Annotated in this window: 50 protein-coding genes and 4 tRNA genes; 19 read left to right on the forward strand and 35 right to left on the reverse strand. The window is 62.6% G+C overall.

Annotated features, from left to right (window positions below):
- Window positions 1-537: 537 nt before the first annotated feature.
- On the reverse strand, window positions 538-2403 hold the full coding sequence (locus ABB27_RS13595) for a glycoside hydrolase family 9 protein (protein ID WP_083491310.1): 1866 nt from the start codon (window positions 2401-2403) through the stop codon (window positions 538-540).
- A gap of 141 nt (window positions 2404-2544) precedes the next feature.
- On the opposite strand from ABB27_RS13595, the gene ABB27_RS13600 reads away from it, so the two are divergent.
- From ABB27_RS13600 to ABB27_RS13615, 4 genes are all read left to right on the forward strand, one after another.
- Window positions 2545-3795, forward strand: a complete 1251-nt coding sequence (locus ABB27_RS13600) for an ROK family transcriptional regulator (protein WP_057629328.1) — start codon at window positions 2545-2547, stop codon at window positions 3793-3795.
- A gap of 60 nt (window positions 3796-3855) precedes the next feature.
- Window positions 3856-4803, forward strand: a complete 948-nt coding sequence (locus tag ABB27_RS13605) for a carbohydrate kinase family protein (RefSeq protein WP_057629329.1) — start codon at window positions 3856-3858, stop codon at window positions 4801-4803.
- Window positions 4804-4819: 16 nt separating this feature from the next.
- Entirely contained in the window at window positions 4820-6037 is a 1218-nt protein-coding gene (locus tag ABB27_RS13610) for an MFS transporter (protein WP_057629330.1), read from the forward strand.
- Window positions 6038-6104: 67 nt separating this feature from the next.
- Window positions 6105-8774, forward strand: a complete 2670-nt coding sequence (locus ABB27_RS13615) for a TonB-dependent receptor (protein ID WP_057629331.1) — start codon at window positions 6105-6107, stop codon at window positions 8772-8774.
- Between the two features lie 397 nt (window positions 8775-9171).
- On the opposite strand, the gene ABB27_RS13620 is transcribed toward ABB27_RS13615, so the two are convergent.
- Entirely contained in the window at window positions 9172-10767 is a 1596-nt protein-coding gene (locus tag ABB27_RS13620) for a family 20 glycosylhydrolase (protein WP_083491311.1), read from the reverse strand.
- Window positions 10768-11379: 612 nt separating this feature from the next.
- On the opposite strand from ABB27_RS13620, the gene ABB27_RS13625 reads away from it, so the two are divergent.
- The 4 genes from ABB27_RS13625 to dxs all read left to right on the forward strand — a co-directional run bounded on the left by ABB27_RS13625 (window position 11380) and on the right by dxs (window position 16816).
- A complete protein-coding gene (locus tag ABB27_RS13625) occupies window positions 11380-11856 on the forward strand; it encodes an LEA/WHy family protein (RefSeq protein WP_057629333.1) in 477 nt (158 codons plus the stop codon).
- 37 nt (window positions 11857-11893) lie between these two features.
- Window positions 11894-13684 (forward strand): acyl-CoA dehydrogenase C-terminal domain-containing protein, encoded by a 1791-nt coding sequence (locus ABB27_RS13630; RefSeq protein WP_057629334.1) that lies wholly within the window; start codon window positions 11894-11896, stop codon window positions 13682-13684.
- Between the two features lie 389 nt (window positions 13685-14073).
- A complete protein-coding gene (locus tag ABB27_RS13635; protein WP_057629335.1) occupies window positions 14074-14739 on the forward strand; it encodes an HNH endonuclease in 666 nt (221 codons plus the stop codon).
- A gap of 166 nt (window positions 14740-14905) precedes the next feature.
- The gene (gene dxs / locus ABB27_RS13640; protein ID WP_057629336.1) at window positions 14906-16816 is read left to right on the forward strand and encodes a 1-deoxy-D-xylulose-5-phosphate synthase; all 1911 of its coding nucleotides are present in this window, start codon (window positions 14906-14908) and stop codon (window positions 16814-16816) included.
- 206 nt (window positions 16817-17022) lie between these two features.
- Here the strand turns inward: dxs and ABB27_RS13645 are convergent, their stop codons facing one another.
- Window positions 17023-18045 carry a TraB/GumN family protein gene (locus ABB27_RS13645; RefSeq protein WP_083491312.1) on the reverse strand — a complete coding sequence of 341 codons (1023 nt, stop codon included), beginning with the start codon at window positions 18043-18045 and terminating at the stop codon, window positions 17023-17025.
- Window positions 18046-18396: 351 nt separating this feature from the next.
- Between ABB27_RS13645 and ABB27_RS13650 the strand changes: the two genes are divergently transcribed.
- Window positions 18397-18927 (forward strand): lipocalin family protein, encoded by a 531-nt coding sequence (locus ABB27_RS13650; protein ID WP_057629337.1) that lies wholly within the window; start codon window positions 18397-18399, stop codon window positions 18925-18927.
- A 214-nt stretch (window positions 18928-19141) separates the two neighbouring features.
- Here ABB27_RS13650 and ABB27_RS13655 read toward each other — a convergent pair whose 3' ends face one another.
- Complete coding sequence (locus ABB27_RS13655) at window positions 19142-19411, reverse strand: putative hemolysin (RefSeq protein WP_057629338.1); 270 nt, start codon at window positions 19409-19411, stop codon at window positions 19142-19144.
- Between the two features lie 255 nt (window positions 19412-19666).
- On the opposite strand from ABB27_RS13655, the gene ABB27_RS13660 reads away from it, so the two are divergent.
- Both ABB27_RS13660 and ABB27_RS13665 read left to right on the forward strand, forming a co-directional pair.
- On the forward strand, window positions 19667-20029 hold the full coding sequence (locus ABB27_RS13660; protein ID WP_152984583.1) for a hypothetical protein: 363 nt from the start codon (window positions 19667-19669) through the stop codon (window positions 20027-20029).
- 828 nt (window positions 20030-20857) lie between these two features.
- Complete coding sequence (locus ABB27_RS13665) at window positions 20858-21079, forward strand: hypothetical protein (RefSeq protein WP_152984584.1); 222 nt, start codon at window positions 20858-20860, stop codon at window positions 21077-21079.
- A gap of 215 nt (window positions 21080-21294) precedes the next feature.
- Here ABB27_RS13665 and ABB27_RS13670 read toward each other — a convergent pair.
- From ABB27_RS13670 to uvrB, 12 genes are all read right to left on the reverse strand, one after another.
- Window positions 21295-21371, reverse strand: a tRNA-Pro gene (locus ABB27_RS13670).
- A 61-nt stretch (window positions 21372-21432) separates the two neighbouring features.
- Entirely contained in the window at window positions 21433-21789 is a 357-nt protein-coding gene (locus ABB27_RS13675) for a MerR family transcriptional regulator (RefSeq protein ID WP_057629341.1), read from the reverse strand.
- Entirely contained in the window at window positions 21770-22069 is a 300-nt protein-coding gene (locus ABB27_RS13680) for an integration host factor subunit alpha (protein WP_054657702.1), read from the reverse strand. The genes ABB27_RS13675 and ABB27_RS13680 overlap by 20 nt, the downstream gene beginning before the upstream one ends.
- 21 nt (window positions 22070-22090) lie before the next feature.
- Window positions 22091-24472 (reverse strand): phenylalanine--tRNA ligase subunit beta, encoded by a 2382-nt coding sequence (pheT, locus tag ABB27_RS13685; protein ID WP_057629342.1) that lies wholly within the window; start codon window positions 24470-24472, stop codon window positions 22091-22093.
- Window positions 24473-24593: 121 nt separating this feature from the next.
- A complete protein-coding gene (gene pheS / locus ABB27_RS13690) occupies window positions 24594-25589 on the reverse strand; it encodes a phenylalanine--tRNA ligase subunit alpha (RefSeq protein ID WP_057629343.1) in 996 nt (331 codons plus the stop codon).
- Window positions 25590-25789: 200 nt separating this feature from the next.
- A complete protein-coding gene (gene rplT, locus ABB27_RS13695) occupies window positions 25790-26149 on the reverse strand; it encodes a 50S ribosomal protein L20 (RefSeq protein WP_054657697.1) in 360 nt (119 codons plus the stop codon).
- 10 nt (window positions 26150-26159) lie between these two features.
- Entirely contained in the window at window positions 26160-26357 is a 198-nt protein-coding gene (rpmI, locus tag ABB27_RS13700; RefSeq protein WP_002811096.1) for a 50S ribosomal protein L35, read from the reverse strand.
- Between the two features lie 301 nt (window positions 26358-26658).
- Entirely contained in the window at window positions 26659-27183 is a 525-nt protein-coding gene (infC, locus tag ABB27_RS13705) for a translation initiation factor IF-3 (protein ID WP_057629344.1), read from the reverse strand.
- Window positions 27184-27251: 68 nt separating this feature from the next.
- Entirely contained in the window at window positions 27252-29156 is a 1905-nt protein-coding gene (gene thrS / locus ABB27_RS13710; RefSeq protein ID WP_057629345.1) for a threonine--tRNA ligase, read from the reverse strand.
- Between the two features lie 333 nt (window positions 29157-29489).
- Window positions 29490-29564, reverse strand: a tRNA-Val gene (locus tag ABB27_RS13715).
- 117 nt (window positions 29565-29681) lie between these two features.
- A tRNA-Val gene (locus ABB27_RS13720) sits at window positions 29682-29756 on the reverse strand.
- Window positions 29757-29852: 96 nt separating this feature from the next.
- The gene (uvrB, locus tag ABB27_RS13725; RefSeq protein ID WP_057629346.1) at window positions 29853-31868 is read right to left on the reverse strand and encodes an excinuclease ABC subunit UvrB; all 2016 of its coding nucleotides are present in this window, start codon (window positions 31866-31868) and stop codon (window positions 29853-29855) included.
- A gap of 157 nt (window positions 31869-32025) precedes the next feature.
- Here uvrB and ABB27_RS13730 point away from each other — a divergent pair, with 157 nt between their 5' ends.
- Both ABB27_RS13730 and ABB27_RS13735 read left to right on the forward strand, forming a co-directional pair.
- Window positions 32026-32571: a GspH/FimT family pseudopilin gene (locus ABB27_RS13730; RefSeq protein ID WP_161809656.1), complete on the forward strand. Its 546-nt coding sequence runs from the start codon at window positions 32026-32028 to the stop codon at window positions 32569-32571.
- Between the two features lie 61 nt (window positions 32572-32632).
- Window positions 32633-32709: transfer RNA gene (locus ABB27_RS13735), tRNA-Asn, on the forward strand.
- A gap of 81 nt (window positions 32710-32790) precedes the next feature.
- Here ABB27_RS13735 and ABB27_RS13740 read toward each other — a convergent pair.
- The 6 genes from ABB27_RS13740 to ABB27_RS13765 are packed head-to-tail and all read right to left on the reverse strand — an operon-like array spanning window position 32791 to window position 39193.
- Window positions 32791-33207, reverse strand: a complete 417-nt coding sequence (locus ABB27_RS13740; protein ID WP_057629348.1) for a type IV pilin protein — start codon at window positions 33205-33207, stop codon at window positions 32791-32793.
- 11 nt (window positions 33208-33218) lie between these two features.
- On the reverse strand, window positions 33219-36611 hold the full coding sequence (locus ABB27_RS20215; protein WP_211263714.1) for a pilus assembly protein: 3393 nt from the start codon (window positions 36609-36611) through the stop codon (window positions 33219-33221).
- A gap of 8 nt (window positions 36612-36619) precedes the next feature.
- On the reverse strand, window positions 36620-37126 hold the full coding sequence (locus ABB27_RS13750) for a pilus assembly PilX family protein (RefSeq protein WP_057629349.1): 507 nt from the start codon (window positions 37124-37126) through the stop codon (window positions 36620-36622).
- Window positions 37127-37149: 23 nt separating this feature from the next.
- Window positions 37150-38130 (reverse strand): PilW family protein, encoded by a 981-nt coding sequence (locus ABB27_RS13755; RefSeq protein ID WP_057629350.1) that lies wholly within the window; start codon window positions 38128-38130, stop codon window positions 37150-37152.
- 14 nt (window positions 38131-38144) lie between these two features.
- The gene (gene pilV, locus ABB27_RS13760) at window positions 38145-38648 is read right to left on the reverse strand and encodes a type IV pilus modification protein PilV (protein ID WP_152984586.1); all 504 of its coding nucleotides are present in this window, start codon (window positions 38646-38648) and stop codon (window positions 38145-38147) included.
- Window positions 38645-39193, reverse strand: a complete 549-nt coding sequence (locus ABB27_RS13765; RefSeq protein WP_057629351.1) for a GspH/FimT family pseudopilin — start codon at window positions 39191-39193, stop codon at window positions 38645-38647. Before ABB27_RS13765 ends, pilV begins: the two co-directional genes overlap by 4 nt.
- A 72-nt stretch (window positions 39194-39265) precedes the next feature.
- Here ABB27_RS13765 and ABB27_RS13770 point away from each other — a divergent pair, with 72 nt between their 5' ends.
- Complete coding sequence (locus ABB27_RS13770) at window positions 39266-40333, forward strand: sensor histidine kinase (RefSeq protein ID WP_057629352.1); 1068 nt, start codon at window positions 39266-39268, stop codon at window positions 40331-40333.
- On the opposite strand, the gene ppnN is transcribed toward ABB27_RS13770, so the two are convergent.
- From ppnN to grxD, 5 genes are all read right to left on the reverse strand, one after another.
- A complete protein-coding gene (gene ppnN / locus ABB27_RS13775; RefSeq protein WP_057629353.1) occupies window positions 40334-41722 on the reverse strand; it encodes a nucleotide 5'-monophosphate nucleosidase PpnN in 1389 nt (462 codons plus the stop codon).
- Window positions 41723-41834: 112 nt separating this feature from the next.
- Window positions 41835-45104 carry a TonB-dependent receptor gene (locus ABB27_RS13780; RefSeq protein WP_057629354.1) on the reverse strand — a complete coding sequence of 1090 codons (3270 nt, stop codon included), beginning with the start codon at window positions 45102-45104 and terminating at the stop codon, window positions 41835-41837.
- 218 nt (window positions 45105-45322) lie between these two features.
- Window positions 45323-45916, reverse strand: coding sequence for a YhgN family NAAT transporter (locus tag ABB27_RS13785; RefSeq protein ID WP_057629355.1), 594 nt, complete (start codon window positions 45914-45916; stop codon window positions 45323-45325).
- Window positions 45913-46656, reverse strand: coding sequence for an SDR family NAD(P)-dependent oxidoreductase (locus ABB27_RS13790; protein WP_057629356.1), 744 nt, complete (start codon window positions 46654-46656; stop codon window positions 45913-45915). The genes ABB27_RS13785 and ABB27_RS13790 overlap by 4 nt, the downstream gene beginning before the upstream one ends.
- Window positions 46653-46973 (reverse strand): Grx4 family monothiol glutaredoxin, encoded by a 321-nt coding sequence (gene grxD / locus ABB27_RS13795; RefSeq protein ID WP_057629357.1) that lies wholly within the window; start codon window positions 46971-46973, stop codon window positions 46653-46655. Before grxD ends, ABB27_RS13790 begins: the two co-directional genes overlap by 4 nt.
- 117 nt (window positions 46974-47090) lie before the next feature.
- Between grxD and ABB27_RS13800 the strand changes: the two genes are divergently transcribed.
- Entirely contained in the window at window positions 47091-47669 is a 579-nt protein-coding gene (locus tag ABB27_RS13800) for a superoxide dismutase (protein WP_057629358.1), read from the forward strand.
- Window positions 47670-47849: 180 nt separating this feature from the next.
- On the opposite strand, the gene ABB27_RS13805 is transcribed toward ABB27_RS13800, so the two are convergent.
- The 3 genes from ABB27_RS13805 to purE are packed head-to-tail and all read right to left on the reverse strand — an operon-like array spanning window position 47850 to window position 49888.
- Window positions 47850-48185, reverse strand: a complete 336-nt coding sequence (locus tag ABB27_RS13805) for a carboxymuconolactone decarboxylase family protein (protein WP_057629359.1) — start codon at window positions 48183-48185, stop codon at window positions 47850-47852.
- Between the two features lie 45 nt (window positions 48186-48230).
- Window positions 48231-49388, reverse strand: a complete 1158-nt coding sequence (locus ABB27_RS13810; RefSeq protein ID WP_057629360.1) for a 5-(carboxyamino)imidazole ribonucleotide synthase — start codon at window positions 49386-49388, stop codon at window positions 48231-48233.
- A complete protein-coding gene (gene purE / locus ABB27_RS13815; RefSeq protein WP_057629361.1) occupies window positions 49385-49888 on the reverse strand; it encodes a 5-(carboxyamino)imidazole ribonucleotide mutase in 504 nt (167 codons plus the stop codon). The genes ABB27_RS13810 and purE overlap by 4 nt, the downstream gene beginning before the upstream one ends.
- A gap of 59 nt (window positions 49889-49947) precedes the next feature.
- On the opposite strand from purE, the gene ABB27_RS13820 reads away from it, so the two are divergent.
- The 4 genes from ABB27_RS13820 (at window position 49948) to ABB27_RS13835 (ending at window position 52674) form a co-directional block, all read left to right on the forward strand.
- A complete protein-coding gene (locus ABB27_RS13820; RefSeq protein ID WP_057629362.1) occupies window positions 49948-50217 on the forward strand; it encodes a Trm112 family protein in 270 nt (89 codons plus the stop codon).
- Entirely contained in the window at window positions 50217-51074 is an 858-nt protein-coding gene (nadC, locus tag ABB27_RS13825) for a carboxylating nicotinate-nucleotide diphosphorylase (protein WP_057629363.1), read from the forward strand. Before ABB27_RS13820 ends, nadC begins: the two co-directional genes overlap by 1 nt.
- An 88-nt stretch (window positions 51075-51162) precedes the next feature.
- A complete protein-coding gene (locus ABB27_RS13830) occupies window positions 51163-52110 on the forward strand; it encodes a DUF2272 domain-containing protein (RefSeq protein ID WP_057629364.1) in 948 nt (315 codons plus the stop codon).
- A gap of 213 nt (window positions 52111-52323) precedes the next feature.
- The gene (locus ABB27_RS13835; protein ID WP_057629365.1) at window positions 52324-52674 is read left to right on the forward strand and encodes a DUF3301 domain-containing protein; all 351 of its coding nucleotides are present in this window, start codon (window positions 52324-52326) and stop codon (window positions 52672-52674) included.
- A gap of 452 nt (window positions 52675-53126) precedes the next feature.
- Here the strand turns inward: ABB27_RS13835 and ABB27_RS13840 are convergent, their stop codons facing one another.
- The 5 genes from ABB27_RS13840 to petA all read right to left on the reverse strand — a co-directional run bounded on the left by ABB27_RS13840 (window position 53127) and on the right by petA (window position 57042).
- Complete coding sequence (locus ABB27_RS13840; RefSeq protein WP_057629366.1) at window positions 53127-53561, reverse strand: ClpXP protease specificity-enhancing factor; 435 nt, start codon at window positions 53559-53561, stop codon at window positions 53127-53129.
- An 81-nt stretch (window positions 53562-53642) separates the two neighbouring features.
- Window positions 53643-54278, reverse strand: a complete 636-nt coding sequence (locus tag ABB27_RS13845; protein ID WP_057629367.1) for a glutathione S-transferase N-terminal domain-containing protein — start codon at window positions 54276-54278, stop codon at window positions 53643-53645.
- 142 nt (window positions 54279-54420) lie between these two features.
- A complete protein-coding gene (locus ABB27_RS13850) occupies window positions 54421-55164 on the reverse strand; it encodes a cytochrome c1 (protein WP_057629368.1) in 744 nt (247 codons plus the stop codon).
- Entirely contained in the window at window positions 55157-56419 is a 1263-nt protein-coding gene (locus tag ABB27_RS13855) for a cytochrome b (RefSeq protein ID WP_057629369.1), read from the reverse strand. Before ABB27_RS13855 ends, ABB27_RS13850 begins: the two co-directional genes overlap by 8 nt.
- Window positions 56420-56421: 2 nt before the next feature.
- Complete coding sequence (gene petA / locus ABB27_RS13860) at window positions 56422-57042, reverse strand: ubiquinol-cytochrome c reductase iron-sulfur subunit (protein WP_057629370.1); 621 nt, start codon at window positions 57040-57042, stop codon at window positions 56422-56424.
- Window positions 57043-57217 lie beyond the last annotated feature (175 nt).

Consider the following 57217-nt stretch of genomic DNA (forward strand, 5'->3'; position numbering starts at 1 on the left):
CCCTTCCTCAGGCGCATTGACTCCTCATTGTAGAAGCCACCGCAAGTGCCGGCCGGCCGCTCGGTTGCCCTACCCAACCATCTTACGCAAGACGCCCGCGGATGAGCGGGCGTTTGTTTACGTCTTGATCGATGAGGCGATTCCGGTGCTTACCGGCCAGCTTGCGAATACACCGCTATCCCGCCTGAGCTACCGCCCTACGTGGTGAACCGAGCATAGCGCTACTCCGTACACAAAACCCCTGCTGCCAGCTACACCGGCGAGAGCCTGGCAAGCCACCCCAGAAGAGCGGCCTGCCAACAGGCAAACAATGCCACTCAGAAACGTGTGAACCCTACCCTGTCCACACGACATCTCCGCACCCTTCGTTGACCAACGCGCGCAAGCCAGCACCTTGAACAACGACACGGTCCCCACCTGACCTGACCCGCACTCACATCCGCGGCACTTCCATCTGCGCGGCCGTGCATGAGCTGCGTCGTCTCACCAAACGCGGCGCGTCCTTTTAGAGATATCCAAACACCTGCAGCAACACCCTCAACCCTCACTCATCGCCATAGCGGCAAACAACATCCAGGTGGTGTGCGGAATCCACTGCTCCACCCAACGCCACTGCTCCGAGTCGGGTCCGGGGGCGAAGCTGATGCCAGCGCCTATGTCGCTACCCGGTGCGCCGGTGATGCCGTTGGAAATACCACCGACGAACATTTCGCCCGCGCTCTCCAACACGGTCGGCGGATTCTTCTGGCCAAAACCGTACAGCATGGAGATACCGTAGGGGTTGCGCCCCAGCGTCCAGTCGATCTGGTCCTGTGCATAGCCTGCACGCGCCGCTGACAGGCCGTAGCCCGCCTTGCCTTCAGCCGCCAGCTTGCGGCCACCTATCACCATCGCCGCGCCCAGCGATGCCAGGCGGGCGCTCTCACCCTGCCACCAATAGCCGGTTTCATTGCGGTGCGGTATGAAGAAGCCTTCCAGCACCTCGCCTGCGGCCTTGCCATCCTGGGCCAACTGGAAGCGCTGCCGGGCGTAGCCATACGGATTGGCTACCGAACCGGTGATCGCCAGTTCGTGCGCAAGTGCCGAACCGATTGCCGCCAGCGCCCGCTCGCGATCCGCCGACTGGGTTTCGATATCCACATAGGCGGACAGGCTGATCACCGGCAGGCCGGCTTCCGCTGCATGGTAGTAGGGCCGGCTGCCACCATCACTGATGAAGCCACCATCGGCTTGCTGGCGCGCCATCAAGCTGGCGGCGCGTTTGCGCGCATCCTGCAGGTAGCGCGAATGGCCCGTGGCATTGTGCAGTTCCACCAGCGCCATCAACGCGGTGTAGTCATCGATGATGTTCTCCTTGCCGTCGGCGCAGTACTGCGGATTGAACTGCTGCAGGTGTGCATAGGCGCGCTCGGCATCGGCCAGATATTGCGCGCCACTGAACTCCCCCTGCCGCCCGGATGCCTTGGCCAGCATCGATGCCCGCGCCAAGGCGGCGATGGCCATGCCGCCGCCGGCGCGGAATGCGGAGCGATAGAGCGTGGTGTAGGTTCCGGCCGCACCTTCATAGCCGGTCACCATGCGTTCGACACCTGGCGTGCCCCACTGGTCGAACACCGTCGTATAGAAATAACCGTCCGCATCGAGGATGCGGTGCAGGTAATCCGCGCCCCAGAACGCCTCGTCCTGCACCTGCTTCTGCAGCCCGTTTGCGGCAAACAGGCCCGCTCGTGCATGTGCCCCGTAGGCCAGCACCCATGCCGCCATCGATGCCTGCTGCGGATTGAAGTAATTGGCGTAACCCAGATGGGACAGGTATTTGCCCTTGTCGCCACCGGCGTCCTGCCAGCCACCCCAGACATCCACCTTGCGCGAGGTCTGGAAGACGCGCAGGTCGCGGTCGGCGGCATCGGTATGGCGGCTGCGCTGGAAGTAGCCCAGCAGCTGTGCGCCCGTGGTAGCAAACACCGCGTTGTCAGCGACCGTCATCGGCGCCGAGCGCACGTGCTGCTGCCCCACCTGCACGTCCAGCTGGTACTGGCCGGCCTGCTCTGCATCGGTGAAATCGATGCGGAAGTACTGCTTGCCAGCGCCCCATTCGGAGAAACCCGGCAGCGGCTGCAGATCACCGCTACGCAGCGGCTGGCCATCGCGCAGCACCGTATAGGTGCCCGCGCTTGCCGCACCCACAGACTCAACCACCGCCAGCTTGGGCCCGCGCCGCTCCAATGCCACCTGGTTGATCTGCACCAGCAAGGGCTCGGTAGGCAGGCTCACCGATACGGTGGTCTTGGCCGGCTCCTCGGCCGGGGCGGCGGCTGCCACCGGCAGCAAACTGGACAGGGCCAGGGCCAGTGCGGCGTAGAGCTGGACGCTGGTCTTGCGGGAATGCGACAAAGGAGGCATCTGCACGGTTCCGGATAGACTAGGAAACGAAACTTAGCCATCCGGTCATCCCGCGTCAATAAATACTTCACGTGGATGTATGAATAATACGGACACCTGTTCCACCTCCCCTACCCCCACGTTCACTCGGTTTCAATGCCTATGAATATCGGCCGTGGCGCCACCCAGCAGTCCAGCGCCCCCTATAACCGTCGCCTTGTCCTGGATTTCATCCGCCAGCACGGCGCAGCGTCACGCAAGGACATCCAGGAAAAGGTCTCGCTCAGCCCGCAGACGGTGGCCAACATCACCAATGAGCTGGAGTCCATCGGCCTGATCGTCTCGCGCAGGCAGAAGGACCTGAAAACCCGCGGCCAGCCGCCCATCGCTTTCGAGATCAACCCGGACGCCGGTCAATCCATCGGCATCAGCCTGGAGCCTGGCCGCGCCTCCGGCGCGCTGGTCAACCTGGTGGGGCAGATCGATGCCCGTTGCGAAGTGCGCCTGCAGGGCTGCGATCGCGCGCAGTTGCTGGCCGGCCTGCTGGAGCTGGTCGCCAGCCTGCGCCGCCAGGCCAGCGCCCGGCTCTGGGGCATAGGCGTGGCCCTGCCCGGCCCGCTCGGCGATACCGAGCTGAGCTTTGTAGGCCCTACCGCACTGGAAGGCTGGAAGGATTTGTCCATCCTCGACCAACTGCAGGAAGCCACCGGCCTGCCGCTGTTCCATAGCGTGGACAGCGTCGCCGGCGCGCTCGGTGAAACCCTGTACGGGGTGGCCCGGCACCTGGACAACTTCTTCTATCTGCACCTGAGCATGGGTCTGGGCGGCTCGCTGATTGTCGGCCGCAACACCTACCGCGGCGCCGACGGCAACGCCACCGAGATCGGCCATGTGCCGGTCGTCCCCGGCGGCACGCCCTGCTACTGCGGCAACCAGGGCTGCCTGGAACGTTACCTCTCGCTGCACTCGCTGGCCGAGGCGCTGGGCCTGGATGACGGGCAGATACGCACCTCAGACCTGCTCAGCCGCCTGGACGACCCCAACGACCACGCACTGCAGCAATGGTGCCAGCAGGCAGCCCAACGCCTGCGCGACGCCATCTGCATGATCGAGAACCTGCTCGATCCACAGACCATCGTCATCGGCGGCTCGGCCCCGCAGAAGCTGGTGCAGCGCCTGGTCGAACTTGCCCAGCCCCTGCATCGCTCGGTCCGTGGCCGTCCGCAGCCCGAACTGCCGCGCATCAAGATCTCGCTGCGCGAAGAAGATTGCTCGCTGTTGGGCGCGGCAGTCCTGCCCATCCACGAATTGCTGTCACCGCGGCTGGAAGGGGTCCAGCGCGACGATCAGGGCGAGGCCCAGGCCGCCGAGCTGCTCGGCCACCGCGCGGCGGCAGGCGGGCGCCGGATTTAATTAAACTTCCACTGGATATTTTTATTGACAGGCTCAAATTGGGGTGACTATAGTCGCCCCATGAGCAACGATCAGCCCCAGTTCAGCATTATTGGCGACGTCAGCGTGGACCTGGTTCTGGGTACGCTGAGCCGTTGGCCCGAGATCGGTACCGAGCAGCTGCTGCCCCGCAGTGAGCTGCGCGCCGGCGGTTCAGCGGCAAACTCGGCACTGGCCGCCCGCCATCTCGGGCTGAGCCCACGCCTGATTGGTGCAATCGGCGACGACGACCTCGCCCAGTGGCTGCTGCTGCAACTGGCCGGCATCGATGTCGAACTGCAGCGCTGCGCCAGCGACACCACCATGTCGGTGGGGCTGTTGCACGCCGATGGCGAGCGCACCTTTTTCACCAGTTGCGGGCATCTGCAGCACCTGACCCCGGCCTTTGTGCTGGCACACCTGCCGCAGGCAGCGGCTGGCAGCATCGCCCTGTTCACCGCGCCCTTCCTGCTGCCCAACCTGCGCGCGCAGTTCTGCGAACTGCTGGTCGAGGCCTCGGCCCGCGGCTATCAGGTTGCGCTGGATACCGGCTGGCCGCCCGAGGGCTGGACCTCGCAGGTACTTGAGGAAGTCGAAGGCTGGCTGGCGCATTGCGACCATCTGCTGCTCAACGAACTTGAAACAATGAGCATCGCCGGCAACCAGCAACTGCAGCCGGCCGTGCAACAGGTGGCCCGCCTGCTCAAGCCCGGCGCCCACCTGATCGTCAAGCTGGGTGCTGCCGGCGCACTGGGCCAGGTCAACGGCCACAGCACCCGCTACACCGGCATAGCGGCCGCCGACATCTTCGACACCGTCGGCGCCGGCGACAGCTTCAACACCGGCTACCTGGCGGCATCCTTGAACCACGCCAACCTGCACGATGCACTGGCTGCGGGTTGCCGCACCGCTGCAGCAATCCTGCCGCGCTTCCCCCGCAAGAGCATCGCGGCGGGCGAGCTCTCCCATTGCCTGCAGTCGTATCCCTGACCCCGGAGCCACGACCATGACGCACCGGCCGTTGATCATCAGCTACATCCTCCTGATCTGGTTCGCCATCTCCTTCATCACCAATCTGATCGGGCCGCTGATGCCGATCGCCATCCAGGATTTCAAGCTGAGCCTGACCATGGCCGGCTTCATGCCGTTCTCGTTCTTCCTCGCCTACGGTTTGATCTCGATACCCGGCGGCATGCTGATCGAGGTCCGCGGCACCCGCTTCACTCTCTTTACCGCCTTCGCACTGAATTTCATCGGTGCCATGGCCATCGCGGTGATGCCCGGCTACGTCTCGGTCGTCGCCGGCCTGTTCGTCATCGGCCTGGGCATGGCACTGCTGCAGGTGGTGATCAATCCCTTGATGCGCACCGCTGCCGGCGAACAGCATTTCGCGTTCTATTCGGTGATGGCGCAGCTGGTGTTCGGCCTGGCCTCCTTCCTCAGCCCTCTGGCATTCCGGCTGTACATGCAGCGCCCGGACGTACAGGGGCAGCCATTGGCCTGGCTGGCTTTCTATTGGTATTTCGCTGCGGCCTTCGTGCTGCTGGCCCTGCTCAACTACAAACTGCCCTTGCCAACCGTGCAGCTGAAAGACGATGAACGCGCCGGCAGCCGCGCGGTATACGGCAGCCTGCTGCGGCGCCGCGATGTGCGCCTGTTTTTCCTGGCCATCGTCGCCTATGTCGGCACCGAGCAATCCATCGCCAACTGGATGTCGCAGTTCCTGCACAGCTATCACGGCCTGTCGGCCACCGAACAGGGCGCCATCGCCGTCAGCCGCTTCTGGGGCCTGATGTCGCTGGGCTGCCTGGCCGGGTTGGGGCTGCTGAAACTGCTGGATTCCAAACTGGTATTGGCAATTTTCTCAACGCTGGCCATTGCCTGCCTTGCACTCGCCCTTTTCGGCCCGGCAGCCATCTCTCTGTTGGCCTTTCCTGCTGCGGGCTTTTTCTTGTCGGTGATGTTCTCGGTGATCTTTTCGCTGGGCCTGAACTCGGTCACCCAACACCACGGGGCGTTCTCGGGAATCCTGTGCAGCGGCATCCTCGGTGGCGCCATCGTGCCGCTATTGATCGGCGTGGTCGGTGACCACCTTGGCCTGCGCGCAGGCATGTCGCTGATCTTCATTCCCTTGCTCTACATCCTCAGCGTCAGCGCCTGGGCCAGGCCGCTGGTGCGCAACCAGACTGTTTATTCCGGGAAGAACACCCCCGCCTCGCCCTGATCGGGCAACCGCTGCAACCACCGCGCGGGCCTGCCGGCCCAAGTCGCCGCACAACCAGGAGCCAACAATGAGAAAGCATCCCAGCGCTGTTCGACCGACCGGCATCGCCGCCGCGGTGGCAGCGGTATTGATCAGCTGTGCGGCCGCGCCGGCGCTGGCGCAGTCCACCGGCACAGACGAGGAGCAGAAGCCCAGCACCGGCAACGCCCAAACCACGCTGGAAACGGTGCGTGTGTCCGCCACCCGCGTTGAATCCGACCTGCTGAAAACGCCGGTCACCGTTACCGCCGTCACCCAGGAAGCACTGACCCGCGAAGGCATCCGCGACGTGCGCGGCCTGTCTGGCAGCATGCCCAACCTGCAGATTGCCAACGGCCCGGATTCCGGCGTGCAGGTCAGCATCCGCGGCATCGGCGCCAACAACTTCACCGAGATCGGCGACCCTGCCGTTGGCCTGCATGTGGCCGGCCTGTACTCGCCGCGGCCGCAGGGCGCGCTGGCGCTTATGTTCGACGTGGACCAGGTGGAAGTACTGCGCGGTCCACAGGGCACCTTGTTCGGGCGCAACTCCACCGGCGGCAGCATCAACATCATTCCGGCCAAGCCGCGCTTCGATTCCACCTTCGGCAGCACCGAGCTTGAGCTCGGCAGCTACAACCTGCGCCAGCTCAATCTGATCCAGAACTTCGCGGTCAGCGAGCGCTTCGCGCTGCGCGTGGCGGCAACCAAGGTCGAGCGTGATGGCTGGATCGACCAGCAGCAGGATTTCACCGATGTGAACATCCCCGAGCGCGGTTTCATCGCCGATGGCATCCCCGACGTGGACCAGCGCCGCAACCGCAAGGTCTCGCGCAAGGACTACTACTACAACCGCGATGAGTGGGCAGCGCGCATCGCCGCACGCTTCGCCATTACCGACGATGTCGAGTGGCTGCTGTCCTACGAGAAGTTCCAGAACTCCGGTGCCGGCCAGGTTGGGGTGAAGGACTGCGACCAGGCTGCCGGCACCCGCTTCGCCTGCGAAGGCGGCAAGTGGGACGTGAAGATCAACGTGCCCGGCCGCACCGACATGTCGATCGACACCGTGCGCTCCAACCTCAACTGGTTCCTCAGCGACAGCAACAGCATCGAGTACAGCGTGGCCTTCGCCAACCAGAAGCGCTTCCAGATGTCCGACGATGATGGCGGCTACCACGAGATCCCCTCGCAGGTAACCGCCACCCTGCCGGTGCCTGCAGAGGGCGACTGGGGGGTCTGGCCGGTGCGCGACAACACCTCGATAACTCTGGACTCGCAATACAAATCATTCGTCCACGAGCTGCAGTTCAAGCATCAGGGCGAGCGTTTGAACCTGGTCTCCGGTTTGTTCTGGATGCGCGAGAAGAACGCGATCAACTACGCGCAGGAAATGCTGGTCAACGCACCCTACGGGTTTCCAATCAGCCAGTTTTATCACCAGCCTGATCGCCAGATCGACGCCAAGGCGATCTTCTCGCAGGCCGATTGGCACTTCGCACCAACCTGGACCGCCACGCTGGGCGCACGCTACAGCCGTGACTCCAAGACCGATCGCGGCGGCCAGGTGTATGGCGGCTGGGATGCCACCTCGGCGGCCTATTACAACGACTTGTACAACCCGGGTACGCCGGGCGAGCCTGGCTTCCGCCCGCACAATGGCCGCGACCTGACCGAGCAGATGGGCCCGTTCGGTGGCATCGATGCCTACAAGCTGTGGGGCCCGCCGGCGGAAAACGCCCACTCCGAATCATGGAGCAAGGTCACCTGGCGTCTGGGCCTGACCAAGGACCTGTCCGAGGACGAAATTCTGTTCACCTCCTTGTCCACCGGCTACAAGGCCGGCGGCTTCGGCGACAAGGACGATATCTGCGGCGGCAAGGACTGCCTGGATGGCCCGGCAGGCCCGCAGTATTCCTTCTTCCCCTACAAGCCGGAAACCATCACCAACCTGGAGATCGGCTACAAGGGACTGCTGCTGGACAAGCGCCTGAGCCTGGCGGTCACCGCGTTCTACAGCCGCTACAAGGACATGCAGGTCACCGGCGATTTCTATGCGGCCAAGGTGCACGTCAACGAACCCTGCCCGGATTGGGACCCGACCTGCGATGTGATCAAGAAGTGGCAGACGGTGAACGTCGGCACGGTGAACATCCCCGGCCTGGAAGTGGAAGTGGACTACCTGCCCACCCCCAACACGCGTATCGGCGGCTTCTTCTCGTACATCAACAGCAAGATCAAGGACTACCCGACCTTCAGCGATGAGTGGAACTGCGGCGTGCGCGAAGAATTCGGCGCCGTGCCCTGCCCCGATCCGTATACCGGTCCGGACCCCACCCTGGCCGGCCGCCAGATCTACGACATCACCGGCAACCACCTGCCGATGACGCCCAAGTTCACCGCCGGCGTCAACGTCTCCCACACGTTCAAGTTCGGCAATGGTTACGAGCTGGTGCCGTGGTTCAACGTGAAGTGGCAGGACAAGATGTACTTCACCCTGCGCAACATCGACAACCCGCACATCTCCGATGGCCAGAAGGCCTATGCCACCGTTGATGCCAGCCTCAGCCTGCAGTCACCCTCGTTCTGGCGCGCCGAGCTGTACGTGCTCAACGCCACCGACAAGATGACCAAGAACTGGGCCGACGACGCCGGCGGCTTCATCCGCGCCTATTGGAACGACCCGCGCACCGTAGGCCTGCGCGTGCGCTTCGATTACTGAGGTCTGCATCTGGTGTTGAAGCAACCCTCTCCGCAGATGGAGAGGGTTGCGAACACAGCGGCGCGCAGAAGTCGCAATTCGCACGCGCACCGGTTCGATCCCGCAAACCACCCGCAAGGGTGGTTTTGCCATGTGCGCGATTCAAAACGGGGCAACAAACGTCACCGTAGTCCACGTAGCCCGGGTAAGCGAAGCGCACCCGGGAGCTGTTCGCGAAAAACCCCGGGTGCGCTTCGCTTACCCGGGCTACGTGGCCCTCGGCTCAACCCGTAGTGCCGAGCCATGCTCGGCAGAGGCCTTACAAGCGCACCTCTCCCCAACCCCTCTCCCGTAAAGGGAGAGGGGCTTCAAGCGGAGAAGCACCGAAGCCCGATCCTAGAACCGCAACTCGACCGCCTTACTCGGGCTTCGCCCATCCCAGATCCGGCTCGGGGTGGTACTGCACACCCAGCGCATCCAACTGCGGACGCAAGGCCCCCATGCGTTGCACGAAGCCGGCATAGCTGCGCTGCCCTGCCGGGTTCCAGCCAAGCTCCGCTACGGCAGCCAGGCGCGGCCACAGATGCTCATCCGCCGACGCATCGGCATGCACGAATTCGGTCCATAGCGCCGCCTCGATACCAACCGCCGTCTTGAATGGCGCCGGGTCGAAGCTGTAAAGACGCTTCAGCGGCACGCCTTCCGCGCGGCACCAATCAGCACCCGGCTGGCCGGCGTAGTTGCCATGGTCGATGTACAGATAGGAGCAAGGCGACAGAATCAGTGGATGCCCCTTGGCGACCGCAGCATCGATGGCATAGCCGTCATTCCACAGCTGCAGTATCGCGCTGGGCTTCATGTCAGCCACGGAGCCCTCTTCCCATACGATGGGAGTACGCCCCATCTCATCCATCATCGCTGCAGTGCGCGCGACAAAATCGGCGTACAGCGGATCCTTGATCTCATCGCCGCCGATATGGATTTCCTGGGACGGGAAAATCGCCACCACTTCTTCCAATACATTGCGGACGAAGGGATAAACAACCTCGGGCTTCTCCAGGCAGAACACACTGAAGCCGACCTCCACACCGGAGTATGGGGACAGGTTCTTTACATCAGCACAGGCCAGCTCGTTATACGAAGCCAATGCGGCCTGCACATGCCCCGGCATATCGATCTCCGGCACGATGGTGACGCCGCGCGCCTGCGCATAGGCCACCAGATGCTTGAGTTGTTCCTGCGTGTAGTAGCCGGCACGTCCGCCTTCCACCGCGCTGCGGCCACCGATTTCCACCAGCTTCGGGTAGCGCTTGATCTCGATGCGCCAACCCTGGTCGTCGGTCAGGTGAAGGTGCAGGCGGTTCAACTTGAACACCGCCATGCGGTCGATATGCTTTTCCAGATATTCAACCGGCAAGAAGCTGCGCGCCACATCCAGCGATATGCCGCGCCAACGGTAGGCAGGCGCATCACGGATGGCCAGCTGCGCCAGCCGGTGCTCGGCCTGCTTTTGTGCCGGCAGCAACTGGCGCAGGCTCTGTACACCATGCAGCAGCCCTGCATCGGTCCGCGCACTGAGCCGGATGGCATCGTCGATCACCAGCCGATACCCCTCCTCGCCCAACTCCGGCGCATCGACCAGCTCCAGGTGAAGGGTTACCGATGTTGCGCCTGATCCGTTCAGGCCAAGTCTCGCCAGCAGCTCCGTCAGCGCCTGCGTGGCATGGGGAGTGCCTGCCGCTGCTTCGACCTTGACTGAAGAAAAGCGCAGCTCACCCGCTGCCGGCTGCATCGACTGAGGAATCGGCACAATCGACGTCAATGGTGGTGCGAGCTCGGTAACGGCAGTGCGCTGCGTGCAACCGCTTGCCGCGGCGGCTACAAGACAAACGATCAGGGCGTGAAGCTTGAAGGGCAATCTCATGGTGCCGGCGCGTCCGCAAGGAGTAGCTCGGCATGATGCCCAGTTAACGCTGACGACGCCACGGCTCGCGAGGTGCTGCACTGCGTGCATCGCAGTAATCGAGCGGCGACCCGATGGAGGGGATCGGGCCGCCGCCCCTGAAACGATGGGCTACCCAGCAACATCGCTCCGCAACTACATTGCCCGTAATGCGGTGAAGCCGGCGTCGAACCGAGATTGCAATCACGCGACAGTGCGTCTCAGTCCTTCGGCTTGCGGCGATAGTGCTGCGACATCGCGTTCGGCTGCGGTAGCTGGCGACAAAGGCCGTCGGCACCCGCGCTATCCTGGCCTGGGCACAGCGCCGATGCTCTCCCACCGACGACTGCGTCGTCAGCAGTAGACCCGCGCGATTGCTCCGCAGATGCTGCCAGTTTGAAGATTGAGCTGCGGCCAGTGCCAGAACCCCTGCGCACAGCGCCACAGCTGCCAGACCGCCGCGGATGGCGCCTGCAAGCGGCAACCAGGTGAATGAACGCATGGATAAATCCCCAAAGTGGCATGTATGACGGCCCTCCCTGCCCCTGCCTGGATCGACGTATCTGCGCGCCGGTTCCGCCATCCCATGGCCATGGCCGCCGATCTGGCATACCTGTACCGAGCAAGCGGCCATACGCCGTAGTATTCTCCGTGGATAAGCTCAGGAACCGAGGACCAGACCCCATGCGTTTTCGCCCCCAGTACGCCTTGATGGCCGTGCTAGCCCTTGTACTCACGGCCTGCGGCAATGGCCCGGTCAAGCGCGTTTCCGAACCGGCCGCCAGCATCCAGCAGTTGAGCGTTGGCAATGACGGCAACTGGGAGGTGGAACTGCGCCTGCGCAACTACAGCTCCATGCCGATGCGCTTTGACAGCGTGTCGCTGGCGGTGAAGGTTGGCGACGAAGCCGCGGGCACGCTCAGTGCCAGCCCGGCGCTGTCGATCGGCCCGGAATCGGCCGACGTCATCAAGGTGCGCCTGCAGCCGTCCTCCTCGGCCCGCATCGTCGTAGCCGATGCACTGGCAGGTGGCCGCTCGCTGTTCTACGAGCTGGAAGGCAGCGTCAGCGCCACCCCTGAAGAAAAGAAGCAACGCAGTTTCGACATCAAATCGCGCAACAGCCTCAACCAGGCCCCCGGCCTGCCCGGCGTGCTGCGCTGATCCCCCACCCGTTTCCGCATCGTTCGAGAACCGTCTGATGAGCAACTACAAAGCCCCCGTTACCGATCTCCGCTTCGCCCTGCACGATGTACTCAAGGCCGAGTCCCTGTTTGCCGCCATGGGCTTTGAAGAAGCCAGCGCCGATCTGATCGACGCCGTACTGGAAGAAGCCGGCCGTTTCAGCGGCAGCGTGCTGGCCCCGCTCAACGCGGTGGGCGACCAGACCGGCTGCAAGCTGGACAAGGCCACCAATGAAGTGACCACCGCGCCGGGTTTCAAGGAAGCCTATGCGCAGTTCGTGGAAGGCGGCTGGACCGGCCTGACCGCATCACCGGATTTCGGCGGCCAGGGCATGCCGGAAACCATGGGCATGGCCTTGAGTGAAATGGTGTCCTCGGCCAACCTGGCCTGGAGCCTGTTCCCGATGCTGTCGCACGGCGCGGTTGAAGCGCTCAAGCATTACGGTGAGGACTGGCAGAAGGAAGCCTTCCTCAAGCCGCTGGTGGCCGGCAACTGGACCGGCACCATGTGCCTGACCGAGCCGCATGCCGGCACCGATCTGGGCCTGCTCAAGACCCGCGCCGAGCCCCATGCCGACGGCAGCTATTCGATCACTGGCACCAAGATCTTCATCACCGCCGGCGAGCACGACCTGGCCGACAACATCGTGCACCTGGTGCTGGCCAAGCTGCCGGACGCACCGGCCGGCCCGAAGGGCATCTCGCTGTTCGTCACCCCCAAGTACAAGGTCGACCGCGACGGCAAGCAGGGCGAACGCAACGAACTGCATTGCGGCGCGCTGGAGCACAAGATGGGCATCCACGGTTCGTCCACCTGCGTGATGAACTTCGACGGTGCCCAGGGCTACCTCGTCGGCCAGCCGCACAAGGGCCTGCAGGCGATGTTCGTGATGATGAACTCCGCCCGCCTCGGCGTTGGCGTGCAGGGCCTGGCCCAGTCCGAGCGTGCCTACCAGGGCGCGCTGGCATATGCCCGTGAGCGCCTGCAGTCGCGCGCGCCCAAGGGCGCCGTGCAGCCGGACAAGCCGGCCGACCCCATCATCGCCCAGCCCGACGTGCGCCGCATGCTGCTCACCACCAAGGCCTTGACCGAAGGTGGCCGCCTGCTCGCAGCGCACGCCTACACGCAGCTGGATGCGGCCAACCGCAGTGCCGATGCACAGGCACGCGCCGACGCCGATACCCTGGTCAGCTTCCTTACCCCGATCGTCAAGGCCTGCCTGACCGAGTGGAGCATTGAAGCCACCTACAACGGCCAGCAGGTATTCGGCGGCCACGGCTACATCGCCGAGCACGGCATGGAGCAGTACGCCCGCGACGCGCGCATCACCACGCTGTATGAAGGCACCACCGGCATCCAGGCGCTGGACCTGATCGGCCGCAAGACCGCGGCCTCTCAGGGCGCCGGCTTGAAACTGTTCCTGGCCGAGATCGAGCAGTTCATCGCCGCCAACGCCAACAACCCGGCCGTGGCCGAATTCCTGCCAGCGCTGGGCGGCAAGGCCAAGGAATGGGGCAAGCTGACCATCGACGTGCTGCAGCGCGCTGCCGCCAACCCGGAAGAACTGGGCGCAGCCAGCTGGGACTACCTGTTCTACAGCGGCTATGTTGCCGTCGCCTACTGGTGGGCACGTTCGGTGGTTGCCGCACAGGCATCCAGCCACCCGGAAGCGTTCAAGCAGGCCAAGCTGGAGACCGCGCGTTTCTACTACGCCCGCATCCTGCCGCGCACCCTGAGCCACGCCGCCGGCATCGCCGCCGGTGCCGACTCGCTGATGGACATGGATTCGGTCCGCTTCGGCGATTGATTCAACTGCCGACGCAGATCAAAGCCCCCTCATCCGCCCGTTGGGCACCTTCCCCCAAGAAGGGGGCTGCAGTCCCGCATGCGGGAGAAGGAGCAATCAGGCAAACCTGCGACCTGAAGGCCCTTCTTCCGCCTGCAGGCGAAGGAAAGAGATCAAGCAAGCCTGCGACCTTGAAGCCCCTCTCCCGCCTGCGGGAGAGGGGTTGGGGTGAGGGCAGCTTCTGCTTCGCCCCCTCCCTTGCGCCGAAGGCGGAGGGGAGGGTTGGGGAGGGGTAAGCTTTTAGGCGGCTGAAACACCCCCAGCTTCGCGGCTGACGCCGCTCCTACAAAAGCCGAGCCCTGCTCGCCTTTACACAAACTGTCACGCATCGTGTATAAGCTGTTAACCCGATGGAGACAGACACTACACCGCGTAGTCTGATCGATACCGGAGCCGGGAATACCGCTCCGACAGACGGGTTTTCACTTCCGCCCTCCCTGCACCGCCTTGGCTCCGTGCGACTGCTGTCGCTGGATGCGCATGGGCGCGTGCTGGACTGGATCAACTGGCGGGACGCTGCCTGCCTGTACGCACGCGATGCCGTCGCCTGGACCATGGGTGACCCCTGCCTGCACGTACACGGCGCAATCTCGCGGCTGACCGGCCTGCGCAGCGGCATGGACCTGCACCCGATCATCGCCTCACGCGGCCACGCCCGCTCGCGCGCTATCGACCCCACGCCCAACCTGACCAACACCGCGCTGTTCGCCCGCGACGCACAGTTGTGCCTGTACTGCGGCCAGCACTTCAGCCGCCCGCAGCTGACCCGCGATCACGTTCTGCCGGTTTCCAAGGGCGGCAAGGACACCTGGGAGAACGTGGTCAGCGCCTGCTTCCACTGCAACTCGCGCAAGAGCAACCGCACCCCGGCGCAGGCCAACATGCCGCTGCTGGCAGTGCCGTATCGGCCCAGCTGGATCGAGCACCTGATCCTGTCCAACCGCAACATCCTTGCCGACCAGATGGCCTTCCTGAAGTCGCAGCTGCCGCGCAAAGCCTTGCAGCGCGGGCTCTGAGCCAAGCTCACAACAGCTGCGTATTCACGCGCAGATGCCATCCAGACTGAACAGGGCCTTCAGCTTGGCGCCAAACCACCTCATCCGGCACTCATCGAGGGTGTGCTCTGCTTGCCCCACCCTCTCCGGACGGGGAAAATACCGTTTCGAGTGAAACGCGAAGACCATGATCGACTCTGCCAGCTACCCGCGCCTGTCGCGCATCAAGACCCCCGATGACCTGCGTATGTTCGACGAGAGCGAACTGGGGGCCATCGCCGGCGAGTTGCGTGCCTACCTGATCGAATCAGTGGGCAAGAGCGGCGGTCACTTCGCTGCCGGTCTGGGCGTGATCGAGCTTACGGTCGCGTTGCACTATCTGTATGACACGCCGGTCGATCAGCTGGTGTGGGACGTGGGCCACCAGACCTACCCGCACAAGATCCTCACCGGCCGCCGCGACAGCATCCACACCGTCAAGCAGAAGGACGGCGTGGCACCGTTCCCGAAGCGCGAGGAAAGCCAGTTCGATACGTTTGGCGTCGGCCACTCCTCGACCTCGATCTCCGCCGCGCTGGGCATGGCCATCGCGCGCCAGAACCAGGGCGATGACCGCAAGGTGATCGCGGTGATCGGCGATGGTGCGATGACCGCCGGCATGGCCTTTGAAGCGCTGGCCCACGCCGGCGGCATGGACGACGAGCCGAACGTGCTGGTCATCCTCAACGACAACAACATGTCCATCTCCGAGGCCGTCGGCGGACTGACCAAGATGCTGGGTCGGGCGACCGCCAGCCGCACCCTCAACGCCCTGCGCGAGAGCGGCAAGAAGATCCTCGGCGACAAGCGTCACAGCCCCCCTGCCCGCTTCGTGAAGCGCTGGGAAGAACAGTGGAAGGGCATGTTCGTGCCGTCCACCGCCTTCGAGCAGATGGGCTTCCATTACACCGGCCCGATCGACGGCCATGATCTGCCCTTACTGGTTTCCACCCTCAAGCACCTGAAGGATGCCAAGGGCCCGCACCTGCTGCACATCATGACCACCAAGGGCAAAGGCTACGAGCCGGCCGAGGACGACCAGATCGGCTACCACGCCGTCGGTCCATTCGACCCCAGCAAGGGCCTGCCCGAGAAGGGCGCACCGAAGAAGCCGACCTATACCGACATCTTCGGCGACTGGCTATGCGATGCCGCCGCGGCCGATCCGCAGCTGCTGGCGATCACGCCGGCCATGCGCGAAGGCTCGGGCCTGGTGCGTTTCAGCAAGGAATACCCCGAGCGTTACTTCGACGTCGCCATCGCCGAGCAGCATGCGGTAACGCTGGCTGCCGGCATGGCCACGCAGGGCGCCAAGCCCGTGGTCGCGATCTATTCCACCTTCCTGCAGCGCGCCTACGACCAGCTGGTGCATGACGTTGCCACCCAGGATCTGGACGTGCTGTTCGCCATCGACCGCGCTGGCGTGGTCGGCCCGGACGGCGCTACTCACGCCGGCAATCTCGACCTGAGCTACCTGCGCTGCGTGCCGAACATGGTGGTCATGGCCCCGGGCGATGAAGCCGAATGCCGGCAGATGCTCAGCACCGGCCTGCAGTACAAGGGCCCGGCTGCGGTCCGCTACCCGCGCGGCACTGGCCCCGGCGCTGCCGTCGGCAAAGATCTGTCCACGCTGGAGATCGGCAAGGCGCAACTGCGCGTGCAAGGCAGCCGCCTGGCCATCCTCGCCTTCGGCGCCGCGGTACCTGCGGCCGAGCAGGTAGGCCGCGAGCTGGGCCTGAGCGTGGTCAACATGCGTTTCATCAAGCCGCTGGACAAGGCGATGCTGTTGGAACTGGCACGCACGCACGACGGTTTCATTACCGTTGAAGACAACGTGGTTGCCGGTGGCGCCGGTTCGGGCGTGTCCGAACTGCTCAATGCCGAAGCGGTGGTGATGCCAATGCTGCACCTGGGCCTGCCGGACAGCTACCAGCATCACGCCAGCCGCGAAGACCTGCTGGCCGAGGCCGGGATTGATGCAGCCGGCATCCGCGCCGCCATCCTCGAGCGCTGGCCGAAGCTGCAGGACAGTGCCGCGCCATTGAGCGCAGCCAGCTGACTTGAGCAAGCGATAGCGGCGCAATGCGCTTGACCGAGTCACCCAGAAACCGATGCCAGATTGCAGGCATCGGTTTTTTTGTGGGAGCGGCGTAAGCCGCGAAGCAAACACCCTCTCCGACAACATGGAGACCAGGGACTCAACCCGCCTCAGCTTCGCGGCTTACGCCGCTCCCACAACTCCCACAACGGCCCAGGCCCTGTCGTCTACGGCAACTCAACTTCGTAACCACGCGCCTGCAACTGCGCCAGATAACCATCGGTTTCCAGCAGCCGGTCCACCGGCAACATCGCAAATGTTTCTTCATTGCGCTGCAACGCAGCCTCCGCAATCGACAGCCAATGCTGCCGCACGCGCGCCCTCAGATCACCGTAGCCACGGTTGCGCACAAAGCCCGATTCGGTCACCGCCTGCATACAGGCACTGCCCGCATCCTCATAAGGCGAGCGGCGCAATGCCTCGATATCGCCAACCGCCCAGGCATTTGCCCGCTCCACCAGGGTTGGCAGATCGTGCTCGATCAAGGCCACGGTCCGCTCAAGACACGCCGCATCGTCGATGCCGCCTTCACGGAATTCGCGAACAGCAGCCTTCGGATCGTCAATCATTATTTTCCACGTCGTCGGCGTCGGGGTGATGCCCGCCGCCTTTGCCGCCGCATCCACCACCGGCCAGACAATCTTCCGCCGGCCCAGGCCTATCGACTTCATGGCCGCCGACTGCAACTCAACAGCGGCGAACATAGGACGCTTGCGTTCAATACCACCGTCACGCGGTAGATAGCGTTGTTTGACCGCAGCCCAGCGCGCATAGATTGCAGGTGCAAGCACATCGTTCAACTCTGCACCGTCCTCGTTGCGCATGCCTTTCCAAATCGTTGGCAGCAACGCCACCTTGCCGAAGAAACCAACATCCGCATCGAATGCCACACCCGGTGGCAGCAATACCTGCCCCGAGCGCGCAATCACCGCCCGAACCTCATCGGCCCGCCACTCGATCTGATTGGGCAAGGGCGACACCGTGCCCAGAATCCAAAGCACATGCCCGTCCTTGCTCACCCGCCACAAACCCGGGCCGGGCTGCGCGCCGTGGACGACAACAGCCTCAAGATCGCGGATTGGCGCTGCCTCCACATCAGCAACAGCTTCAACCAGGGCCTGCGCGGATGCGTTTCCAACAAAGAAAGCTGCCAACAGACACCAACCACGCAAGCTGTGCACGACCGACATGAAGTCTTCCTTGAGGCGACCTGGCTGGCGACATTAGCCATTTCCCTGCTTCGATGCGTTAGAACATCGTTCTGTCAGAAAAGGTCCGCCAGACCACCACCAGCGCGAACAGCCAATCCAATGTAGTGCCGAGCCATGCTCGGCAGGGGCATTCCCCTGGCAATTCTTGCCGAGCATGGCTCGGCACTACAACGCGCTCATGCCGGATCACGCAAGTGAACGCCGCCCGCAAGCAATCGCGATGCCGGGCTTCGCTCATGAAGACACCGCTACCCACAATCAGGCTATCGTCACATGCACCCACCAACAAAAGGCGCATCCTGTTCCCGCATCCTCGACCAGACAACTGAAATGCTGAAAAAAGCCTTGCCACTCGCACTATTGCTGATGACCCCACTGATCGCCCACGGCGCCGAAGTGAAGTCCGTCGACAACATCGACCTGCAACGCTATGCCGGTACCTGGTATGAGCAGGCGAACTTCCCGATGTACTTCCAGCGTAACTGCGCGCGCAATACAACAGCCAACTACCGCCTGCTTGCCGAGGGCCAGATCGAGGTCATCAACCGCTGCGAGAAAACCGACGGCGATACGATCCAGGCGGAAGGCATCGCCAAGCCTTCAGGCAATGGCCCAGCCGAACTGAAGGTTCGCTTTGCACCCGCCTTCCTGTCGTTCCTGCCATTCGTATGGGCCGACTATTGGGTCATTGCACTTGATCCGGACTACCGATGGGCGGTTGTGGGCACGCCCAACAGGGAATACCTGTGGATTTTGAGCCGTGACAAGAAGATTCCCGAGAGCCAGCTGAAAGAACTCAGCGAGAAAGCAGCGCTGCAGGGTTTTGATGTGTCGAAGCTGCGCGTGACCGAGCAGGGCTAGCGCCCTTCCCTGTTTTGATCATCAGCTGCGGCAGCTAGCTGACGACGTACCCGAAGTTGGTTCTCGATATCGACGGTCAACTGAATCGGGCCGCCGAAGTCATTTTCGGCTGCGCAGTGAACCACGCGCCTGGATTGGTCGTGGTCCATCTACACTGGAAGACGATAGGTACGGACGCCGGCTGGTTCATCCAGCCCAGGCGACCCATCAGGTCCTAGTTGGTGCCGGCCGCATTATCGCGCCGGAACAGCTCCCACTCTTCGATCTGGGTGCCATCAGCAAGATGGCAGATGCCGTATTCGCCGCCCTCGCTGTTCTTCCTGATCTCCAGCTTGCCGCCTTTCTTCACGCAGTACTCGGAGGCGGGATTGGCAATGCCAACGCGTGATGGAACGACCTCAGTCTTGGCGTCATTCTTCGGGGCACAGGCTGCCAACGTACCCACCAAGGGCAGGACCGCAATACAATGAACAAGGAATTTCATGGGTGCACTCCAAGGCCATGGCCCGTCACTGTTTTCAGGCGCAGACTAGCCAAAGATTGTAGTGCCCTCGTGGCACACGGACCAAGGCATCAGATCGAGTGCATTCGCAGCAGTGTGCGGAACTGTTGCACACCCAAGCCTCACTCACCGGGAGGCGGCCATGGGTGTTTCACTCCCAAATTGCCACCCCACCAACAGCCTGCATGCGGCAGCAACACAGCCAGCGGCCGCTCCACCACAACAACATCACTGGACTTGAACGCCGATCTGCCAGCCAGCAAGGTTCGCGCTTCGAATCAGGAGAGAGATATGCCACAAGACGAGCTGCTTCACGACATGTTGACCACCCTGGATAGGCTCATCGCCGTCTTCGCTTCCGCCACTCCGGACGAGAAATCCTGGCGAGACGCGATCACCGAGATGCGCGCTATCCGCGCATCCTTGCCCGCATCTGCGGTATTGGAAAGATTCGTCGGTAAGCGCATTAGGCAGTCACTCGACATTCGCGGCTTGAGCCTCACCAACGGCCCAGCCACGCGAGCGCTGCTCGGCCCCAGCATCGCCACCAACCTGACGCTCGCCAGGCAAGTCCTGGAAGGTTACCTGGGCAAGCGTTGAGGACAGGGATGGGCTGTGACTTTTTTCGTATCAGTGATGCTGAGAATGCACCAGCCCAACACCCGCCTGTAGGAGCGGCGTAAGCCGCGAAGCTGGTAGTAATGAAAGGTCGGTCATCCCCGCAATCTGGCCCACTACGAGCTTCGCGGCTGACGCCGCTCCTACAAAACCTGATGGACTCTCGGGAAGGCCTCTGCCGAACATGGCTCGGCACTACGATTGCTCTCGCCCCTAGCATTGTGGGAGCGGCGTAAGCCGCGAAGCTGGCAGCAATGAAGCATCGGTCATCCTCACAATTTGGCCGACTACGAGCTTCGCGGCTGACGCCGCTCCTACAAAATCTGATGGATTATCGGGAAGGCCTCTGCCGAGCATGGCTCGGCACTACGATTGTTCTCGCTCCTAGCATTGTGGGAGCGGCGTAAGCCGCGAAGCTGGCAGCAATGAAGCATCGGTCATCCCCGCAATCTGGCCGACTACGAGCTTCGCGGCTGACGCCGCTCCTACAAAATCTGATGGATTATCGGGAAGGCCTCTGCCGAGCATGTGGCTCGGCACTACGATTGCTCTCGCTCCTAGCATTGTGGGAGCGGCGTAAGCCGCGAAGCTGGCAGCAATGAAACGTCGGTCATCCCCGCAATCTGGCCGACTACGAGCTTCGCTGCTTACGCCGCTCCTACAAAAGCCTTGTTCTTCACCCACTTGGGGGAAGGCCGTTCGGTGGGATGAGCCTATCGAGCGCGGACGCATTCCATGCAAGCCCGACAAGGGCCGACCTCCCTGCGGTAGGCTGTTGCTTCCGAACAAACAGCCCGCATGGAGGGCAATATGGACAATCAACTGCTGGAAGACATTCGAGCGCTGCTGATCAGCAAGCGCGCGCGGGAAATCCGGATCAACCTGCAGCGGGCCGAGTCCGACGCGGATATCGAAGAAATCGACATCGAGGGTGAGCTGGTAAGCGTTCTCACGCTGGAAGCCGCCATGCGCGCCGCAGTGAAGGAGTTCAAGCGCAACAAGCAGCTCATCAGCACCATCCTGGCGGAGTAACGGCTAGACGGAGCGCCGCCTGGACGAACGCGCGGATTCAGGCGCTCAAGCGCCAAAGAAACGTGGCAATCACCATGCACCATCTCGGTGACCGTGAGGCACTTTGGCAGTGCCATCAAGCATCGGCATCACTCTGCCGAGACAGAGCAAAAAGGCAGCACAACGAAAAAGGGCCTGCGCAATAAAGCGCAAGCCCTTGTTCGTTTTGCAGTAGTTGGTCGGGACGGCCGGATTTGAACCGACGACCCTCTGCCCCCCAGGCAGATGCGCTACCAGGCTGCGCTACGCCCCGATCGTTACTGCTTTCGCCTTGCGGCGAGCCGGTGATTATACCGGCTTTCACACAAAAAAACTCAGCGTCGGAGCAGTTGCAGTACTTCTTCCAGCTCCATGCGCACCTGCTTGATGATCTGGTTGCTCAGCGCCGACTCTTCGCGGGCGCCCTCGCCTTCCAGTCGCAGGCGGGCGCCACCAATGGTGTAGCCCTGTTCGTACAGCAGACCGCGGATCTGCCGGACCATCAGCACATCGTGGCGCTGATAGTAGCGGCGGTTGCCACGGCGCTTGGCCGGCTCAAGGCTGGGGAACTCGGTTTCCCAGTAGCGCAGCACGTGCGGCTTTACATCGCACAGCTCGCTGACTTCACCAATGGTGAAGTAGCGCTTGGCCGGAATCGGCGGAAGTTCGCGGTTACTGCCCGGATCCAGCATATGCCTCCACCCGCTCCTTGAGCTTTTGGCCCGGACGGAAGGTGACTACCGTACGGGCGGAAATCGGAATTTCCTCGCCGGTCTTGGGGTTGCGACCGGGGCGCTGGTTCTTGCGCCGCAGATCGAAATTGCCGAAGCCCGACAGCTTCACTTGACGTCCCTGCTCCAATGCATCGCGCAACACATCGAAAAACGCGTCGACAAACTCCTTGGCCTCGCGCTTGTTCAGACCAACTTCGTCGAACAAACGATCTGCCATCTCCGCCTTGGTCAATGCCATGCCTGCTCCCTGTATCCCGCCTCAGCCACGGATCTTTGCGCCGTGCCCGTGATCAATCGCCGCCACCACATCGGTGACTACGGCTTCCACGTCACGGTCCATCAATGTGCGCGACTTGTCCTGCAAAATCAAGCCCATAGCCAAACTCTTGAAGCCTGGCTCGACACCCTGGCCGATATAACGGTCGAACAGTGCGACATCGCGCAGCAGCTCGCCAGCTGCACCACGGATGGTGGCCGACAGTTCGGCCCAGCTGACCGATTCAGCTACGACCACCGCCAGATCACGGCGCACCGCCGGGAAACGTGACAGTTCGCTGGAACGCGGCAGTGCGCGCGCGGCCAGCGGTGCCAGGTCCAGCTCGAAGCCGTAGACCTCCACGTCCACTTCCATGGCCTTGGCCAGGCGCGGATGCAACTGGCCGATCCAGCCGATGCACTGGCCGTCGCGCCAGATATCAGCCGAACGTGCCGGGTGCGCATACGGGCGCTGCGAGGCGCGGAATTCCAGCACGGCGCCGGAGGCAGCGGCCAATGACTCCAGGTCGCCCTTCAGGTCATGGAAGTCGACCTTGCGCGCCTTCTCGCCCCACTGCAGGGCGGCGGCATCACCGCACACAGCCGCGGCGATACGCACGGTTTCCTTGGGCGCGGGCTTGCCCTCGCCGGTCTGCGCTTCGAACACGCGGCCGATCTCGAACAGGCGCACGCGGCCGGCCTGGCGGGCCACATTGCGGCCCAGCGTGGCGACCAGCCCCGGCAGCAGCAGCGGGCGCATTACCGCCAGCTCGGCCGAAAGCGGGTTGGCCAGCGCGACCAGGCCTTCATTCTGCTGCCACTGCGTCAGCAGTTCGGCATCGACGAAGGCGAAGTTGATGGTTTCCAGCATTTCGCGGGCCACCAGTTGGCGGCGCACGCTGAGGTCATCCAGACGGGTTTCGCTGGGCATGGCGATGCGCGCAGCGCCGCCCGGCAAGGTGGTCGGGATGGACTCGTAGCCGTGGATACGGGCCAGTTCTTCGATCAGGTCTTCTTCGATGGCGATATCGAAGCGACGGCTCGGGCCGGTCACGTTCCAGCCATCGGCGGCGGCCTCAACCTGCATGCCGAGGGCGCGCAGGATGCGCTCGACTTCGCCGTCTTCGATCTGGATGCCGAGCACGCGCTGGATGCGGGCGCGGCGCAGGTGGATGCTGGCAGCAACCGGCAAATCGGCTTCACGCACGGCCTCGGTGACCGGCGAGGGCGTCCCGCCGGCCAGGTCCAGCACCAGCCGGGTGGCGTATTCGATGGCGATGCGCGGCAGCTGCGGGTCAACACCGCGCTCGAAGCGGTGGCCGGCATCGGTATGCAGGCCGAGCTTGCGGCCACGGCCCATGATCGCGGCCGGAGCGAAGTGCGCTGCCTCCAGGAACACCTTGCTGGTGGCATCGGTGACGCGGGTATCGAAGCCGCCCATCAGGCCGGCCAGGCCCACCGGACGGTCGGCGTCGGTCACCACCAGGAAGCTGTCGTCCAGCGCGGCATCGCGGCCGTCAAGCAGCTTGAGGGTTTCACCGGCGCGCGAGCGGCGCACGGCAATCTGGCCCTTCAGGGTGTCCAGATCGTAGGCGTGCATCGGCTGGCCAAGTTCCAGCATCACGTACTGGGTGATGTCGACCAGCAGCGACACCGGACGTACACCACTGCGGCGCAGGCGCTCGGCCATCCACAGCGGGGTGTTGGCGGCGGCGTTGACGCCTTCGATCACACGGCCCAGGTAACGCGGCGCTTCTGCACCGGCATCAAGCTGGATGGCGAGCTCGCGCGTCGCCTGTGCCGGCACGGCGTCGGCGGCGAACGGCTTCACTTCGCTGCGGGTGGCAGCTGCCACGTCGAAGGCGATGCCACGCACGCTGAAGCAGTCGGCACGGTTCGGGGTCAGTTTGATCTCGATGCTGGAATCCGGCAGGCCGAGATAGTCCACCAGCGCGGTGCCAACCGGCGCGTCATCGGGCAGTTCCAGCAGGCCGGAGGCGTCGTTGTCCAGGCCAAGTTCCTTGGCCGAGCACAGCATGCCGTTGGATTCCACGCCGCGCAGCTTGGCCGGCTTGATCTTCAGCTCGCCAATCTGCGCGCCGACCATGGCCAGCGGTGCAACCAGGCCCGGACGCGCGTTCGGCGCGCCGCAGACGATCTGCAGCAGCTCGGCCTGACCTGCGTCGACCTTGCAGATCTGCAGGCGGTCGGCCTCCGGATGGCGAGTGGCTTCAACGATGCGCGCAACCACCACGTTGTCCAGGCCGGCGCCCAGTGCGGTGACTTCTTCGACTTCCAGGCCGATGGCGGTCAGCACAGCGCTGAGTTCGTCGCGCGATGCGCTGGTCGGTACGTGGCTGCGCAGCCAGCTTTCAGAGAATTTCATGTCTTTACCTTGATGGGAGGCGGGCCTCCCGTTGCGGTTTTTTGTTGATACCCGGCGCTTTGCGCCTGGGGTTGGTCAACGTTTAAAAGCTGCCGAGCATGGCTCGGCACTACAGCTGCGGTTAGGCGAACTGCTTGAGGAAGCGGACGTCGTTTTCGAAGAAGGCGCGCAGGTCGTTGACGCCGTAGCGCAGCATCGCAAAACGTTCCACGCCCAGGCCGAAGGCGAAGCCGGTGTAGCGCTCCGGGTCGATGCCGACCGACTTCAGCACGTTCGGGTGGACCATGCCGCAGCCCAGCACTTCCAGCCAGCGGGTGCTGCCATCGGGCTGCTGCCAGGCGATGTCCACTTCCGCACCCGGCTCCACGAACGGGAAGTAGCTCGGGCGGAAACGCATTTCAAAATCGCGCTCGAAGAAGGCACGCACGAACTCGGACAAGGTGCCCTTGAGGTCGGCGAAGTTGGAGTGCTCGTCCACCAGCAGGCCTTCGACCTGATGGAACATCGGCGAGTGGGTCTGGTCGCTGTCGCTGCGGTACACCTTGCCGGCGGCGATCATGCGCAGCGGCGGCTTGTGGTCGCCCATGTAGCGCACCTGCACACCGGAGGTATGCGTGCGCAACAGGCGGCCATCGCCGAAGTAGAAGGTGTCGTGCATGGCACGCGCCGGGTGATGCGGCGGGAAGTTCAGCGCTTCGAAGTTGTGCCAGTCGTCTTCGATTTCCGGGCCTTCGGACAGCTCGTAACCGAGGCGGCCGAAGATTTCGGTGATGCGCTCCAGGGTGCGCGTGACCGGGTGCAGGCCACCGCGTTCGCCATGGCGGCCCGGCAGGGTGACATCGATGTTTTCAGCGGCCAGACGCGCGTCCAGCGCAGCGCTTTCCAGCAGCGCCTTGCGCTCACCCAGGGCCGAGGACACCGCGTCGCGCGCGATATTGATCGCCTCGCCTGCTGCCTTGCGCTCATCGGCCGGCAAGCCACCGAGCTGCTTGAGCTGGGCGGTGATGCTGCCACTCTTGCCCAACAGGGAAACACGCAGGCTTTCCAGTGCGTCCGGGCTCTGCGCCGCGGCCACATCGGCCAGCGCCTGCGCGGTCAAGGATTGGATGTCACTCATGGGATCGACGAAACCTCTGGCCGGCATGCCTACGCGGTATGCGCCGGGCCGACCCCCGTCGCCACCAGTGCCTGATCGCCGCGCAACCATCGGCAGCGGCAACCAACACAAAAAAGAATGGGGAAGGACTTGCGCCCTTCCCCATGCATTGTCTCACCACAGCCGTTGCGCGTGAACGCTACAACCGCTGCAGGAAGAACTTATGCCGCCAGTGCGCCCTTGGCCTTTTCTGCCAGAGCGGCAAAACCGGCTGCGTCGTGCACGGCGATATCAGCCAGAACCTTACGGTCCAGGGTGATACCGGCCTTCAGCAGGCCGTTCATGAAACGGCTGTAGCTCAGGCCGTTGATGCGGGCAGCCGCATTGATGCGGGTGATCCACAGCGAACGGAAATTGCGCTTCTTCTGCTTACGGCCAATGTAGGCGTACTGCTGTGCCTTGATGACTGCCTGCTTGGCAACGCGGAAGACCTTGCGACGGGCGTTGTAATAGCCCTTGGCGAGATCCAATACTTTCTTGTGGCGGCGGCGCGCCTGCACACCACGCTTTACTCGTGCCATGGTTCAGTCCTCAGAGGTAGGGAAGCATACGGTCCAGACGGCCTGCGTCTTCTGCGCGGACGTGATTCGTCTGACGCAGGTTACGCTTCCGCTTGGTCGCTTTCTTCGTGAGGATGTGGCTACGATTGGCGTGACCGCACTTGTACTTGCCGGAGGCGGTCTTGCGGAAACGCTTGGCCGCCGCCCGGTTGGTCTTGATCTTGGGCATTGCTATGTCCTTGATGGTCTCTTTTCACTGACTGGGCGGTGGTTTTACCCACACTTTCCGTCCCTGCCCTTGTCTGTTTAAAGCCCACACTCCCACTGGAGGCAGGCAGGTCCTGGGTGAAGCGAAAAACGATGAAGCAAACAACAAACCCGGCGAACCGGGCCGCCCATTATGCCTTGCGCGTCAGTCGCTTGCAAACAGCAAGTGGGCTGGCGCTCAAATCAGCTGAACAGGCATGCCAACAGGGAGGTAGCCATGGCCCCTCCCCGTTCAGCAAAGCAGCGGCCCGCAGGCCAACGGCTTATTTCTTCTTCGGCGCAATCATCATGACCATCTGCCGGCCTTCCAGGCGCGGACGGGACTCGATCACGATGTCCTCACCCAGATCAGCCTCGATCCGGTTGGCCATTTCGCGACCCAGTTCCTGATGGCTCATTTCGCGGCCACGGAAGCGGATGTTGACCTTGATCTTGTCGCCCTCTTCGAGGAAACCGCGCATCTTGCGCAGCTTGATCTGGTAGTCGCCCTCGTCCGTTACCGGACGGAACTTCACTTCCTTGATCTCGACCTGCTTGGTCTTCTTCTTGGCCTCGTTGGCCTTCTTCTGCGCTTCGAACTTGAACTTGCCGAAGTCCATGATCTTGCAGACCGGCGGATCGGCCTGCGGCTGGATCTCAACCAGATCAAGACCTTCGTCTTCGGCCATCGACAGCGCCTCGTCGCGCGTGAGCACGCCAATCATTTCACCATCACTACCGATCACGCGCACGCGCGGAACGCGGATTTCCTGGTTGCGACGGTTCTGTTTGTTGTCAGGGATACTGATATTGCAATCTCCAAGTGGATTAGTACCGGCCCTGCGGAGTGTCCGCCGGGGCCGGGGCCCTACTTACTTCAATGTTTCAATTCTGCCTGCAGCCGCTCGACGAAGGCCTGAACCGACATCGAACCAAGGTCTTCACCGGACCGCGTGCGTACCGCCACGGCCCCGTTCTCCTTCTCGCGGTCACCCACGACCAGCAGATACGGCACCCGCTGCAGCGTATGCTCGCGAATCTTATAGCCGATCTTTTCGTTGCGCAAATCGGCGTCAACCCGGAAGCCTTGATTTGCAAGGCTTTTGCGAACTTCGTCGACGTAATCGGCCTGGGCGTCGGTGATATTGGCCACCACCACCTGCACCGGCGCCAGCCAGGTCGGGAACGCGCCGGCATGCTGTTCGATCAAAATGCCCAGGAAACGCTCCATCGAGCCGACAATCGCCCGGTGCAGCATCACCGGATGGCGCTTCTGGCTGTTCTCGTCCACGTATTCAGCACCGAGACGGCCCGGCATCATGAAGTCGACCTGCATGGTGCCCAGCTGCCAGGTACGGCCGATGGCATCCTTCAGGTGGTACTCGATCTTCGGGCCGTAGAACGCACCCTCGCCCGGCAGCTCCTGCCACTCCACGCCGCAGCTGGACAGCGCGGTGCGCAGCGCGCCCTCGGCCTTGTCCCAGGTCTCGTCGTCGCCCAGACGCGACTCCGGACGCAGCGCGATCTTGATCTGGATTTCTTCAAAGCCAAACGCCTTGTACACCGCCAGCGCCTGCTGGTGGAAGGCCGTCACTTCGGCTTCGACCTGGCTCTCGGTGCAGAAGATGTGGCCATCGTCCTGGGTGAAGCCGCGCACGCGCAGGATGCCGTGCAGCGCGCCCGACGGCTCGTTGCGATGGCAGGCACCAAACTCGCCGTAACGGATCGGCAGGTCGCGGTAGCTGTGCAGGCCCTGGTTGAACAACTGCACGTGACCCGGGCAGTTCATCGGCTTCAGCGCATAGGTGCGCTTCTCCGATTCGGTGAAGAACATATTGTCCTGGTAGTTGTCCCAGTGACCGGACTTCTTCCACAGGCTCACGTCAAGGATCTGCGGGCAGCGCACTTCGCCGTAGCCGCTCTGACGGTACACGTTGCGCATGTACTGCTCGACGACCTGCCAGATCGACCAGCCCTTCGGATGCCAGAACACCAGGCCCGGCGCTTCTTCCTGCAGGTGGAACAGGTCCTGCTGCTTGCCGATGCGGCGATGGTCGCGCATTTCGGCTTCTTCGATGCGCTTGATGTAAGCCTCAAGCTGCTTCTTGTCGGCCCATGCGGTGCCGTAGATGCGCTGCAGCTGCTCGTTCTTGGCATCGCCGCGCCAATACGCACCGGAGATGCGCGTCAGCTTGAAAGACTTCAGGAAACGGGTATTCGGCACGTGCGGGCCACGGCACATGTCCACGTATTCCTGGTGGTAGTACATGCCCATCGCGCTGATGTCGTCGGACATGTCTTCGATCAGGCGCAGCTTGTAGTCCTCGCCACGCGCCTTGAAGATCTCAACCACTTCCGCACGCGGGGTGACCTTCTTGACGACGTCATAGTCCTGCGCGATCAGCTCGCCCATGCGCTTTTCGATCGCCGCCATGTCTTCCGGCGTGAACGGGCGCTCGTTGTAGATGTCGTAGTAGAAGCCTTCGGCGATGACCGGGCCGATCACCATCTTGGCCTCCGGGTACAACTGCTTCACCGCATGACCTACCAGGTGAGCGCAGGAGTGGCGGATGATTTCCACGCCCTCCTCGTCCTTGGCGGTGATGATGCGCAGCGAGGCGTCGTGGTCGATCACGTCGCTGGCATCAACCAGCACGCCATCCACGGCACCGGCAATGGTGGCCTTGGCCAGACCCGCACCGATGGACTGGGCAACGTCCATGACGCTGACCGGGTTTTCGAACTGACGGACGCTGCCGTCTGGGAGAGTGATGTTGATCATGGGGTCACCAAAGGTCACGGCCCGCCGGGCGGGCTGGAAACTACGCCAACAGGCGCAGCTTCAAGGGAGTTCATGGGAATCGGAGCAATAAAAAAGCGCCACGACGGCGCCTGGCATCAGGGCGGTGGCGGCAAATCAGCAATGGGCGATGGTAGTGCTCATGTCACACGCTCGGCCGACGCTTTGCGCGGGCCACCTTGGCTGCCGAAGGGGTTACTGGAGTGATATTAAACCAATCCGGCACAGACCGCCTCCGCCGCAGGCCCCGGCTTCGTCCGAAAACCAAAAAACCCGGCCTGGGCCGGGTTTTTCATCGCCACTTTCCAGTGAAAGTGGTGGGCGGTACAGGGTTCGAACCTGTGACCCCTACCATGTCAAGGTAGTGCTCTACCGCTGAGCTAACCGCCCGCTTTGAAACCTATCCACGCTGCCAGGGCCAAACCCACCCCTACCGCAACGCGTAACATCATCCGGAAACACAAAGCCCGGCCTGCGCCGGGCTTTCGTCGCCACTTCCCGAGGAAGTGGTGGGCGGTACAGGGTTCGAACCTGTGACCCCTACCATGTCAAGGTAGTGCTCTACCGCTGAGCTAACCGCCCTTCTCAGCAACAATTCTTCGCTGCGAGGGCGCGTATCTTAACCCTGCTCTTCACGAAGAACAACCGTTTTCTGGAAAAACTTCACAGCGGCGGATTTCAGCCCAGATTCGCCTCCTTCAGGCGATGGATCTGGTCACGAACGCGCGCGGCGTCCTCGAACTCGAGGTCGCGCGCGTGCTGGTACATCTGCTGCTCCAACTCCTTGAGGCGTGCAGCCAGCTTGGCCGGCTCCAGCGGCAGGTAATCGCTCTCGGGCTCGGCCACGCGCCGACCCTTGCCCTTGGCGCCGGACTTGGGTGAGCCTTCGTCGTGCGCACCTTCCAGAATATCCACGATGGGCCGCACCACCGACTGCGGCACGATGCCGTGCTCCTGGTTGTACTCGACCTGCTTCTGCCGACGCCGATCGGTCTCGTCAATGGCCGCCTGCATCGAACGGGTCATCTTGTCGGCATACAGGATGGCCTTGCCGCGCACGTTACGCGCGGCGCGGCCGATGGTCTGGATCAGCGAGCCGGTGGAGCGCAGGAAGCCCTCCTTGTCCGCATCCAGGATCGCCACCAGCGACACCTCCGGCATATCCAAGCCTTCGCGCAGCAGGTTGATGCCGACCAGCACATCAAACTTGCCCAAGCGCAGGTCACGGATGATTTCCACACGCTCCACCGTATCCACGTCCGAGTGCAGATAGCGCACGCGGATGCCGTGTTCGCTGAGGTATTCGGTGAGGTTCTCGGCCATGCGCTTGGTCAACGTGGTGACCAGCACGCGGTCGCCCATCTTGATGCGTTCATTGGCCTGCGACATCAGGTCGTCCACCTGGGTGCCGACCGGACGGATCTCCACCTCCGGATCGATCAAGCCAGTCGGGCGCACCACCAGCTCGGTGATGTCGTTGCCGGACTCGCGCAGCTCGTAGGGACCAGGCGTGGCCGACACGTAGATGGCACGCGGCGAGCGCGCCTCCCACTCCTCGAAACGCAGCGGGCGGTTATCCAGCGCCGATGGCAGTCGGAAGCCGAATTCGACCAGGGTTTCCTTGCGCGAACGGTCACCCTTGTACATCGCGCCGATCTGCGGAATGGTCACGTGCGACTCATCGATGACCAGCAGTGCATCCGGCGGCAGGTAGTCGAACAGGGTCGGCGGCGGCTCGCCCGGCGCCTTGCCGGTGAGATGCCGCGAATAGTTTTCGATGCCGTTGCAGTAGCCAACCTCGGCCATCATTTCCAGATCGTACTGGGTGCGCTGGGCCAGCCGCTGCGCCTCGACCAGCTTGTTCTGTGCGTACAGCTGCTCCAGCCGCTCCTTCAACTCGACCTTGATGGTCTCCACCGCCGCCAGCACCCGCTCGCGCGTGGTGGCGTAGTGGGTCTTGGGGTAGATGGTGTAGCGCTGCATCTTGCGCAGGCTTTCACCGGTGAGCGGGTCGAACATGCTGAGCTGCTCGATATCGCCATCGAACAGCTCGATACGCAGCGCCTCGCTGTCCAGCTCGGCCGGGAACACATCAATCACTTCGCCACGCACGCGGAAGGTACCGCGCTGCAACTCGTACTCGTTGCGGGTGTACTGCAGCTGGGTCAGGTGCTTGATCAGATCACGCTGATCAATGCGCTCGCCCTTGGACAGGATCAAGCGCAGCGACAGGTAGTCTTCCGGCGCGCCCAGGCCATAGATCGCCGACACCGTCGCCACCACGATGGCATCGGGACGCGACAACAGCGTCTTGGTTGCCGCAAGCCGCATCTGCTCGATGTGCTCGTTGATCGAACTGTCCTTCTCGATGAAGGTATCCGAGGACGGCACATAGGCTTCGGGCTGGTAGTAGTCGTAGTAGCTGACGAAGTACTCCACCGCGTTATGCGGAAAGAACGCCTTGAATTCGCCGTAAAGCTGCGCCGCCAGAGTCTTGTTCGGCGCCATCACCAGAGTCGGGCGCTGCACCTGTTGCACCACGTTGGCGATGGTGTAGGTCTTGCCGGAACCGGTAACGCCCAGCAGGGTCTGCTTGGCGATGCCCGCTTCAAAGTTGGCCACCAGCTTTTCGATGGCAGCCGGCTGGTCGCCGGAGGGCGAATACGGCGATACGAGCTGGAAGCTGTCTGACATATCGATGGCGCCTATACGGACTGCCCAGTATAGCCCCGCCATCCCTGCACCCCGATCACGCACAAGCCTGACCTTCCAGAGCAGCCGTTGCCGAAGGCGAAGCCTGCCCTACCACAGGATGATCATCCCGCGGCACCCGCGCAGCCACAGGCCGAACATGAACCAACCCAGCACAGCCACGCCTCATGCCATGCGCGGCCTTACGCTGCTGGAGGCCACCATGGTCATGGCGATTGGCCTGATTCTCGGCGCTATCACCCTACCCCACATGCTGAAACTGACGGAAAAACAACGTGCCATCAGCTCCGCGAACCTGTTGGTCAGCCATATCGCCCTCGCGCGCAATCACGCCGTGACCCAGCGCCGCGTCGCCACACTCTGCCCATCCTCGGACGGCACCAGCTGCCGTGCGGACAACAACTGGAGCCTTGGCTGGCTGGTGATGGATTCAGCGCCAAACCCTGCAGCCACTGCACGCTCAGCTCGGATCCTGATGACAGCACAACTACCCGCCAATACCCGGGTTCACATTTACAGCAACAAAGGCCGTACGCGCTTGCGCTATCTTCCCGATGGGCGCAGCACCGGCGCTAACACAAGCTTCCGCATCTGCACCTCAGGCGCCATGTCGAGCAAAATCGTGGTCAGTAACGGCGGCCGCGTCCGCAGCGAAGCCACCCCAGTCGGTACAAGCTGCCACTGACAACGCACTCGAGCGAAGGGTGTTGCACACGTTCGCTCATCTACCTATAATGCGCCTCCCCGCCCGAATAGCTCAGCCGGTTAGAGCACTTGACTGTTAATCAGGGGGTCGTTGGTTCGAGTCCAACTTCGGGCGCCAAAAAAAAACCTGCCATCGGCAGGTTTTTTTGTGCGCGAAACATAGCGAAGGGGAGTTGCAGCGCAACTCCCCTTCGGCCGATCAAAAACACTTGGTCGGCGCACCGCTATCCGAGCCAGTAACACTCTTTACGCCTTGCGACGTCACCTTGAGCGTCCCGCACTTGACATCCTTGGTCTCCTGCAAGCCTTTGGGGACAGCCTGCAGCGTGTAAGAACGTGCGGCAGGATCGCCGTCAAAACCGATGGTGTAGAAATTGTCCAAACCATTACCACACTGACTCACTGCCGCCCCCACATAGGTCAGGTTGGTCGTGAAATAGCGCTCGGCCATCTGCGCCGACTCCAGCAGGCACGCCGAAGCCGCCGCACGCCGCGTCTTGACAACGTGGTTCTGGTAGCTCGGATAGGCGATCGCCGCCAACACCGCGATAATCAACACCACGATCATGATTTCTACGAGCGTGAAGCCACGCTGCCGATGCATCAACTGCTTCATTCCCGCCCCCATCAGTTATTAATGATTTCACGCCAGGACACGCGACCCACATTACGCGTCTCACGCACATTGACCTTGGCCCGACCACCACTGGAGCCACCCAGCACCGCGATGCCACGCAGCACGTCCGCCAGGGTCGGCATACCCACGCCGAGATCGACCGAGCCGATAGGCAGCTTGGTATCGCCATTGGTCAATACTTCATCGGTATAGCTGCCATCACCGTTGAGATCGAACAGGGAAGGCCCGGTGCTGGTGCCGGTGTAAGCATCAAGTGCATTCAGATAGCCCCTGCCGTCTGGCTGGCAGGCTTCGGAAGTCGGAATGACGCTGGAAACGATCAATACGTCTCCAACCATCTGCGAATCACTGACTACACGCTCACCCTGCGCGGTGGAACCACTGGTACCCGGCTGAAGCAGATCCACAAACCAGCCCTTCGAGCCCATCGGCAATGCTGCCTTGGGCTCAAACGAACGCACCGGATAGCCACCATAACTGCCACCGACAACCACGCTGCGCCCGGTCAAGTTGGCATTGTCACCGCGACGCGCCTTGGCCGAACCGTCATCAATGATGCCGTACAGCGTCTGCACACTCTTGTTGCTCATATCACCAACCGTCATCAGGCGACCGGTGCCGAACATCACCCAGGTCTGATAGGTGGTCGGATGCATCGAGATACTCAGACCCGAGGTGATCGGCTGAGCCGTACCCGAAGAATCAACCGCCTGGAACAACGGCGCCCCGCCCGACACGACCCAGCTCGAGGCGGCAGCAGCAGAGATGTCGAATTTCCAGACATTGCCCAGCATGTCGCCGCCGTAGACATAATCAACAGTGCCATTGCCATCAGCGTCCCAGCCAGTGGGCGCAAACAGGCCGTTGGAGTTGACATCACCAGCCACCCCCGAGCCGACCCCGGTATCAATCTCCTTGATCAGGGCTCCCGTTTGCAGGTCATACATCATCAGCACCGCATGGCCATTCGTGCTGTTGATGCCATTGGCCACGATGACCGCCGTTGAGCCATCATTGAGCTTGGCAATGACGGGGCGCGACTGCACCAGACCCATATTTGCACTGGACGCACTGGTTTCCCATTTGTAGCTGCGTGCACCGAAGTTCGCCGGATCAGTCACATCCAGCGCAAACAAGCCTTTGCCACCCTTGCCAAGCGCACCGACAAGCACATTCTGGTCAGGTGTCTGCGCACGCGTTGAGACCACCATCGGCCCATCGACGAAGAACCGATGTGCGTAGTCCGGCCGGCTGATCTGCCCCAGGTTTGTCCAGTTGATACCACTGGGAATGAACGTGAACAGCTCGCTGCCATTGACGGCATTGATCGCATGCAACATGCCATCGTTGGCACCGACATAAATCGTCTCCGTATCTTTTACATAGGCCGGAGATGAATTCACCACGTCGCCAAACAGATAGTTGCGGTTGCGCAGGGTGCCGCCCTGGCTCTGCTCGAGGTTGCGGGCGCCAGCGATGTACGCCGCGTTGTCGGCCGCCGTTACCGGGTAGTCGTTAACACCCGTGCGTGCCAAGGCTGTCAACTGATCGGCAGTTGCTCCTGCAGGAAACACCGTGCCTGCAGTACCAGTACTACTGAATACCTTGCGATTGGTGGTCGGAACACCCTCGGAAGCGCGCCAGGTGGGATCTGAAGAAACAACCTGATTGGCTATTGCATAAGCGGCAACCTGGCCCGTCCAGACACCCGAGATATAACTGGCCTGGAACACCTTTGCACCGGTATCCAGCGAGGTCGAATTGGCGCTCACATTCGAGAATGAGCCGATCCGCTCGGTAATGGCAGCCAAGGCGTTGGAGAGACCGCGTGCAAATGCCTCCGGGTCGCCCGCAGAAACAAACTGCCCCCGTCCATTGACCGCGGCATGCAAAAGATCGTCAATACGATCCCCGTCCTCATCGTCGTTCGGATTGGGCCAGGAACTGAAATTGGCAGGAACTTCAGCCACGCTCTTGAAGCCGGTGTTACCGGCAAGACCGATCGCGATGCCGAAGGTAACCATATGCTGCCAGAAACCCGGGTCGGAACCATTGGTCGGCACATCATTGGTCAGGTCGGTACGCAGATCATTCTTCCAATAGCGCATCGCCACGTCAGCCAGCGTGTCGGACGCAGAACTGGCATACGGCGCGCCCTTCAAATATTGATAGGACCGATCACCCGGGCCGGTAATTTTCAGGCCGTCCTGATTATCCTGTTCACCTGGCAATCCACTGAGATTATTCCAATAGCCATCAGTCGTCAGAATCGTGAAATTCTGCCGGCAAGAATACTGATCTCTTGCAGCTTCCGGCCCATAAGCGCCACCACTGGCATTGTCGGAAAAATAACGTCCGGCATTGTCCAAGGCGCCATGCAAGGGAGTGCCATTGAAGCCAATGGTGCCGTACAGACGCGCATACCAACGACTACGGTTGTTGTTGTCACCCGTGACACCGTTGGGATCCGAAAAAATTCCGTTGTTGTAGTTGACCGGAATCGGACTGGCCTGCGTTGGCCAGTTGGTGGTGGTAGTACTGCCGTTACGACCCCAGATCGTCCGATAACCAACGCGTACGTTCTGCCCCAACTTACTGAACGCAACACCGGCACCTGCCTTTGCTGCCTTCATGCGGGTGCGATGATAGGAAAACCACGTTGCGTAGTTGGTTCTCTCAGCAGCCTCGTTGCGGGTAGTGGTGGGCGTTACGTACTCACAAGAACCCCATTCATTGTTTTTGTTACCACAGCCGCGATTGGCCTGACCCACCACCCGGGTGCCGTACTGGCTGCGCACCACCCGACCATCGGTGTGAATCTGGTAGCGGTAGTAATTCGCCTGATTATTCAGATAGGTGGACGCTGTCTGCGTCGTATCCTTGGGCACGTAAAAGGTCTGGGTGCCACCACACACCTCGGTGCCACTATTGGTTGTGCCACTGGTGGCGTCGTCATTCTTGTTGTACTTGCGGCAGCTGCCTGTATCAGCCAGATCAATCGTGGCATTACCCACGATATTAAAATCGGCATAGACGGCGCTGTAACTGGTGCCGCCCGTCATCAACCCACCATCGGCACTTTGCCAGGGCAGATAGGTACGGGAAGGATCGTAGTAAACCGTATTGATGGTGTAGGCGCGGCCGGCGAAGCCCGAGATTGAATTGGCCGGCATGGCATCAAATGCCATGGAGCCCGAATCGTCGAGAATGAACAGCACATTGGGGGCGACCCGCGTTTCAGTGGTCAACGGGTCGTTCGGCAGCACGATTCCGGCACTGGCCGGCAGCGCCAACAGTGTCACTGCAAACGCCAGAGCTCCAGGAGCAAGTTTGGACAACCCGTCCGCGCACTGGCTACGCTTGGTTTGAATATGAGTTTTCATGTCAATCCTCAACGAACCAGGAAATTGGACTGGACAACCACCGTGGCCCGCGCATCGTCCGTACTACGCGCGGTGACCCGGAAACTGGGAGCCATACACAGGGTAGGCATCGGCACCTGACGGTCGCAACCCGGCCAACTGGGTGCCTCCCCCATGTACTCGACGAAGTACGCTGACGGCGGCGGCGCCGGACTGGCATCCGGAATCGCGGTGGCCTCCACCCAGCCGGTGAAGCTGGAATCCGCCCAGCGATCCGCAACCGCTGGATCAGGCTTGGCGCAGACGCCAAGGTTGTTGCAACCCGACGACGGTGCCGCTGGCGTCCCTGCGGCAATCAGCTCCCCCTGACGGAGCGCGGATTCGGCGGCCTGGAATGCAAGGCTGCGCTCGTACATATTGGCCGTCATGCGCTCCTCCATCATGGTATTGCGGAGGATCGCCAGACCCAGCAACGTCATGATCAATAGCAGCACCAGCACAATCAGCAAGGAGATGCCCCGCTGCTGCGCCCTCATTGCGTTGTTTCGACTGAAAGCCTTCATGGATTGCGATTCCGGATGCTGACAACCTGGGTCAGGGTACGAGTCAAAGGCACACCACCCGCCCCCGTATTCGGCTCTCCAATGAAGGTCATGGAAACACGCACAGCCTTGAGCTGAGGCCAGCTGCTGCCCACGGCTGCCGCATCGACGTAGGACCCGGCACCATCCAGCAGATAGGTGAAGGTCATGCTGCTGACACCTTCAACCACCTCCTGTGAGACCGGCCCGGCACTGGTCAGACGGGTCTGATACAAGGACGGCCGGCCATTGGGGTTGTTGGCAATGAACCAACGCGTGGCGCTGAGCCGCGCAACCACCGAGCTGGGCTGCGGGTACTTGAACGTCGCCCCGCCTCCACAGTTGAGCGGCATCCCGAGCGCCGCCGTACAGTTGCCAGGACTACCCCCCGTGCCGTGACCGATGCTGCTGCCGACAACACTGCTTACCTGGAAAACACTGGCCTGCCTGGGGTTGCACACCAAGGCCAGATCGCCGGCAACAAACCCATGGTTGGCCTTGTTGAGCAACATCGTTGCTGCAGCCGGATCATGACTCTCCAACGTCGAGACATTGCTGTCCGTTGAAATCAGCTCGATGGCGTCGGTGCCGGAAATCCGCTCCGCCGGGCCCGAACCAAATTCCGAATCAGCAAACGCCTCGGTACCACCGTAGCCGCGCGCCGCATTGCCCCAGGTATCCAGGCGAGTCCACCAACGCGTGCCGGCGCTGTTGACCACGTTCACCAGGGGCACCGAATTGGAGCACGGATTACCCGCAGCCTCGCGCATATCCCGGGCCATCAGCTCGAAAGCCGTACGCACGTTCTCCTGAATCCGCCCGAGGCTATCGGTGGTCCTGTAGGTCTGCCGATTGGCCAGAAAAATGCCAATCGCCGCACCAATCACCAATGTGCCCAACAGCAACGCGATCATCAACTCGATCAGACTCAGACCGATAATGCCGCGGCGCGAACCCATACGCCGGCCCCCATTCATAGCCGCACCCTCGTTTCAACCGAATACTGGTCGGAGCCTTGCTGGCTCCCATTGCTGGCGCCGGCACGACTGTCGTCCCAGCGCACGCCAACCACACAGATCCCCGTGCTCGTGGTGCAGCTCACCTGACCGCAGACCGCGGCGTCATCGACTGCACTGCCCAATGCTGCACGCAGCGAGGCCAACCAGGATGCGCTGTCTGTTGCACTCAACGAACTGCCGGTGGGGGCGCTGCACATCCAGCCCCCCGTGTTGTAGCTGCCACCCAGTGCCAATTCGCGGTTGGCTCGCATCGCATCGATGATCGTATAGCTCTGGATCACCGCTTGACTGCGTTCAACCGAACTCTGGCTGTTGCGCAACGCAGTCGCCTGCATGGCCGCAATACCAAGCATGCCAATACCCATGATCAGCACTGAAATAAGTACTTCCAACAGGCTGACGCCGGCAATTTTCTGGCGACGCAGTGGTTCGCGGCGGCAAGTCCGGAAAGTATTCATGGGCATTCCCCGCCATTGTTCGCTGACGTAATGGAAGTCCTGGAACCCGATACGACCGCCACGCGGCGCAGGTTCTGTTCTGGACGGGTCACTGGCAGGCAAACCGCCACATCGCCTGCAAACAACAACCCCGCAGCAGTCCGCGCCAAACCATCGGAATGGAACGTGATGCGCGGGGTGGCAGAATTGACCTCAGCTGGCGGCCGGATCTCCCCGGCTTGTAGCACCGAATCGTCCGAATCCAGCACCACCAGCCAGTGCGTCCAGTTACCCGCAGCTGCGCAGGTAAGGCCGTCCAGCGAGCCGCACATGGACACCGGGGCGTTGCGTTTGATCGCTTCGCTGCGCGCCATTTGAATCGCCCCAACCAGCTCATTGGACTGCGTGGTGAGGCGATTGGAGTTGATCAACCCGTTCATGGCCGGCATGCCGATAGCGATAAGCACCGCCAACACGACCACCGTCACCATCAGTTCGACCAGCGTGAAGCCCCGTTCGGCTCGCCCGGCTGAGCGCAACCCCGCTTTTAGTATTTCGAAACGCATCTACGTCATCCCCCGGCGCAATGGCCATGGTTAAGATAACGGCGTCCAATTGCGAGCGTCACCCCAAACCGGATGAGCGGTATTACCACCACCACGAACGGCCACGCTGCCAGCCCCAGCCACCTCGCAGCGGACGCACCAGAGCCGCTTGAAGTGCTCTGGCGGCCCTATACGCTCGTCTGGATCATCATGATTGGCGAAGCGCTGGCCATGGCCATGAGCTTGTCGCCAGGGGTAAGTGGCGACCGCTTGATCCTGTTCGGGCTCAACTCGCTGGCGATCCAGTGGACCAGCCTGCTCTGCCTGGGCCTGCTCTATCTTTTCCGGAAGCCACTGCAGAAGCACCGACCCACCACTATCGCCACTGCCGCCCTTGGCGCGCTGCTGCTAAGCACCTGCACCACCTACCTGCTGCTATGGCTGTTGTTGGACGGCGCCGTCCCCGCCCCCAACGAAGGCTGGCGACAGCTGTTGTTTCACATGGTGGCGCTTAGCCTGATATTCGGATTACTCGGGGTAGCCGCCTTCCAGAGCCACTGGCGCAATCGCCTGCTCGCCCTGCAGGCCAAACAGGCGGAGCTGGACGCACTGCGCGCGCGGGTCGATCCCCACTTCCTGTTCAACGCACTCAATTCCGCCGTGGCACTGGTTCGCCAGAACCCATCCGCCAGCGAGCGACTACTGGTCGACCTGGCCGACCTGTTCCGGGCAGCACTGGCACGGAGCGGCACGGTGCCACTGACCCGGGAGCTGGAGCTTTCACACCAGTATCTGGATATCGAGGCAACCCGCTTTGGGGAACGCCTAACCCTTGATTGGCGGGTTCCGGACAGCCTGCCCACCCTGTTGATCCCCAGCCTGTCGCTGCAGCCGCTGATTGAAAATGCGATCCGCCATGGCATCGAACCCAGCCTGCATGGCGGAACACTGGCCGTAAGCGTGGACGTAGATCCCGACTGGGTGACCATTCAAATCAGCAATCCGGTCCAAGCCGGTACGCGTGAAGCAACCACTGGACACCAACTCGGCCTGAGGTCAACCCGAAGCCGCCTGGATGCACACTTCGGCGGCAAGGCAGTAGTGGACACCACTACTGCCTCCGACACTCATCTGACAACAGTCAAGCTACCTCGACGCTGATCAGGCAACCACCTGATAGCACGGCCGGTACTCACCGGAGATCTTCATCCGGCGCTGCTCGACGAAGGCGCGCAGCAGCTCGTCCAGCGCCTGCATCATCTCGCTGTCGCCATGGATCTTGAACGGGCCGAATTCCTCGATCCGGGCCATGCTCTCTTCCTTGACGTTGCCGGCAACGATGCCGGAGAACGCCCGCCGCAGATCGGCGGCCAGGTCCGGCGCAGGACGACCCTTGTGCAGGTCCAGGCCTGCCATCGCCTCGTGCGTGGGCACGAACGGCTGCTGGTAGGCCAGCGGAATATCCACCTGCCAGTTGTAGAAGAACGAATCGCGCTGGGCCAGGCGGAACTCACGCACCCGCTTGATGCCCTGCGACATCTTGCGGGCCACGGCGACCGGGTCGCCGACGATGATTTCGTAGCGTTCCGCTGCCTTGTCACCCAGGGTCAAACGGATGAAGCGGTCGATCTGCTGGAAGTACGGCGCGGCGATGGCCGGGCCGCTGAGAATCAGCGGGAACGGCAGGTCCTTGTTTTGCTCGCTCAGCAGGATGCCGAGCAGGTACAGGATCTCTTCGGCGGTGCCGACGCCACCCGGGAACACGATGATGCCGTGGCCAAGACGGACGAATGCCTCCAGGCGCTTCTCGATGTCCGGCATGATCACCAGGTGGTTGACGATCGGGTTCGGCGACTCGGCGGCAATGATTCCCGGCTCGGTGATGCCGATGTAGCGGGTATTGGTCTTGCGCTGCTTGGCGTGGGCAATGGTGGCACCCTTCATCGGGCCCTTCATCGCACCCGGGCCGCAGCCGGTGCAGATGTCCAGGCTGCGCAGGCCCAGCTCGTAGCCGACCTGCTTGGTGTACAGGTACTCGTCACGCGAGATCGAGTGACCGCCCCAGCACACCACCAGGTTCGGATCACTGGGCGCCAGAATGCGCGCATTGCGCAGCACACCGAACACCGCATTGGTGATGCCGTCGGAGGTCTCCAGATCGGAGGCGTATTCCGGCCCCAGCTCGATGGCCATATAGGCCAGGTCGCGCACCACCGAGAACAGCAACTCGGCGATACCGCGGATGATCTCGCCATCGACAAACGCCGCTGCCGGCGCATTGCTCAAGTCGATGCGGACGCCACGATCCTGCTGGGTCACCTGCACATCGAAGTCCGGATACAGGTCGCGCGCAGCGCGCGGGTCATCCGAGGCGCTACCACTGGTAAGCACCGCCAACGCACAGCGGCGCAGCAGCTCGTGCATACCGCCGCCGGAAGCGTCGCGCAACCGCGCCACTTCTGCCCGCGACAACACATCCAGTCCACCGCGCGGATAAATACGTGCGTCCTGCACCGGCAGCGCCCTCGCTGCCCCTTCATTCTTGGTCATTTCCACAACTGCTCCTTCCTCTTTGGCGATCGACTTTAGCGCTCCCCCCATTAAAAAGAAAACGGCCGGGTTGCCCCGGCCGTTTTCGGTTTACATCCGATCAATCAAACGATCAGAACTTGTACTTCAGGCTCAGCATCATCGACCAGCGCGACACTGCGGTGTTGCCCTTGTCGTTGTTGTTTTCCTGGATCGACGCATTGTCGGTGGTACCGGTGAAGTTGTAGATGTACTTGCCGGTAGCCGGATCGATGCCTGCGTAGTTGGCGATACGACGGGTCGAGTAGAAGCCGTAGTCATCAATCAGGCCCCACTTCTTGTTGAGCAGGTTACCGATGTTCATGACATCGAGCGCGATTTCAGTCTTGTGGCCCTTGAAGAAGCCCGGCATTTCCTGGCTGATGCGCACGTCGAAGCTGTTGGTCCAGCCTGCACGATGCGAATTGGCCGGTACAACCTGGCCCTTGTAGCCGGCCAGATCCGGGTTCTTGTCCAACCAGGCAAAGAAGTCCTGCTCCATCTTCGCACCACCGGTCCACAGCACGTCACCGTAACCGGACGGCACGTAGAACAGATCGTTGGTGTTGGCGCCGTCACCGTTGGCGTCGTTATAGAAGATGTAGCTGAACGGGCGACCCGAACGGCCTTCGTAGAACAGACCCACGCGGGTGGAGTAATCACCGAAGAACGCGTGCTTCCACTCCAACGTACCGGTCACGCGGTCCTTGATCGCATAACGCGAATCATAGGCAACGTTCTCGTTGGCGTTGAAGATCAGCGTGTTGTTCCAGTTCGAGGTGTTCTGCGAGCTGGTCAGCGAGCTGACTTCCTTGGCCTTGGTGTAGGTGTAACCCAGCGACCAACCCCAGTCTTCGCTCATCGGCTTGCTCAGCGCAAAGGTCGCCTGGACGCTGCTGCCCTTGTCGGTATTGCGCAGCAACATGACGTCACCGATGTCGCTCGGGCGATTGCCCTTGACGTCCGGACACATGCCCGCCGCAATCTGCGCCGGGGTCAGGACCTTGGCGCAATCCTGGCCCTTGTACTTGCCTACCTCGATGCCAAACTTGCCCGCACTATTAGGATCGCGACCAGCTGCGTTCCAGTAGTTGTCGCGGCTATCCATGGTACCCGTGTAGGTCGGATCCATCAGGTCCAGGCGCTCGAAGTACAGGGCGTCGTTGACCTTGGTATACAGCAGCTCTGCCGATGCCACGATGCCGTACCACGGCAGCTCATGATCGAAAGCCAGGTTGGTCTTCCACACCGACGGCAACTTGGTGCCCGGGGCGATGACGTCAACGTTCGCACGCCCTGCGCCCGGGGTCAGGCCAGCGGTGGACGGCGGAACAGTCGGATCGAATGCAGGAGCGTCGCCGCCCTTCAGGTCATACTCAACGTAGTTCAAACCGGTGTTCTGATAGGCACCAGCAAGCCAGACGTTCGGTGCGGCACCACCAAACAAGCCGATACCACCACGCAGCTGCGTGGGACGGTCGCTGTCGAAGGTGTAGTTGAAGCCGATGCGCGGCTGCACCAGCTTGTCATCCACCAGCTGGGTGTTGTTGTATCCGTACAGCTCCTGGATACGCGGGTTGTACAGGCGCTGATCGCTGAAATCGGGCAGGTCGACACGAACGCCGAACATCAGGCTCAGGTTGTAGTTGATCGCCCAGGTGTCCTGCACGAACAGACCGGTGTTCTTCAGGTTGAAGGCAGCCGGGATGTCGCTACGGCTACCACCTTCACGCGGGGCACGGAGCTGGTAACGGGTCGGGGTGCCTGCGAGGAACGAGTCGAGATTGCTGAACTCATATACGCCGTTGAGGTTACGGCCATAGAAGTTCATCAGATCGTTGTCGGAATAGTCGAAACCGAACTTGACGGTGTGATCGCCCACATACCAGGTAGCCGCACCGAACGCGCTCAGCTCCTTGCTTTCGACCAGGTTCACGTGCGTGTTCTGCTCGGTACCCAGCAGCAGCGCATCATTGCCATTGCCAAAGCCGTTGATGCGGATCGATGGCAGGTCGACCATCGCAACGCGATTGGCGCTGTAGTCCTTGTGCGAGATCTTGAACTCGGTGGAGAAGTTTTCGCTCCAATCGGAGAACAACTCGCCCATCCAGGTTTCATAGGTCTTGGGCTGGCCGTACCAGTAGTTGCTCAACGAAACGGTACCCGAGGCAAGGCCCGGGAAGCGCATCACGTTCTGCTCCATCTTGTTGTAGCGCAGAGCCGCACGATGGTTTTCGTTGATGTTCCAGTCCAACTTGACTGCGTACTCTTCAATCTCGGTCTTGTTGTCCGGAGCAGCCAGGCCACCCACGTCATAGCCCTTGGCCGACATGAAGTCCTGAACCTGCTTGATGTCGCCGTCGGTGATGGTGCCCTTGCCGTACGGGCCATCGCCCAACGCAACGCCCGGAGCCGAACGCTCGTACTTTTCGTAGTTCGCGAAGAAGAACAGCTTGTCCTTGACGATCGGGCCGCCAAAGGTCATGCCATAGGTCTTCTCGTCCTCAAAACCGTTGAAGTCGTTCTTGTCGCCTTCCAGACGGGTACGGACCATGTCCTTGTCGCGGTAGGAACCGTAGACGGTACCGTGGAACTCATTGGTACCCGACTTGGTCACGGCGTTGATCACCGCACCGGTGCCGCCGTAGATGGTGGTGTCGTAGTTGGCCAGGTCGATGTTGATTTCCTGGATGGCGTCCATCGACACCGGCTGACGCTCGGTCGGCAGGTTGTTCGATTCCAGGCCAAACGGATCACCAGCACCGATACCGTCGATACGGATGGCATTGAAACGGGTGTTCTGACCACCGGCCGAAATCGCGCCATCAGCCTTGCTGACCTGCGAAATGCGCGGATCCAGACGGATGTAGTCCTGGATATTGCGGTTGGCCGAAGGCAGCGCTTCCAGCGTTTCGCGGGTTACGTTGGTGCCGGTACCCATCTTGTTGGCGCTGAAGATTTCCGAACCGCCACCCACTGCCAGGACCTGCACTGCTTCCAGGTTGGTGGCAGCGAGGTCGCCAGCCAGCGCAGCATTAACGGTGTTGACCTGATTCAGGTTCAGGTAGACACCGTCTTCGGTCTTGGTGCCTTCACCAGACTTGGTGATGGTGATGGTGTACGGACCACCCACGCGCAGACCGCGGGCGTTGTAACGACCAGACGCGTCGGTGGTCGCACGGCTGACCGTGCCCGACTCAACGTGAGTGATGGTAACTTCAGCACCAACAACCGGCTGACCGCCGTTGTTCATGACCTGACCGCCGACGCCGGCAGAGGTGCTTTGTGCGAAAGCCGGAGCAGCCGCAAGTGCGACGACAAGACCAAGTGCAAGCTTGGACATCTTGATACGCGGGTGATTCATTATGGGTAGCCTCGAAACGAGTTGGCGATTGAGAAAAAGCGCGATCCATCAGCCCCGGGGTCAACCGGGCGCCTGATCGTCTTGAATCTTGGGGGTCCCTTCCGAGGCGGTTTCAGCCGCAACGGTTAAGATAAGGTTAACACGGTAATGACTGTTTATGACTGCCATAAGACAGTGATGCTGCACTGCGACAGCACCACCTACGGCCAATCAATCACTTACCTTATTGATGCCAGATACGTCGCCAATCCATCGAGCAGCATCTGCACCGAGATTGCGACCAGCAGCATGCCCATCAGGCGCTCCAGCGCGGTCAGCGCGCGGGCCCCGAGCAGCTTGTAAAGCAGGGTTGCCGACATCAGGATGGCCGCCGTTCCGCCCCAGGCCAGCAGCAGGGCCAGGCTCCAATCGCCAAGTCGCTCTGGCTCATTGCTGCCCATCAGCATCACCGCCGCCATGCCCGAAGGGCCTGCCACCAGCGGTATCGCCATCGGCACGATGAAGGGCTCGCCATCCGGCACCGCCCCCATCAGGCCTTCGGGGCGCGGGAAAATCATGCGGATGCCGATCAAAAACAGCACGATGCCACCGGCGATGGCCACCGACTCCTGGCGCAGATGCATCAGCTCCAGCGCGTACTTGCCGCCCCATAAGAAAGCCATCAACACCGCCAGCGCGATCAACAGCTCGCGCACCAGCACCACCCGCTGACGCTTGGGCGTCAACGGCTTGAGCAGACTCAGGAACACCGGGATATTGCCCAGCGGATCCAGGATCAGAAACAGCAGCAGGGCCGCTGAAAGGATTGTCACCCGGTCAGGTCCCGCACCTTCCCGCGCCAGGCCAGGCCATCGGCGGCGAGCAGCTGCACGGCAGCGTCGGCGTACTGGGCAGGATCCACAGGCGCCGCATCTTCCTCATGGGTGAAGGCCCGCGCCCGCAAGCCCGTGCGCATCGGCCCCGGCTGCAGGCCGCAGACCCGTACCGGCCCGTTGCGCAGCTCGTGATGCAGGCTCTCGATAAGCCCGCGCAATCCGTACTGGGCCACGCCGTAGCCACCCCAATAGGCTTGGCCAACCCGCTGGACGTCGTCCAGTGCAAACACCACCGCCGCGTCTTCACGCTGGCGCAGCAGCGGCAAACAGGCCTGGGTAAGCCAGGCGCGGGCGGTCAGGTTGACGTGGATGGCGCGGGCAAAGGCTGCCGGGTCGCCCGACGCAAACGGCGTCAAACCGGCGAAATCGGCTGCGCAATGCAGCACGCCATCCAAGCGCCCGACTTCGGACTCCAGCCGTTCAGCCAGTGCCGCATAGTCGTCGGGGCTGGCCCCTTCCAGGTCCAGCGGATACAGCAGCGGCTCCGGACCAAGCTGGGCAGCACTGTCATAGACCCGATTGAGCTTGGCGACCTTGCGCCCCAGCATCACCACAGTGGCCCCGGCCTGCGCGCACGCCCGGGTCGCGGCAGCTCCCAGGCCGCCGGCGGCACCTGCGACCAGAATCACCCGACCGGCAAGATCGGCGCCCTCGCCCCCACGAGGCTGGGCACTCACGCTTGCCCGGCCTCGGCAACGATACGCTTGAGCTCGCCGGACTCCAGCAGCTCCAGAAGAATGTCGCAGCCGCCAATCAGCTCGCCATGCATGAAAAACTGCGGGAAGGTGGCCAGGTTCGAATAGCGCGGCAGGTTGGCTCGCACCTCCGGGAACTCCAGCAGATTGACGGTGCGCAGATTGATCGCACCGGCGGCCAACAGCGCCTGCGCGGCGCGGCTGGAAAAGCCGCACATCGGGTATTGCGGCGTACCTTTCATGAACAAGACGAGGGGGTGTTGCTCCACCTCGGTCTGGATTTGTTCCATCACCGGCATTCGAATTCTCCCTACTGCGAAAGAACGGCCCGTCCTGGTCGGATAGACTTTCCCGTGGTTGACCATTGTAAGCCGAGCCGGCCGACTCCCGGCGCCCTGCCCCGAAAAGAATCTCCAATGCCCCTCCAACTGCCTGACCTACCCTACTCCCGCACCGCCCTGCAGCCGCACATCTCGGCCGAAACCCTGGACCTGCATCACGGCAGGCACCATCGCGGCTACGTGGACACGGTCAATGCGCGCATCGCCGGTACCGAGCTGGATGCGCTGCCACTGGAGGAAATCGTCCGCAACAGCCAGGGCAGCCTGTTCCAGGCCGCCGCACAGGCCTGGAACCACGACTTCTTCTGGCAATGCCTGCATCCACGCGCCGGCGGCGATCCGCACGGCCTGCTGGCCGAGCACATCAATGGCCAGTTCGGCGACGTGCAGAAGCTGCGCGAGGAGTTCAACCGCGCCGCGTTGGCGGTATTCGGCTCGGGCTGGACCTGGCTGGTGCAGCACCCGGACGGCAAGCTGGCCATTGTCAGCACCCGCAATGCAAACACCCCACTGACCGGCAGCAGCACCCCATTGCTGGTCTGCGATGTCTGGGAGCACGCCTATTACAGCGACTACCAGAATGAGCGCGCGCGCTTTCTGCAAGCCTTCTGGAAGCTGGTGAACTGGGATTTTGTGGCGTCACAGCTGAGCTGAGCAGGCCCGCGGCAACCCCGGCCTGCGGCGAAGGGATCGTGCGCGCCGCGGCCCGCAATTGAACCCTGATCCGCGCAAGCGGGATCAAGCGACCGGGAGCTTGCTGGCCGCTATGGCCGATATGTGCCAGCAAAGGCCTGACGCATATTCGAACCGACGTGAGGCGAACTAACGCCGCGCTCAATCGTGCGCAGCTACCGCATCCAGCACCCGCGCCGAATACACCATCGCCGCACCGGCATTGAGTGCCACCGCCACGCCCAGCGCCTCGGCGATCTCCTCACGGCTGGCGCCCTGCTTCAATGCCGCATCAACGTGGGTGGTGATGCAGCCATCGCAGCGCGTGGTCACCGCCACCGCCAGCGCGATCAGCTCGCGGGTCTTTGCGTCCAGATGATTGGTCTGGGCACCGGCGCCGCTGAGCGTCAGGTAGCCCTTGAGGGTGTCCGGCGACAGCTTGCCGAGCTCGCCGATGCGGCCCTTCAACTCACGGCGATAATCATTCCAATCGAGCATGGCAGGTTCTCCAGTGGGGACCGGAGAACCATACGCCGGCAATGCTTAGTTTGGCGTCACGCTGCCGCGCAGCGTCTCCACTACCGGCGCAACCTGCGCCTGCCGCCCCAAAGCCTCGCCTACGCGCTGCAATGCTGCCGCCAGTGCGAGTGCGGAGTCATCACGCAGATTGGCGTGGCCCACCTTGCGACCGTCGCGCGCCTGTTTGCCGTAGTCATGCCAATGACCGGCCGATTCGGCCAGCACCGGCTTGCTGTCGGGCATCTGACCCAGCCAGTTGAGCATGCAGGCATGGCCCAGCACGCGGGTATCGCCCAAGGGCAGGCCCAGCACCGCACGCAAATGGTTTTCGAACTGCGAGGTTTCCGCACCATCGCTGGTCCAGTGGCCCGAGTTGTGCACGCGCGGCGCCATCTCGTTGGCCAACAGCGCCTCACCACGGCAAAACAGCTCCAGCGCAAACACGCCAACGTAGTCCAGACGCTCGGCAACCCGCTGCGCGTAGGCAATGGCCGTGGCCTGCTGCTCGGCCGACAGCACGGCCGGTGCCAGGCTGGCGGACAGCACACCGTCCACATGCCAGTTGGTGGTCAGCGGCCAGGCACGGAACTCACCATCGCGGCCACGAACGGCCACCACGCTGACTTCCCGATCAAACGCCACGAAACCTTCGAGTATCAGCCCGGTCTTCTCGACCTGCGCACCCAGCGCCTGCCATGCCGCCGCGATGTCGGCATCGGTACGGATACGGAACTGGCCCTTGCCGTCGTAGCCCAGCCGCCGCGTCTTGAGAATGCAGGGCATGCCGAACTCGGCCACCTTGGCCGCCAGTTCTTCGTGGCTACGGATATCGGCAAACGCCGGCAAGGCGATACCCAATTCCTGGAACAGGGTTTTCTCGCTCAAGCGATCCTGCGCCACCGCAAGGGCCGCCGGATTCGGAAACACCGGCTTGCGCTCGGCCAGCCAATGCGCGCTTGCCGCCGGCACGTTCTCGAAATCAAAGGTGACCACATCGACCTTGGCGGCAAACGCGGCCAAGGCCTCGGTATCGTCGAAACCGCCTACCTGCAGCGGTGCCACCTGCCCTGCGCACGCATCGGCGGCAGGATCGAACACCACGAAGCGCAGGCCCAGCGGAGCCCCCGCCAGCACCATCATCCGGGCCAACTGCCCGCCACCGAGAATGCCGACCGTGATCATTGGCGCGGATCGTCCGCAGCCATCACATCTTCGGTCTGACGGGCGCGGAAGGCCTCCAGCGCGGCACCGATCTGCGGCTGCTCGGCAGCCAGCATGGCGGCGGCAAACAGCGCGGCATTGGATGCACCAGCATTGCCGATGGCAAAGGTCGCCACGGGAATCCCGGCCGGCATCTGCACGATCGACAGCAGCGAATCCATGCCGTTGAGCGCCTTGGACTGCACCGGCACGCCGAGCACCGGCACCGCCGTCTTGGCTGCCAGCATGCCCGGCAGGTGCGCCGCGCCACCGGCGCCGCCAATGATGGCGCGCAGGCCACGCGGGCCGGCCTGTTCGGCATAGCTGAACAGCACATCGGGCGTACGGTGCGCCGACACTACCTTCACTTCATAGGGAACACCCAAAGCGTCAAGCTTTTGAGCGGCGTGCTGCATGGTTTCCCAGTCTGAGCGGGAACCCATCACGATGCCGACTAGCGGCGCGGGGTGGTTTGGGGTCATTGGCCGTCACCTGCTGCAAAGACGTATTCTAGCCGTCTTCCCCGCAAGACCACGACCCGATGGATCGCAAACTACTCGACCTGCTCGTTTCCCCCGACACCCGCCAGCCGCTGTTCCTGCTGGAAAGCGCCGGCCTGGAAGCCCTCAATCGTGCCATTGGCGCCGGCACCGTCACCCGCGCCGATGGCAGCGCCCAGGCCCAGCCGCTGCGCGAAGCGCTGATCACCGGCGACCGCAAGCAGGTATTCCGCGTCGATGACGGCATTCCGGTGCTGCTCGCCGATGAAGCCATCGCCACCGCCCAGATCACCGACTTCCCGGCCAAATAATGCTGCCGCACCCGCCCCTGGCCCCGCCGCAGGAACAGATTGAGGCCGATGTCGCCCGTGCCCTGGCCGAAGACATCGGCACTGGCGATGTCACCGCCGCGCTGTTGCCCGATTCCGCCGATATCGCTTACCTGCTGTGCAAGCAGGATGCGGTGATCGCCGGCCGCCCCTGGTTTGACGCCACACACCGTGCGCTCGACCCGCAGGTGCAGATCGCCTGGCGGGTGCTGGAAGGTGATCACGTCAGCGCCGGCACCGTACTGGCGACCCTGCAGGGGCGCAGCCGCAGCCTGGTCAGCGCTGAGCGCACCTCGCTCAACTTCCTACAGACCCTGTCCGGCACCGCTACCACCACCGCGCGCCATGTAGCGGCCGTGGCTGGCACCAAAGCGCGCATCCTGGACACCCGCAAAACCCTGCCCGGCCTGCGCCTGGCGCAGAAGTACGCGGTGCGTTGCGGCGGTGGCGACAACCACCGTATCGGCCTGTTCGACACGGTGATGCTGAAGGAAAACCACATCCGCGCCGCCGGCTCGTTGACCGCGGCCGTGCACGCCGCACGTGCGCAGCAACCGAAGCTGCCACTGGTGGTCGAGGTGGAGGACCTGCAGCAGTTGCAGGAAGCCCTGGCCGCGGGCTGCGAGCGCATCCTGATCGACGACTTCAGCCCGGCCATGCGCCGCGACGCCGTGCGCATTACCGCCGGGCGGATCCCGCTGGAGGTCTCCGGCAGCGTCGACCTGACCAGCCTGCGCGCCATTGCCGAAGACGGTGTGGACTGCATCTCCATCGGCGGGCTGACCAAGCACGTGCAGGCCGTCGACCTGTCGCTGAAGCTGGGTCCGCCACCGGGCTGACTCACGGCGCGCATGCAGGCCCGGCTGCGACACTTTCCCAACCTCTTTCGCGGAGCCTGCTGTGGCCTACCGATACCTGCTGTGCGGCATGACCTTGTTGCTTCCCGCCCTGCCTGCGATGGCAGCGGAAGCCTGCGATATCCCACCAAGGTACGGCGTAAGCGAAGTGGCGAAGGCCGTTGTCGCGGCCGCATGCGGCGAACACCGGCTGTGGTACCGGCCCTTCATCGACCGTGATGGCCGCATTGCCAGCCTCGGCGTCACCGAAGCGGAGAACGAGCACCTGGCCGACAACGGCCTGATCGCCTGGCAGCGGGTCGCCGGCTACTGGCGCGAGAGCGCCACGCTGGGCCCGATGGGCGCCATCGCCGGTGCCAGCAGCTGCGCACAACCGGCCGGCAATCGTTACACCGACAGCGACTGCCGCGCGTTCCTGATCGACAACCCGTGGTCAGCCGCCTTCATCTCCTGGGTGATGACCCGCGCCGCCGTGCCCGGCTTTACGCGCTCGCCGCGCCATATCGACTACATCCGCGCCGCCTACCAGGGCGGCAGCAACGGCATGCCGTACCGCCTGACCGACCCGGGCAGCGAAAAGCCCGCCCCCGGCGACATGCTGTGCTTCCTGCGCGACCGCAGCAGCACATTGAACTACAGCGGGCTGATCCAGGCATTGGGCAGCGGCCGCACCGGCAACTGGAAATCGCATTGCGAGATCGTGGTCAGCGCCAATATGGGCGGTGACCGTACGCTCTATCTGATTGGCGGCAACGTTGCCAATTCGGTGGTGATGCGCAAGCTCATGCTCGACCGCACCGGCCTGATCGAGCTGCCCAAGGCCAATGCCGCGTCGGCAAGCACCTCCCTCATCGAGCAGAACTGCTCCCCGGGCCACGAAGAAGAGTGCAACCTCAACAGACAAGACTGGGCGGCACTGCTGAAGCTGACCGCCAGCAACCCGGCACCGGCCTTCAACTCCACCGCACCATTGCCGCCGCCTCCGGACGAGCCCATTCCTACTCCGGTCACCCACTGAGGTTGGCGGACGCGCAGGCGCACATCACGGATGCGGGGGCTGCGAAGGGGCGAGCGGATCGCCTAAGCGGCCTTCAACGCGATCGCGCCGTTGCCGCCGCGTCGGGATGAGCCCATTCCGACTCCGGTCACCTACTGAAGTTGGCTGAAGCGCGGGCGCGCAGCACGGATGCGGGGGCTGCGCAGGAGCGAGCGGATCGCCTAAAGTGAGGGCATGCCTACCCTTCTTATCCTGATGATTGTCGGCGCGATTGGTTTTGCGTTCTGGGACCGCTCCCGCGCCGCTGCCGACCGCGCCACCGAACTGGGCCGCAACGCCTGCCGCGCCGCTGATGTGCAATGGCTGGACCAGAGCGTGCACAGCACCGGCCTGCGCCTGTGCCGCCTGCCCAATGGCTGGCTGGGCTTCGAGCGCAGCTTTCGTTTCGACTATTCCTACGACGGCCTGGACCGGCATACCGGGCGCATGGTCTTGCGCGGCCGCGAACTGATCTCGTTCAGCGGCCCCGCCGCCGCCCAGATCGGCCGCCTGCGCAAAAGCACCGAAGAAGCCGAAGACATCTAAGCCCGCCATGTAGTGCCGAGCCATGCTCGGCAAAAGCCTTACCGGCAAACCCAGCCGTAGTGCCGAGCCATGCTCGGCAAAGGCCTTACCGATACACCAGAACATGTGGGAGCGGCATAAGCCGCGAAGCTGGTGCATCACCCGATCGCCGGTATCCCGCAATCCAACGGTCTATCAGCTTCGCGGCTGACGCCGCTCCCACAAGGCCAGCCCACCGCTCAGTGCGGACCGCTTCGGTAGTGCCGAGCCATGCTCAGCAGAGGCCTTACCGGCAAATCTGAAGGCTGCACCCGCCTTGTAGGAGCGGCGTCAACCGCGAAGCCGGCACCCTCGAAACTGCCAAATGCATGCAATCAGGCGGATCATCAGCTTCGCGGCTGACGCCGCTCCTACAAAAGCAATTGGCGCAGCCGGCACAAACAAAACCGCCGCCTTGTGCGGCGGCGGTGGAATTATTTGACTACCCGCAGGAACGGGCGCTTGGCGGCGGGCTGTGGCCGCTCGGGCGGATCGGTGGGCGGCGTATCGTCGTCATCCGGTGTGGTGTCGTTACCTGCGATATCGTCGGGCAGCGCCATGCCCTGCCCGGTCTCACGCGCATAAACCGCCAGCACCGCGGAAATCGGCACATACACCGGGAAACTGGTTCCGGAAAAACGCGCAGTAAAACTCACCGCGTCATTGTCGATATGCAGGCCAACCACGGCACGCTCGGCAATATTGAGCACGACCCGATCTTCCTTGACCGCACTGCTCGGCACCTGCACACCGGGCACGCCGGCATCCACCATTACGTGCGGCGTCATGCCGTTATCGTTGATCCACTCCACCAACGCCCGTAGCAAATACGGCCGGTGGCTGCTCATCCGGAAAGTTTCTTCAGTCATGTCACAAGTGTACGCGGCATTGAAGCGCGATCACCGCCCAGCGGCGGTGATCGATAAGTTCAGATACAGCCAAGCATCGGCTCAGCCGGGCAGATCACGCAACTTTTTTTCCTGATCGGTCAGGCTGCGGATGAAACCCGGGTGGCGGAAAATACGGTTGCCGTAGTCCTCGATCGCCTTGCCGTCCTTGGGCAGCGCAACCCCCAACGACTCCAGGCGCCAGATGATCGGCGCCATCGCGCAATCGGCCAGGCTCATTTCCGGGTTGAGGAAGAATTTCGACGCCTTGAACAGCGGCACCGACTGCGCCACCAGCTCCTTCAAACGCTTGCGGCCGGCCTCGGACTGGGTCTTGTTACCCATCTGAATAGCCTGCACCTGCGGCACCCAATCATGCTCGATACGCAGCATCGCCAAGCGCAGCCGCGCCCGTGACAGCGGGTCGACCGGCATCAACGGCGGGTGCGGGTAGCGTTCGTCCAGGTACTCGCTGACCACCGACGCCGCGTACAGCACCAGTTCGCGCTCAACCAGGGTCGGCACGGAGTGGTACGGGTTCAGGTCGATCAGGTCTTCCGGTGGATTCTGCGCATCGACCGGCACCAGATCGTAAGTCACGCCCTTGGCAGCCAGCACCAACCGCACCCGATGACACAGGGCGTCATCATTGGCAGAGAACAAAGTCAGGGTATTACGCATACGCACACTCGCCGCCATCAAAGGCTCTCCATCGGTCGGATTCCGCCAACCTTAAGGCCCCGCCAGCCCATTGCCGACGGTGACCACGGTTACCCGAGTGTGCCAAGCCATGGGCACAATTGCCAAGGCCCCCCTTGCACATCCCAGGCTTACACCAGGCTCAATGTACGTCTTTCCAGTATTCGGTCTTCACCAGATAGGCCAGGAAGGTCAGCAGGGCCAGGAACAACACCACCCAGACCCCCAGGCTCTGCCGCTTCAGGGCAGCAGGTTCGCCGGCGTATTCCAGAAAATTGGTGATGTCACGCACAGTCTGGTCATAGCTGCGCGCATCGACCTTGCCCGGCTGGGCCAGCTTGAGCCCGACGACCGGCGGCTCCAGCCCTTCCTGCTCGGGCTTGCCATGGATGGCGTGCTGCATCCCCTGCAGCTCCCACAGCGGGTTGGGCATGGACGCATTCGGGAACACGCTGTTGTTCCAGCCCAGCGGCCGCGACTCATCCACGTAGAACGACTTGAGGTAGCTGTAGACCCAGTCGCTGCCACGCACCCGCGAGATCAGGCTCAGGTCCGGCGGCATCTTGCCGAACCACTTGGTGGCCTCATCGTGCGGCATCGCCACCTGGATCTGCTCGCCATAGGCGGCACCGGTGAAGTTGAGGTTGTCCATCACCTGCTGCTCGGTGAGCCCCAGGTCCTCGCCCATGCGCGAGTAGCGCAGGTACTTGAGCGAGTGACAGCCCGAGCAGTAGCTCATATAGGCCTGCGCGCCCCGCTGCAATGAAGCGCGGTCGCCCAGGTCATTGCCGGCCTGCATCAACTTGCCGCCACCGGAGGCAAACGCCGGGACACAGAACAGCATCGCGGCAGCCATCGCCAACCGCACAATCCACTTGTCAGTCATGCGTCGTCACCCGGTCCGGTACCTGCTTGGTGCTGTCGATCTTCGTCCAAAGCGGCATGGTGATGAAGAAGGCGAAGTACAGGAAGGTCAGCACGCGACCGACCCAGGTTTCCCAGATCGCCGTGCCCGGACCGGAACCAATCACGCCCAGCCACACGAAGCACACCACCAGGATGCCGAGCATCAGCTTGGAGATCGGGCCGCGGTAACGGACCGACTTGACCTTGGCCTTGTCCAGCCATGGCACCAGGAACAGGATGGCGATGGCCGAGAACATCACCATCACGCCACCGAGCTTGTTCGGGATGACCCGCAACATCGCGTAATACGGGGTGTAGTACCAGACCGGCTTGATGTGCTCAGGCGTCACCAACCGATTGGCCTCGGTGAAATTGTCGTGTTCAAGGAACAAGCCGCCAAATACCGGCGCAAAGAAGATGATGAAAGCCGCCAACGTAAGCAGGAAACAGACCCCGAACAGATCCTTGACCGTGTAATACGGGTGGAACGGGATGCCATCGGTCGGCGCAGTCGGCGACCAGCGGTTGCCCTTCGGCCCCTTCTTGATTTCCACGCCGTCCGGATTGTTGGAGCCCACTTCGTGCAGCGCGCCCAGGTGCAGCACCACCAGCAACAGCAGCACCAGCGGCATGGCAATCACGTGCAGCGCGAAGAAGCGGTTGAGCGTGGCATCGCCGGGCAGGTAATCGCCCATGATCCATTCGGTCAAACCGTTGCCGATCACCGGAATGGCGCCGAACAGCGAAATGATCACCTTGGCGCCCCAGAACGACATCTGGCCCCACGGCAACACATAGCCCATGAAGGCTTCCGCCATCAACACCAGGTAGATCAGCATGCCGAGGATCCACACCAGCTCGCGCGGCTTCTTGTAACTGCCGTACATCAGCCCGCGGAACATGTGCAGGTAGACCACGATGAAGAACAGCGAGGCACCGGTGCTGTGCATGTAGCGGATCAGCCAGCCCCACTCCACGTCGCGCATGATGTACTCAACCGAGGCGAACGCCTCGGCCGCGCTGGGCTTGAAGTGCATCGTCAGGAAGATGCCGGTGACGATCTGGTTGACCAGGATCACCATCGCCAGCGAACCGAAGTAGTACCAGAAGTTGAAATTCTTCGGCGCGTAATACTCGCTGACATGCTTGCGGTACACCGGCACCAGGCCCGGCGCCCGCTCATTGACCCAGTTGCTCACGCCGCTGACGGTGCGGCTAAGAATATTGTCGGCCATGATCAGGCTGCCCCCTGCGGATCAACGCCAATGACAAGGGTGTTGTCATCCACATAGTGGTGCGGTGGCACCAGCAGATTGATCGGCGCCGGCACATCCTGGAACACGCGCCCGGACATGTCGAAACGCGACTTGTGGCAGGGGCAGAAATAGCCGCCCTTCCACTGCGCGTCATAGGGCTCGGGGCGGATTTCGGCAACCATTTCCGGCGAACAGCCCAGGTGGGTACAGAGCCCAACCAGCACCGAGATGTCAGGCTTGATCGAACGGAACTCGGGATTGCCCTTGAGCACGTAATCCGGCTGCTGGTCCTTGTTGCCGGACTCCGGATCCTTGAGCCGCGCATCCAGGGTAGGCAGGGCCTGCAGGATGGCCTTGGACCGTTTGACGATCCAGATAGGCTGGCCGCGCCACTCCAGGATCAGCCGTTGGCCTTCCTGCAGGGCACTGATATCGGCAGTCACCGGGGCACCGGCCAATTTGGCACGGGCGCTGGGATTCCACGACTTGATGAAAGGAACTGCGGCGAAACCAACACCAACTGCCCCGACCACAGCGGTGGTCGCTGTCAAAAACCGCCGACGTCCGGTGTTGACTGGATCATTTACCCCATCGTTTGCCATCCGGCACTCCGATATTGATTAGGTAGCGAGATGCTGCCAGCGGCCTGGTGGGGGCCATTCCGCTCTGAATCGAATCGTTCCGGAGTGTAGCGGAACGCTTAACGCTCATACAACGCGATCAAACACCAGTCCGCGAAATTTGTCACGGCCTGTTGCAACAGAAACGGAGGTGGAC

The sequence above is a fragment of the Stenotrophomonas terrae genome (assembly GCF_001431465.1).
GTDB lineage: Bacteria > Pseudomonadota > Gammaproteobacteria > Xanthomonadales > Xanthomonadaceae > Stenotrophomonas > Stenotrophomonas terrae.

Bases quoted from the DNA above. Each gene is read 5' to 3' on its own strand.
- ABB27_RS13830 (WP_057629364.1), top strand. From the start codon at position 51,163: ATGACCTTGTTGCTTCCCGCCCTGCCTGCGATGGCAGCGGAAGCCTGC.
- ABB27_RS13750 (WP_057629349.1), bottom strand. From the start codon at position 37,126: ATGAGGGCGCAGCAGCGGGGCATCTCCTTGCTGATTGTGCTGGTGCTG.
- rpmI (WP_002811096.1), bottom strand. From the start codon at position 26,357: ATGCCCAAGATCAAGACCAACCGGGCGGCGGCCAAGCGTTTCCGCAAG.
- ABB27_RS13600 (WP_057629328.1), top strand. From the start codon at position 2,545: ATGAATATCGGCCGTGGCGCCACCCAGCAGTCCAGCGCCCCCTATAAC.
- ppnN (WP_057629353.1), bottom strand. From the start codon at position 41,722: ATGACCAAGAATGAAGGGGCAGCGAGGGCGCTGCCGGTGCAGGACGCA.
- ABB27_RS13595 (WP_083491310.1), bottom strand. From the start codon at position 2,403: ATGCCTCCTTTGTCGCATTCCCGCAAGACCAGCGTCCAGCTCTACGCC.
- ABB27_RS20215 (WP_211263714.1), bottom strand. From the start codon at position 36,611: ATGAAAACTCATATTCAAACCAAGCGTAGCCAGTGCGCGGACGGGTTG.
- ABB27_RS13730 (WP_161809656.1), top strand. From the start codon at position 32,026: ATGAACCAACCCAGCACAGCCACGCCTCATGCCATGCGCGGCCTTACG.
- petA (WP_057629370.1), bottom strand. From the start codon at position 57,042: ATGGCAAACGATGGGGTAAATGATCCAGTCAACACCGGACGTCGGCGG.
- ABB27_RS13840 (WP_057629366.1), bottom strand. From the start codon at position 53,561: ATGACTGAAGAAACTTTCCGGATGAGCAGCCACCGGCCGTATTTGCTA.
- ABB27_RS13615 (WP_057629331.1), top strand. From the start codon at position 6,105: ATGAGAAAGCATCCCAGCGCTGTTCGACCGACCGGCATCGCCGCCGCG.
- ABB27_RS13625 (WP_057629333.1), top strand. From the start codon at position 11,380: ATGCGTTTTCGCCCCCAGTACGCCTTGATGGCCGTGCTAGCCCTTGTA.
- thrS (WP_057629345.1), bottom strand. From the start codon at position 29,156: ATGATCAACATCACTCTCCCAGACGGCAGCGTCCGTCAGTTCGAAAAC.
- nadC (WP_057629363.1), top strand. From the start codon at position 50,217: ATGCTGCCGCACCCGCCCCTGGCCCCGCCGCAGGAACAGATTGAGGCC.
- purE (WP_057629361.1), bottom strand. From the start codon at position 49,888: ATGACCCCAAACCACCCCGCGCCGCTAGTCGGCATCGTGATGGGTTCC.
- ABB27_RS13755 (WP_057629350.1), bottom strand. From the start codon at position 38,130: ATGGGTTCGCGCCGCGGCATTATCGGTCTGAGTCTGATCGAGTTGATG.
- ABB27_RS13845 (WP_057629367.1), bottom strand. From the start codon at position 54,278: ATGGCGGCGAGTGTGCGTATGCGTAATACCCTGACTTTGTTCTCTGCC.
- ABB27_RS13835 (WP_057629365.1), top strand. From the start codon at position 52,324: ATGCCTACCCTTCTTATCCTGATGATTGTCGGCGCGATTGGTTTTGCG.
- ABB27_RS13780 (WP_057629354.1), bottom strand. From the start codon at position 45,104: ATGAATCACCCGCGTATCAAGATGTCCAAGCTTGCACTTGGTCTTGTC.
- ABB27_RS13740 (WP_057629348.1), bottom strand. From the start codon at position 33,207: ATGAAGCAGTTGATGCATCGGCAGCGTGGCTTCACGCTCGTAGAAATC.
- ABB27_RS13810 (WP_057629360.1), bottom strand. From the start codon at position 49,388: ATGATCACGGTCGGCATTCTCGGTGGCGGGCAGTTGGCCCGGATGATG.
- ABB27_RS13800 (WP_057629358.1), top strand. From the start codon at position 47,091: ATGCCCCTCCAACTGCCTGACCTACCCTACTCCCGCACCGCCCTGCAG.
- ABB27_RS13620 (WP_083491311.1), bottom strand. From the start codon at position 10,767: ATGCACGCAGTGCAGCACCTCGCGAGCCGTGGCGTCGTCAGCGTTAAC.
- uvrB (WP_057629346.1), bottom strand. From the start codon at position 31,868: ATGTCAGACAGCTTCCAGCTCGTATCGCCGTATTCGCCCTCCGGCGAC.
- ABB27_RS13630 (WP_057629334.1), top strand. From the start codon at position 11,894: ATGAGCAACTACAAAGCCCCCGTTACCGATCTCCGCTTCGCCCTGCAC.
- ABB27_RS13605 (WP_057629329.1), top strand. From the start codon at position 3,856: ATGAGCAACGATCAGCCCCAGTTCAGCATTATTGGCGACGTCAGCGTG.
- dxs (WP_057629336.1), top strand. From the start codon at position 14,906: ATGATCGACTCTGCCAGCTACCCGCGCCTGTCGCGCATCAAGACCCCC.
- ABB27_RS13850 (WP_057629368.1), bottom strand. From the start codon at position 55,164: ATGACTGACAAGTGGATTGTGCGGTTGGCGATGGCTGCCGCGATGCTG.
- pheS (WP_057629343.1), bottom strand. From the start codon at position 25,589: ATGAGTGACATCCAATCCTTGACCGCGCAGGCGCTGGCCGATGTGGCC.
- ABB27_RS13765 (WP_057629351.1), bottom strand. From the start codon at position 39,193: ATGCGTTTCGAAATACTAAAAGCGGGGTTGCGCTCAGCCGGGCGAGCC.
- ABB27_RS13855 (WP_057629369.1), bottom strand. From the start codon at position 56,419: ATGGCCGACAATATTCTTAGCCGCACCGTCAGCGGCGTGAGCAACTGG.
- pilV (WP_152984586.1), bottom strand. From the start codon at position 38,648: ATGAATACTTTCCGGACTTGCCGCCGCGAACCACTGCGTCGCCAGAAA.
- ABB27_RS13610 (WP_057629330.1), top strand. From the start codon at position 4,820: ATGACGCACCGGCCGTTGATCATCAGCTACATCCTCCTGATCTGGTTC.
- ABB27_RS13665 (WP_152984584.1), top strand. From the start codon at position 20,858: ATGGACAATCAACTGCTGGAAGACATTCGAGCGCTGCTGATCAGCAAG.
- ABB27_RS13805 (WP_057629359.1), bottom strand. From the start codon at position 48,185: ATGCTCGATTGGAATGATTATCGCCGTGAGTTGAAGGGCCGCATCGGC.
- ABB27_RS13645 (WP_083491312.1), bottom strand. From the start codon at position 18,045: ATGTCGGTCGTGCACAGCTTGCGTGGTTGGTGTCTGTTGGCAGCTTTC.
- ABB27_RS13680 (WP_054657702.1), bottom strand. From the start codon at position 22,069: ATGGCATTGACCAAGGCGGAGATGGCAGATCGTTTGTTCGACGAAGTT.
- ABB27_RS13820 (WP_057629362.1), top strand. From the start codon at position 49,948: ATGGATCGCAAACTACTCGACCTGCTCGTTTCCCCCGACACCCGCCAG.
- ABB27_RS13675 (WP_057629341.1), bottom strand. From the start codon at position 21,789: ATGCTGGATCCGGGCAGTAACCGCGAACTTCCGCCGATTCCGGCCAAG.
- rplT (WP_054657697.1), bottom strand. From the start codon at position 26,149: ATGGCACGAGTAAAGCGTGGTGTGCAGGCGCGCCGCCGCCACAAGAAA.
- ABB27_RS13655 (WP_057629338.1), bottom strand. From the start codon at position 19,411: ATGAAATTCCTTGTTCATTGTATTGCGGTCCTGCCCTTGGTGGGTACG.
- grxD (WP_057629357.1), bottom strand. From the start codon at position 46,973: ATGCCGGTGATGGAACAAATCCAGACCGAGGTGGAGCAACACCCCCTC.
- ABB27_RS13770 (WP_057629352.1), top strand. From the start codon at position 39,266: ATGAGCGGTATTACCACCACCACGAACGGCCACGCTGCCAGCCCCAGC.
- ABB27_RS13635 (WP_057629335.1), top strand. From the start codon at position 14,074: ATGGAGACAGACACTACACCGCGTAGTCTGATCGATACCGGAGCCGGG.
- ABB27_RS13650 (WP_057629337.1), top strand. From the start codon at position 18,397: ATGCTGAAAAAAGCCTTGCCACTCGCACTATTGCTGATGACCCCACTG.
- pheT (WP_057629342.1), bottom strand. From the start codon at position 24,472: ATGAAATTCTCTGAAAGCTGGCTGCGCAGCCACGTACCGACCAGCGCA.